The organism is Desulforhopalus vacuolatus (assembly GCF_016918505.1).
GTDB lineage: Bacteria > Desulfobacterota > Desulfobulbia > Desulfobulbales > Desulfocapsaceae > Desulforhopalus > Desulforhopalus vacuolatus.
Genome location: NZ_JAFFPZ010000009.1, coordinates 57,672 through 115,342 on the forward strand (window position 1 = coordinate 57,672; position 57,671 = coordinate 115,342).

General features: G+C 49.7%; 53 protein-coding genes and 1 tRNA gene (2 of these 54 cut by a window edge). 10 read left to right on the forward strand and 44 right to left on the reverse strand.

Features of this window, described 5'->3' with window-relative positions; genetic code table 11:
- A protein-coding gene (locus JWG39_RS07725; protein WP_205218813.1) for a flagellar brake domain-containing protein crosses the window boundary here: on the reverse strand, window positions 1–523 show its 5' portion. The gene continues 1,019 nt to the left of window position 1, outside the view; only the first 523 of its 1,542 coding nucleotides appear in the window; its start codon is at window positions 521–523; its stop codon lies beyond the left edge, outside the window.
- Window positions 524–781: 258 nt separating this feature from the next.
- On the opposite strand from JWG39_RS07725, the gene tgt reads away from it, so the two are divergent.
- The 3 genes from tgt (at window position 782) to rnhA (ending at window position 3,108) form a co-directional block, all read left to right on the forward strand.
- A complete protein-coding gene (tgt, locus tag JWG39_RS07730) occupies window positions 782–1,897 on the forward strand; it encodes a tRNA guanosine(34) transglycosylase Tgt (RefSeq protein WP_205218814.1) in 1,116 nt (371 codons plus the stop codon).
- 58 nt (window positions 1,898–1,955) lie between these two features.
- Window positions 1,956–2,312 (forward strand): preprotein translocase subunit YajC, encoded by a 357-nt coding sequence (yajC, locus tag JWG39_RS07735; RefSeq protein ID WP_205218815.1) that lies wholly within the window; start codon window positions 1,956–1,958, stop codon window positions 2,310–2,312.
- 91 nt (window positions 2,313–2,403) lie between these two features.
- Window positions 2,404–3,108, forward strand: a complete 705-nt coding sequence (rnhA, locus tag JWG39_RS07740) for a ribonuclease HI (RefSeq protein WP_205218816.1) — start codon at window positions 2,404–2,406, stop codon at window positions 3,106–3,108.
- A 109-nt stretch (window positions 3,109–3,217) separates the two neighbouring features.
- Here the strand turns inward: rnhA and JWG39_RS07745 are convergent, their stop codons facing one another.
- The 4 genes from JWG39_RS07745 to JWG39_RS07760 form a co-directional block, all read right to left on the reverse strand.
- Window positions 3,218–3,598: a hypothetical protein gene (locus JWG39_RS07745; RefSeq protein WP_205218817.1), complete on the reverse strand. Its 381-nt coding sequence runs from the start codon at window positions 3,596–3,598 to the stop codon at window positions 3,218–3,220.
- A complete protein-coding gene (locus JWG39_RS07750) occupies window positions 3,592–4,011 on the reverse strand; it encodes a VOC family protein (RefSeq protein WP_205218818.1) in 420 nt (139 codons plus the stop codon). The genes JWG39_RS07745 and JWG39_RS07750 overlap by 7 nt, the downstream gene beginning before the upstream one ends.
- A 644-nt stretch (window positions 4,012–4,655) precedes the next feature.
- Window positions 4,656–4,730, reverse strand: a tRNA-Gly gene (locus JWG39_RS07755).
- Between the two features lie 104 nt (window positions 4,731–4,834).
- Window positions 4,835–6,214, reverse strand: a complete 1,380-nt coding sequence (locus JWG39_RS07760; RefSeq protein ID WP_240192043.1) for a CBS domain-containing protein — start codon at window positions 6,212–6,214, stop codon at window positions 4,835–4,837.
- Between the two features lie 183 nt (window positions 6,215–6,397).
- On the opposite strand from JWG39_RS07760, the gene JWG39_RS07765 reads away from it, so the two are divergent.
- From JWG39_RS07765 to JWG39_RS07780, 4 genes are all read left to right on the forward strand, one after another.
- On the forward strand, window positions 6,398–7,543 hold the full coding sequence (locus JWG39_RS07765) for a DUF2786 domain-containing protein (RefSeq protein ID WP_205218819.1): 1,146 nt from the start codon (window positions 6,398–6,400) through the stop codon (window positions 7,541–7,543).
- Complete coding sequence (locus JWG39_RS07770) at window positions 7,543–8,073, forward strand: NlpC/P60 family protein (protein ID WP_205218820.1); 531 nt, start codon at window positions 7,543–7,545, stop codon at window positions 8,071–8,073. Before JWG39_RS07765 ends, JWG39_RS07770 begins: the two co-directional genes overlap by 1 nt.
- Window positions 8,074–8,693: 620 nt before the next feature.
- Entirely contained in the window at window positions 8,694–9,392 is a 699-nt protein-coding gene (plsY, locus tag JWG39_RS07775; RefSeq protein ID WP_205218821.1) for a glycerol-3-phosphate 1-O-acyltransferase PlsY, read from the forward strand.
- A gap of 194 nt (window positions 9,393–9,586) precedes the next feature.
- Window positions 9,587–10,270 (forward strand): class I SAM-dependent methyltransferase, encoded by a 684-nt coding sequence (locus JWG39_RS07780; RefSeq protein WP_205218822.1) that lies wholly within the window; start codon window positions 9,587–9,589, stop codon window positions 10,268–10,270.
- Between the two features lie 153 nt (window positions 10,271–10,423).
- On the opposite strand, the gene JWG39_RS07785 is transcribed toward JWG39_RS07780, so the two are convergent.
- From JWG39_RS07785 to JWG39_RS07850, 14 genes are all read right to left on the reverse strand, one after another.
- Window positions 10,424–11,032, reverse strand: coding sequence for a histidine phosphatase family protein (locus JWG39_RS07785; protein WP_205218823.1), 609 nt, complete (start codon window positions 11,030–11,032; stop codon window positions 10,424–10,426).
- Window positions 11,029–12,138, reverse strand: coding sequence for a DVU_1551 family NTP transferase (locus JWG39_RS07790; RefSeq protein WP_205218824.1), 1,110 nt, complete (start codon window positions 12,136–12,138; stop codon window positions 11,029–11,031). Before JWG39_RS07790 ends, JWG39_RS07785 begins: the two co-directional genes overlap by 4 nt.
- Window positions 12,135–13,157 (reverse strand): XdhC family aldehyde oxidoreductase maturation factor, encoded by a 1,023-nt coding sequence (locus tag JWG39_RS07795; protein ID WP_205218825.1) that lies wholly within the window; start codon window positions 13,155–13,157, stop codon window positions 12,135–12,137. Before JWG39_RS07795 ends, JWG39_RS07790 begins: the two co-directional genes overlap by 4 nt.
- 98 nt (window positions 13,158–13,255) lie before the next feature.
- Window positions 13,256–14,479 carry a DVU_1553 family AMP-dependent CoA ligase gene (locus tag JWG39_RS07800; protein ID WP_205218826.1) on the reverse strand — a complete coding sequence of 408 codons (1,224 nt, stop codon included), beginning with the start codon at window positions 14,477–14,479 and terminating at the stop codon, window positions 13,256–13,258.
- Window positions 14,476–15,807, reverse strand: coding sequence for a radical SAM (seleno)protein TrsS (trsS, locus tag JWG39_RS07805; protein WP_205218827.1), 1,332 nt, complete (start codon window positions 15,805–15,807; stop codon window positions 14,476–14,478). The genes JWG39_RS07800 and trsS overlap by 4 nt, the downstream gene beginning before the upstream one ends.
- A 5-nt stretch (window positions 15,808–15,812) precedes the next feature.
- A complete protein-coding gene (locus JWG39_RS07810) occupies window positions 15,813–16,259 on the reverse strand; it encodes a DVU_1555 family C-GCAxxG-C-C protein (RefSeq protein ID WP_205218828.1) in 447 nt (148 codons plus the stop codon).
- Window positions 16,256–16,975 carry a DVU_1556 family methyltransferase gene (gene trsM, locus JWG39_RS07815; RefSeq protein ID WP_205218829.1) on the reverse strand — a complete coding sequence of 240 codons (720 nt, stop codon included), beginning with the start codon at window positions 16,973–16,975 and terminating at the stop codon, window positions 16,256–16,258. The genes JWG39_RS07810 and trsM overlap by 4 nt, the downstream gene beginning before the upstream one ends.
- Entirely contained in the window at window positions 16,976–17,185 is a 210-nt protein-coding gene (locus JWG39_RS07820; RefSeq protein ID WP_205218830.1) for a DVU_1557 family redox protein, read from the reverse strand.
- A 2-nt stretch (window positions 17,186–17,187) separates the two neighbouring features.
- On the reverse strand, window positions 17,188–19,434 hold the full coding sequence (locus tag JWG39_RS07825; protein ID WP_205218831.1) for a pyridine nucleotide-disulfide oxidoreductase/dicluster-binding protein: 2,247 nt from the start codon (window positions 19,432–19,434) through the stop codon (window positions 17,188–17,190).
- Between the two features lie 148 nt (window positions 19,435–19,582).
- Window positions 19,583–22,294 carry a molybdopterin-dependent aldehyde oxidoreductase gene (locus JWG39_RS07830; protein WP_205218832.1) on the reverse strand — a complete coding sequence of 904 codons (2,712 nt, stop codon included), beginning with the start codon at window positions 22,292–22,294 and terminating at the stop codon, window positions 19,583–19,585.
- Between the two features lie 385 nt (window positions 22,295–22,679).
- The gene (locus JWG39_RS07835; protein ID WP_205218833.1) at window positions 22,680–23,861 is read right to left on the reverse strand and encodes an iron-containing alcohol dehydrogenase; all 1,182 of its coding nucleotides are present in this window, start codon (window positions 23,859–23,861) and stop codon (window positions 22,680–22,682) included.
- Window positions 23,862–24,207: 346 nt separating this feature from the next.
- Window positions 24,208–25,542 carry a sigma-54-dependent transcriptional regulator gene (locus JWG39_RS07840; protein WP_205218834.1) on the reverse strand — a complete coding sequence of 445 codons (1,335 nt, stop codon included), beginning with the start codon at window positions 25,540–25,542 and terminating at the stop codon, window positions 24,208–24,210.
- Window positions 25,539–26,738, reverse strand: coding sequence for a two-component system sensor histidine kinase NtrB (locus JWG39_RS07845; RefSeq protein WP_205218835.1), 1,200 nt, complete (start codon window positions 26,736–26,738; stop codon window positions 25,539–25,541). Before JWG39_RS07845 ends, JWG39_RS07840 begins: the two co-directional genes overlap by 4 nt.
- Entirely contained in the window at window positions 26,738–27,886 is a 1,149-nt protein-coding gene (locus tag JWG39_RS07850) for an iron-containing alcohol dehydrogenase (RefSeq protein WP_205218836.1), read from the reverse strand. Before JWG39_RS07850 ends, JWG39_RS07845 begins: the two co-directional genes overlap by 1 nt.
- A 300-nt stretch (window positions 27,887–28,186) precedes the next feature.
- On the opposite strand from JWG39_RS07850, the gene JWG39_RS07855 reads away from it, so the two are divergent.
- The 3 genes from JWG39_RS07855 (at window position 28,187) to JWG39_RS07865 (ending at window position 30,806) form a co-directional block, all read left to right on the forward strand.
- Window positions 28,187–28,765 (forward strand): YeeE/YedE thiosulfate transporter family protein, encoded by a 579-nt coding sequence (locus JWG39_RS07855; RefSeq protein WP_205218837.1) that lies wholly within the window; start codon window positions 28,187–28,189, stop codon window positions 28,763–28,765.
- 2 nt (window positions 28,766–28,767) lie between these two features.
- Window positions 28,768–29,397 (forward strand): DUF6691 family protein, encoded by a 630-nt coding sequence (locus tag JWG39_RS07860; RefSeq protein WP_205218838.1) that lies wholly within the window; start codon window positions 28,768–28,770, stop codon window positions 29,395–29,397.
- A 485-nt stretch (window positions 29,398–29,882) separates the two neighbouring features.
- Window positions 29,883–30,806 carry a patatin-like phospholipase family protein gene (locus JWG39_RS07865; protein WP_240192044.1) on the forward strand — a complete coding sequence of 308 codons (924 nt, stop codon included), beginning with the start codon at window positions 29,883–29,885 and terminating at the stop codon, window positions 30,804–30,806.
- Between the two features lie 346 nt (window positions 30,807–31,152).
- On the opposite strand, the gene JWG39_RS07870 is transcribed toward JWG39_RS07865, so the two are convergent.
- The 25 genes from JWG39_RS07870 to pgl all read right to left on the reverse strand — a co-directional run.
- Window positions 31,153–33,135 (reverse strand): putative bifunctional diguanylate cyclase/phosphodiesterase, encoded by a 1,983-nt coding sequence (locus tag JWG39_RS07870; protein WP_205218839.1) that lies wholly within the window; start codon window positions 33,133–33,135, stop codon window positions 31,153–31,155.
- 557 nt (window positions 33,136–33,692) lie between these two features.
- Window positions 33,693–34,868 carry a Na+/H+ antiporter NhaA gene (gene nhaA / locus JWG39_RS07875; protein ID WP_205218840.1) on the reverse strand — a complete coding sequence of 392 codons (1,176 nt, stop codon included), beginning with the start codon at window positions 34,866–34,868 and terminating at the stop codon, window positions 33,693–33,695.
- An 82-nt stretch (window positions 34,869–34,950) separates the two neighbouring features.
- Window positions 34,951–35,394, reverse strand: a complete 444-nt coding sequence (locus JWG39_RS07880; protein WP_205218873.1) for an excinuclease ABC subunit A — start codon at window positions 35,392–35,394, stop codon at window positions 34,951–34,953.
- Window positions 35,395–35,998: 604 nt separating this feature from the next.
- Window positions 35,999–37,081: a beta-ketoacyl synthase N-terminal-like domain-containing protein gene (locus tag JWG39_RS07885; protein WP_205218841.1), complete on the reverse strand. Its 1,083-nt coding sequence runs from the start codon at window positions 37,079–37,081 to the stop codon at window positions 35,999–36,001.
- Window positions 37,078–37,551 carry an acyl-CoA thioesterase gene (locus JWG39_RS07890; RefSeq protein WP_205218842.1) on the reverse strand — a complete coding sequence of 158 codons (474 nt, stop codon included), beginning with the start codon at window positions 37,549–37,551 and terminating at the stop codon, window positions 37,078–37,080. The genes JWG39_RS07885 and JWG39_RS07890 overlap by 4 nt, the downstream gene beginning before the upstream one ends.
- A gap of 83 nt (window positions 37,552–37,634) precedes the next feature.
- Window positions 37,635–38,051, reverse strand: coding sequence for an ApeI family dehydratase (locus tag JWG39_RS07895; protein WP_205218843.1), 417 nt, complete (start codon window positions 38,049–38,051; stop codon window positions 37,635–37,637).
- Window positions 38,038–38,601, reverse strand: a complete 564-nt coding sequence (locus JWG39_RS07900) for a hypothetical protein (protein WP_205218844.1) — start codon at window positions 38,599–38,601, stop codon at window positions 38,038–38,040. Before JWG39_RS07900 ends, JWG39_RS07895 begins: the two co-directional genes overlap by 14 nt.
- Window positions 38,598–40,595: an MMPL family transporter gene (locus tag JWG39_RS07905; protein ID WP_205218845.1), complete on the reverse strand. Its 1,998-nt coding sequence runs from the start codon at window positions 40,593–40,595 to the stop codon at window positions 38,598–38,600. Before JWG39_RS07905 ends, JWG39_RS07900 begins: the two co-directional genes overlap by 4 nt.
- A 421-nt stretch (window positions 40,596–41,016) precedes the next feature.
- The gene (locus JWG39_RS07910) at window positions 41,017–41,667 is read right to left on the reverse strand and encodes a LolA family protein (protein ID WP_205218846.1); all 651 of its coding nucleotides are present in this window, start codon (window positions 41,665–41,667) and stop codon (window positions 41,017–41,019) included.
- 33 nt (window positions 41,668–41,700) lie between these two features.
- A complete protein-coding gene (locus JWG39_RS07915; RefSeq protein WP_205218847.1) occupies window positions 41,701–42,150 on the reverse strand; it encodes a hotdog family protein in 450 nt (149 codons plus the stop codon).
- A 17-nt stretch (window positions 42,151–42,167) separates the two neighbouring features.
- The gene (fabG, locus tag JWG39_RS07920) at window positions 42,168–42,905 is read right to left on the reverse strand and encodes a 3-oxoacyl-ACP reductase FabG (RefSeq protein ID WP_205218848.1); all 738 of its coding nucleotides are present in this window, start codon (window positions 42,903–42,905) and stop codon (window positions 42,168–42,170) included.
- Between the two features lie 32 nt (window positions 42,906–42,937).
- Window positions 42,938–43,729: a beta-ketoacyl synthase chain length factor gene (locus JWG39_RS07925; RefSeq protein WP_205218849.1), complete on the reverse strand. Its 792-nt coding sequence runs from the start codon at window positions 43,727–43,729 to the stop codon at window positions 42,938–42,940.
- Entirely contained in the window at window positions 43,726–44,934 is a 1,209-nt protein-coding gene (locus JWG39_RS07930; protein ID WP_205218850.1) for a beta-ketoacyl-[acyl-carrier-protein] synthase family protein, read from the reverse strand. The genes JWG39_RS07925 and JWG39_RS07930 overlap by 4 nt, the downstream gene beginning before the upstream one ends.
- Window positions 44,935–45,055: 121 nt before the next feature.
- Window positions 45,056–45,313 carry a phosphopantetheine-binding protein gene (locus JWG39_RS07935; RefSeq protein ID WP_205218851.1) on the reverse strand — a complete coding sequence of 86 codons (258 nt, stop codon included), beginning with the start codon at window positions 45,311–45,313 and terminating at the stop codon, window positions 45,056–45,058.
- Window positions 45,314–45,414: 101 nt separating this feature from the next.
- Complete coding sequence (locus JWG39_RS07940; RefSeq protein ID WP_205218852.1) at window positions 45,415–46,305, reverse strand: lysophospholipid acyltransferase family protein; 891 nt, start codon at window positions 46,303–46,305, stop codon at window positions 45,415–45,417.
- A gap of 4 nt (window positions 46,306–46,309) precedes the next feature.
- A complete protein-coding gene (locus JWG39_RS07945; protein WP_205218853.1) occupies window positions 46,310–47,488 on the reverse strand; it encodes a DUF2062 domain-containing protein in 1,179 nt (392 codons plus the stop codon).
- Entirely contained in the window at window positions 47,478–48,854 is a 1,377-nt protein-coding gene (locus JWG39_RS07950; protein ID WP_205218854.1) for a lipid biosynthesis B12-binding/radical SAM protein, read from the reverse strand. Before JWG39_RS07950 ends, JWG39_RS07945 begins: the two co-directional genes overlap by 11 nt.
- Before the next feature lie 71 nt (window positions 48,855–48,925).
- Window positions 48,926–49,459 (reverse strand): beta-ketoacyl synthase N-terminal-like domain-containing protein, encoded by a 534-nt coding sequence (locus tag JWG39_RS07955; protein ID WP_205218855.1) that lies wholly within the window; start codon window positions 49,457–49,459, stop codon window positions 48,926–48,928.
- Window positions 49,460–50,108: 649 nt separating this feature from the next.
- A complete protein-coding gene (locus JWG39_RS07960) occupies window positions 50,109–51,413 on the reverse strand; it encodes a phenylacetate--CoA ligase family protein (RefSeq protein ID WP_205218856.1) in 1,305 nt (434 codons plus the stop codon).
- Between the two features lie 32 nt (window positions 51,414–51,445).
- Window positions 51,446–52,189, reverse strand: coding sequence for a lysophospholipid acyltransferase family protein (locus tag JWG39_RS07965; RefSeq protein ID WP_205218857.1), 744 nt, complete (start codon window positions 52,187–52,189; stop codon window positions 51,446–51,448).
- Window positions 52,186–52,446, reverse strand: a complete 261-nt coding sequence (locus tag JWG39_RS07970; RefSeq protein WP_205218858.1) for an acyl carrier protein — start codon at window positions 52,444–52,446, stop codon at window positions 52,186–52,188. Before JWG39_RS07970 ends, JWG39_RS07965 begins: the two co-directional genes overlap by 4 nt.
- The gene (locus JWG39_RS07975) at window positions 52,443–53,672 is read right to left on the reverse strand and encodes a beta-ketoacyl-[acyl-carrier-protein] synthase family protein (protein ID WP_240192046.1); all 1,230 of its coding nucleotides are present in this window, start codon (window positions 53,670–53,672) and stop codon (window positions 52,443–52,445) included. Before JWG39_RS07975 ends, JWG39_RS07970 begins: the two co-directional genes overlap by 4 nt.
- Window positions 53,669–55,168 (reverse strand): phytoene desaturase family protein, encoded by a 1,500-nt coding sequence (locus JWG39_RS07980; RefSeq protein ID WP_205218859.1) that lies wholly within the window; start codon window positions 55,166–55,168, stop codon window positions 53,669–53,671. The genes JWG39_RS07975 and JWG39_RS07980 overlap by 4 nt, the downstream gene beginning before the upstream one ends.
- 340 nt (window positions 55,169–55,508) lie before the next feature.
- Window positions 55,509–56,975, reverse strand: coding sequence for a decarboxylating NADP(+)-dependent phosphogluconate dehydrogenase (gene gnd / locus JWG39_RS07985; RefSeq protein WP_205218860.1), 1,467 nt, complete (start codon window positions 56,973–56,975; stop codon window positions 55,509–55,511).
- Between the two features lie 371 nt (window positions 56,976–57,346).
- Window positions 57,347–57,671: the end of a 6-phosphogluconolactonase gene (gene pgl, locus JWG39_RS07990; protein WP_205218861.1), read on the reverse strand. It continues 410 nt past the right edge of the window; the window shows 325 of its 735 coding nt (coding positions 411–735); its start codon lies off the right edge, out of view; its stop codon occupies window positions 57,347–57,349.

A 57,671-nucleotide genomic window follows, 5' to 3' on the forward strand; every position in this document is an offset into this window, starting at 1 on the left:
GGGCTTCTGTTTCAGCATCGATGAGGGTTCCGTTTTTCAGGAACAGCCAGCCTTTTTTGCCAACCGGGCCTGCTGCCTCAAGGGTGCAGGTGGTGTGCTCACTTTTGAGAATTTGCAGATAACTGTGCAAAGGGATGCTCTGCAGCGGGCCATACTCTTTTACCTCAAGCAGACTCTTTGCTTTGAGCACCAGATTATCGCCGACCAGTGGCAGTGGAATACAGGCGCTGGCTCCGTTGGTCAGAACCATTTCCTGGATGGTTCTGAGTCGTCGGGCAGTTACCACAATGAAGGGCAGCCAGGGGAAGCGGTGTGTGAGTCGGGAGATCGTCTTTTCAGGGGATTCGCCTGTAGCAGGGAGTTCAAGGATAACAAGTCCGACACTGCGACTGCTTATCAGTTTGCCAGGATCGGTCCCGGCACCTGCCGAGAGCAGCAGAGGGCACGCCTCCCAGCCTTCAAGCTGACGGGTGAGTTGCTCTTTAACTTTCGGTGTGTGGGTGAAAAGCAGTATAGTGTGCATTGACTGTCTTTAATTATAACGGGTGGTTTTGCATGACACCCTTTTTTGCTGGCATTTCAGGATTTCATGGGCAGTATATTTTCCAGCCCTCCAATATGTTCTTATGGTATAATAAGAGATACTGTCTGGAAAGAGAAAAAAGCAAATGATCATCCTGTTTTCTTGTAAGTTTCCCTTTTAATTTTGCAGGATGTGCACCATGTTGTGTCAGCAAGACCTTCTTTTACCTCGATTTCACCCCTGCCGCAGGAGAATTTAATGGAACAATCACCCTTTACACTGCTTAAAACTTCTTCGGAGTGCGCTGCACGACGAGGTCAGCTTCGCACCCGTCAGGGTGTTATCGAAACGCCGGTCTTTATGCCGGTTGGTACTCAGGGAACGGTGAAGGCCGTTACCCCGGAGAATCTGATTGATGCGGGGGCACAGATAATTCTCGGGAATACCTATCATCTCTTTATCAGGCCGGGGCACAAACGGGTGGAAAGTTTTGGCGGGCTGCACAAGTTCATGAACTGGAAAGGCTCCATTCTTACGGATTCCGGGGGATTTCAGATCTTCAGCCTGAAAAAACTCGCCAAAATTACCGAGGAAGGTGCAGCTTTTCGTTCTCATCTTGATGGCTCAAAGCTGTTTCTCAGCCCAGAGATTGCCATTGAGGTGCAGCAGAGCCTTGGTTCCGACATCATGATGTGTCTTGACACCTGCATCCCCTGTCCTTCGACTCGCATGGAGACAGTTCACTCAACCGACCTCACCACCCGCTGGGCGGCCCGCTGCCGTGAGGCACATACAAAACGGGATCGCCTGCTCTTCGGCATCGTTCAGGGGGGGATGTTTCCTGATCTGCGCAAAGCCCATGTAGAGGCGCTGCAGGAGATCGGTTTTGACGGCTATGCCGTGGGCGGTTTGAGTGTGGGAGAGGAGAAGCAAATGATGCTGGACATGACCGAGGAAACCGCCTCTCACATGCCGGCAAACTTTTCTCGTTACCTTATGGGTGTTGGCACTCCCGCCGATCTGGTAGAGGGTGTGTGGCGGGGGATAGACATGTTTGACTGTGTCATGCCTACCCGTAATGCCCGCAATGGCTCACTCTTTACCCGCAAAGGCAAAATCAGCATCAAGAATGCCCGCTTTCAGGATGATCAGGGACCGGTGGATGAGAGTTGTGACTGCTACACCTGCCGTAACTACTCCCGGGGCTACCTGCGTCACCTTTTCCAGGCGCGGGAGATACTCAGCAGCCATCTGAACACCATCCACAACCTTCATTTTTACCTGCATCTGATGGCTGATATCCGCAGGGCGATTGAGGAAGACCGTTTCGCCGATTTCCGTAAAGATTTCTATAGCGCCCTTGAGACGGAATGAGTATCTTTGTACATTTTAACCCTATAATTTTTTCCACACTTATCTGAGGAGGTCTTTCATGTTTACAGGTGTTGCTTATGCAGCCGACGCTGCCGCAGGCGGTGCCCCCAGCGCACTCGGGTCGTTTGTCCCTTTGATCCTGATTGGTGTTGTTTTTTACTTTCTGCTTATCCGTCCGCAACAGAAAACGGCAAAGCTCCATCAGCAGTTCCTTGCTTCTCTGAAGCGGGGTATCCGTGTTGCCACCACTGGTGGAGTAATTGGTACCATCGTCGACATCAGCGACCTTGTGATTACCCTTGAGGTTGCCGAGGGTGTAAAGATCGACGTTACCCGTTCCTCTATCGCCGGTCAGATAGATAAAAAAGGCGAACCGGTTGGTGTAAAGAAAGACGACAAAAAAAAGATTGGTTGAGCCAGTTGCTGATTCCCCGGCGGGGATGAGCAGTTTTTGGAGCCGGATTCTGCAGAAGAATCCGGCTCTCTCTTTTTAGGGGAGAGGAAGAGTGGCGAAAAAGAAATTTTATGCTGTTGCTGTCGGCAGCAAGACCGGTATTTATACTGACTGGCCAAGTGCGGAAAAGCAGGTGAAGGGCGTGGCCGGTGCCAAATATAAAAGTTTTCCCACTGAAAGAGAGGCGAAATCCTTTCTGGAAAATCCCGTTTACAACAAAAAGCCCACCGGGCCAAAGAAAAAGAAGACGGTGGCGAGGGTATCAAAACCTCCCCTGGCTGACAACGCAGTGCTGATCTATACCGATGGCGGAAGTATCAATAATCCGGGTCCCGGCGGTTACGGAACTGTTATTGAGATGGATGGCGACCGGCGTGAGCTCTCCGGCGGTTTTCGTCTGACCACCAACAACCGCATGGAAATGACCGCTGCTCTTGTTGCTCTTGAAGCGGTGGCGGAGTGCGGCAGGCCTGTTTGTCTCCACTCCGACTCACGCTATCTCGTCAATGGTATAACCCGCGGCTGGGCGAAAGGATGGCGAAAGAGGGGATGGAAGAAGAGTGACGGTGAACCGGCGCTCAACGCCGACCTCTGGGCACGTCTGCTGGTACTGGTGGAAGGAATGGAGGTGCAGTTTTACTGGGTGAAGGGACACGCTGGCAATCCTCTCAACGAGCGCTGTGACCAGCTTGCGGTGGCTGCGGCGAGGGGGAATCCGCAGGCGGTAGATGCCGAGTATGAAAAGAATGTTGCCTGAAGAGTGCTGGACGTTGCTGTAGAAGAAAGATGGCCCTCGGGAAAATTTTCCGGCGGCCATTTTGCTTTGCGACCAACACTGAGGGCAAAACTTAGACTTATGGATACCCTTATATCACGGGTGAGTTTCCTGCAGGAGATTCTGCAAAATACTCCCGCAGGTCATGGAGTGCTGAGAGCCTGCCACTCTTCAGGGTACCTTGAATAATGCCATTTACATTTTGTATTAACCAGATAACACAACTGCGTGGAAATCTTTTTTGGCTATTACGAATGGATAAACAGGATGTAAAACGAGCATAACTTAATAGAAATGGTTTAATCATGCGAAAAAGGGCATTTTTTATAAAAGCGTAACTTCTTAAAGTTTTTTTGCCTTTATTCGCATGTTTCGAGCTTTCCTTTGGCAAAAAGTTTTTCGCTGTTCCGTCTTTTGCTTTTCCCTGTCTCCCGTCTCCTTTCTCCCGTCTCCCTTTCCCTGCTTTTACCACTCTCCGATATTTCCCATGCTCTTCCACGGTTCCATCGGAGGCAGAGCGTTTCCCTTCTGCAGCAGCTCAATACTGATCTTGTCCGGGCAACGGATAAATGCCATATTCCCATCTCTCGGCGGTCGCAGAATGGTGACTCCGTCATCCATCAGTTTCTGGCAGAAGTCATAGATATTATCTACTTCAAAAGCCAGATGGCCAAAGTTACGGCCACAACTGTACGGGTTCTTCTCATCCCAGTTCCAGGTGAGTTCTACCTCTGGTTCTCCCTTTGCGGTGGCAAGGTAGATGAGAGAGAAGCGTTCCTCTTCAAAATCTTTGCGGCGGGTCTGTTGCAGACCAAGTTTTTTTTCATAGAAATCGAGGGATTTATTGAGATCGAGCACTCGGATCATGGTGTGCAGATATTTCACAGTATTCTCCTTTTTGAAAAGTTACGTTTTTATATAATACCATTTACACTTTGTATTGACCAGAGAACGCGACTACGTAGACATCTTTTTTTGGCGATGACGAATGAGTAATAATTCGTGTTTATCCGTGATTCCTTTTGCATTTTGTAACCACGAATGGACACGAATTTTCACGAACAGGGACAACGCATTAAACGAAAACGTTTGTATCCGAAGTTAAGCCGTACGGTGCACCAGGAGTATTATGAATAAAATTGGCTACCACGGAAAACACGGAAGGACACGGAAAACATCAATTACCTCAAAGCAGGCAACAGACCGAATTCAACCACAAGGGCATTCTCTTATGGTTTTTTCAGTAATAATTCGTGTTTATTCGTGTCCATTCGTGGTTCCTTTTGTCGTTTGTAACCACGATTCTCTTCGAAACTTTGATATCTTCCAGTATCTTCACCACTATTTGTTCTCAGGAAAATTGATGAAAACGAGACAGTCGGGGCAGATCTTTCCAATGCCCCACAGTGAAAAAGGAGGAGAGGACGTCTGAGTGGAAAAGAGGGCAACAGTATGGAGTCTGGCTCTGTCGGGTGGAATATCAAGCTGATAAATGGAGTTTGGAGAAGAGAGAACTGCAGAGAAAAAAATGGAGCGGGAAACGAGGGTCGAACTCGCGACTTCAACCTTGGCAAGGTTGCACTCTACCACTGAGTTATTCCCGCTCACTAATACGACAATGAAGTTCAGTTTTCTAACAAAAAATAGTCTACATGTCAAGTGCTTACGATAAAAAAATGACATAAAGATATTTTGAATAGTACCATTTTCACTTCAGGTGAGTCTCTGTTGAGAGAGACTCCGGCTGCATGTTATAAAACCACCCCAAAAGGTCAGTGCGGGAGACAATGCCCAGGACCTCATCATCCTGCACTACAGGCAGATAACCGATCTCCTCGTCTATTATGATGCGCGCCACCTGCATTGGGGAGGTGTCCGGCCTGGTGGTAGTGATATCGCGGGTCATGAAAGCCTTCACCGGTGCCTGCCACTGTTTTTGTTTTTTTACCCTCTTTAAGTCGGAGAGGACAATCATGCCACAGATCTTCTTCCCCTCCATTACCGGAAGGCCTCGAATTCCCTGCTTATCCATGATTATTTTCACCTTTTCCATGCTTGTGTCTGGTGATACTGAGATGACCGGAGAAGACATAATCGAGGCGATGGTAATCTGGTTGGCAGTATTGTGGCACAGCAGAGATTTAATATGCTTTTCACTTTCTTCGGGAGTTGCAATCGTATTCTTTACCGTTGCCGAGCCTGCCCCCGGGTGGCCGCCTCCACCGAACTCGCTGAGAATTTTTCCGATATTGATCGCCTCCACTGTACTGCGCCCGATAATGGTGTGGTAATGGCCGAGATCGTAGATGCCAAAGATGGCCTCTACCCCCATCACCCGGCGGCAGAGGCTGACCACCTCAGCCAGCTCGGGCACCTTGCTCCGCATGGAAATGCGGTGAAAGCCCACGGAATGGCCGTGGACGGTGAGGCGGCGGGTGGCCTGCGTCATCTTGAAGAAGGCGTCCTTCTGGCCTTTTTCATAGGGAGGATTGAGAAAGAAGCGGGCGACGTTGAGGTCGGCACCGTGCTCAAGAAGCAGAGCTGCAGCACGGGCATCGTCAGGGGTGGTGGAGGGAAAGGTGAGGTGGCCGGTGTCCTCATAGAGACCGATAAGGAAGACCGTCGACTCCAGCGGTGAGAGGTTACGCAGTGGTTCCTGCGGCATCTTGCGCATGAAGAGACTTATGGTGGCTCCAATATGTTCACGGTATTCAAGGTCGCCAGAGATGTCTCCCGGTGTTGTCATGTGATGGTCCCAGAGATCAATGTGCAGTCCGTCACGACCGCGCAGCTTCTCCATGCGATCAAGGCGGTACCAGTGATTGGTGTCCACTACGGTGAGACGATGTACAGCCTCGAAATCAACATCTCCCGGCCCGATGAGGTTAAAGGCACTCTTGTGCGTGGAGAGAAATTGATCGACGTTTCTGTTGACTGAAGAGGGTATGACGCCCACGGATCCCGGGTAGAAGAGGGTGCCCGCAATGACCGAGGCAAGGGCGTCAAAGTCAGTATTTTTATGAGTGGTTACAATATGCATATACACGAAGATGTAGTTTTTTTGGCAGCCGTTGTGCGTATCAGCCATCTGCTTCTTTACGCTTTCCAGCGGCGGTAACAGTTGAGTGTTTGACTTATACACTGGGCACGTAAACTTATCAAGAGAATCCGGCATATATATTTTTGCCAGTTCGGCAAGTGTTGGTGAGTATTCAATGTCCCCTTATATTTTTCTACAAAAAACATGCGGTATCTGCGGAGAAATTGATCTATGAAATCGTCTCAATTCCATGAAAATCGACTCAAAGAGCTGCGCAGTCTCTACCTTGGAGAGAGTTGGGCCAACACGTGTCATCAGTGTGAAGTGGAGTTGAAAACACCGATCTTTGTGCTTACTGCCAGCGGTTGTTACGGCTCCTGGCAGGCAGAGAGCCGTACCCTCAGCATCAGCGAAGAGTTGATGCTCGACTGGCCGTGGACGGTGGTGGAGCAGGTTCTCCGTCATGAAATGGCACACCAGCTGGTCAGTGAGCGGCCGGAGCTGTTATCGGGAAGTGCGGGACGCTGCCACGGCAGCGGTTTTCAGGAGGCCTGTAAACTGCTGCGGGTCGAGTTGCCGTACCGTCGGGCAAGGGTGGATCTTCGGCGCATTGTCGAGGAGGCGGAGGTGTGGCGGAAGGGGAGTGGCAGCACCTTCAGCAGAATTTTTGGCCGGGTCGAGAAGTTGCTTGCCCTTGCTGGATCCGATAATCCCCATGAGGCCGAGCTGGCGCTGGCCCGGGCGCGGGAACTCTCAGTAAAATATCATCTTGAACGCCTTGATCCGGGGGCGAAGGAGGTTCGCCATGTGCGCACCCGCCTTGTGCTGCATCGCCGGAACGTGGCCCGCTGGCAGCGCTTTCTCGGGGCGATGATTCGGGAGAATTTTCCGGTAGAAATTATCCTGCTGCAGAGTTTTGATGCAGCGTCCGGCAGATCATCCATGGCGGTCGATATCCTTGGTCGCCCGGAAAATGTGAAAGTAGCGGAGTATTGCTGGCGATTTATCGAAAATCATGTCGTGCGACTGTGGCAGCGCGACCGTGCTTCACTCGGACGTTTGTCCCGCTCTCAGCGTGGAGGTTATTTTGTTGGTGTCGTTCAGGGGTTTTCTGATAAAATGAGACTTCAGCAAGAGGTGGTATCGGGTACAGAAAGGGAGACGCTCGAAGAGGATGCACTGGTGGTTCTCGCCGATCACTGTCTTGCAGAGTATGTACAGTGGTGTTATCCGTGTCTGCGAACCACTGCGGCGCAGGGAGGAGTGAGCAGGGCCGGGTATGTGTCGGGGCGTGCCGCAGGGCGTGAGCTGAATTTTGTGGAGGGAGTGACAGAGGGACCGGCAGGTACTCTGCTCCCGCCAGGAAGAGGAACATAATGTTGATGAAGTTTTGCCCGCAGAGGGGGAGTACGGCGATTCTGCTCGCCGTGGTGATTTCGTTTGCCCTGAGTGGCTGTACGGGAAAGAAGGTTCGTCATGCGTTGCCACAGGAGGAAATTTATCAGTGGCAGGGGGGGGCGGAAATCCCCTTCGAGCAACAGATGGCACAATTTTATAACAATTGGAAGGGGGTCCCCTGGCGGCTCGGTGAGAATGGTCGGCATGGAATGGACTGCTCAGCCTTCATACAGAAGGCGGTGCGCTGTCTGCTTGGAGTAAATCTGCCGCGAACAGTCGTCGAAATGGTGCGCTATGGGAAGAAACTCCGGCGGGAGGAGTTACAGCCCGGTGATCTGGTCTTTTTCCGAACCGGCTGGAATGTCAGGCATGTGGGGATGTACCTCGGTAATTCGCGTTTTATGCACGTCTCGTCGTCAAAGGGGGTCTCCATTTCCGCCCTGCAGCCGGTGGATGGGTATTCCGGTTACTGGAATTCAAAATACTGGTGTGCCCGGCGCATACTGTAAAAAGAACACAGAGTTCATCGAAATTGAAACGGGAAGGAAGGCAAAGGGAGAAAGGGAAAAACAAAAAGCGGTAAGGCAATTTTTACCGCGAAGAACGCGAAGGAACACGAAGGAAGGCAAAAGCGGAGAAAGGAGACAGGGAAAGGCAAAAGACGGAAAGACAAAGATTGGGGAGCCAGCGAGACACGCGAAAGAAGGCAAAAAAATTTAAGAAAAAGATTCAAGATTCCCTTTAAAATGAAACAGAGAATTGCTGTTGTTATACCATTTATATTTTGTATTGACCAGAGAACACAACTGCGTAGACATCTTTTTTGGCGATTACGAATGAGTAATAATTCGTGTTTATCCGTGTTCATTCGTGGTTCCTTTTGTCGTTTGTAACCACGAATGGATAAACAGGATACAAAACGGGGTATAACTTAATAGGAATGGTATTATATCTTTGCTCTTCGCGGCCTTCGCGGTGAAATTTTTTGTCTTTTTCCATAACTTTTTGAAAAATCACGATAAAACTTGACAACTAACTGAAATTATTGTGAAAAAATCATTTCAGACAGTTGTCCACCCCCCTTTGTTTATGGGGTCCCTATGGTTTAACCTCAATCCGGAGTAGAATCATGTATTCACTGCTTTTTCTGTTGCTGCCTGCTGTTGGCTATTTTGTTGGATCTATTCCCTTCGGGTTGTTGATCGGTCGTATGGCGGGGGTGGATGTACGCCTGCAGGGCAGCAAAAATATCGGCGCCACCAATGTTAACCGGGTGGCGGGCGTAAAGTTCGGTGTGTTGACGCTGATCTGCGATGTGCTTAAGGGCAGTCTGCCGATGCTGCTTACCTCTCTGCTGCTGCCTGAAGAGTATGGGAATCGCGAATTGATTATTGCCCTCACCGGAGTGATGTCGGTGCTTGGACACATGTTTTCCTGCTTCCTTGGTTTCAAGGGAGGCAAGGGGGTGGCCACCGGGCTCGGAGTTTTTCTCGTGTTGTCGCCTGTGGCTGTTGGCATCAGTCTCGGAGTTTTTGTGGTGGCAGTGCTGGTGTCCGGCTTTGTTTCGCTTGCCTCCGTTCTTGCTTCGGGACTGCTGCCGTTCTGGCTGTGGATCCTTGATGCACCCCGGGTGGCGATTGTTGCGGCCTTCCTTGTGGCTCTGCTCATTATACTCAAACACCATGAGAATATCAGACGACTTCTCAACGGGGAGGAGAAGAGCTGGCGCGGAGTACCTGAGAAAAGGAAGGAAAATGGAGAACGACGGGAAGGGGATAGAGACTGGCGTCAGTCGGGAAATGATATTAACCGAAGCAAAAGGAAGTAAGCAGCTGAGGGGTTTTGGGAGGCCTGACAAGATCCTGAAGGTACCTTTCTGACTTTTCATCCATGAAATTTTCTTACGGGAAGACTCTTTATCTATTGTTTCTTGGAAAAGAAATTGGGAATGGTGTAGGTTGAAACTGCTTTTTGGGGAACCTGACATAATGTTGGAATTCATTCCCCACTCCTTATAACTACATGACCAATCCACTGCCATTTCACAAAAGAGACTTTCTCCAACCCCACCGTTTTCGTCGGCGGATGCGTGCTGTTATTCTTGGCCGTCGTCCCGGTGAGGCAGCTGTCCGCCGCATGATAGCCCCGGCGATATCCGGTGCCGCGTTCATGGGGGCACTGGCGAGGAGTCCGCGTACCATTGGGGCCTGTGTGCCGAGTTCGAAGATGTTGTCGAGAATGATGGCGACTGAGGTGTCGCTGCCGGTGGATGGTGTTGTCGTGGAGTTGGGCGGAGGTACCGGCCGGATCACTTCCGCGCTGCTCGAACGGGGCGTGCCGCCGGAACAGCTGGTAGTGGTGGAACAGAGTCCTTCCCTTGCCGATCTGCTGCGCAAACGCTTCCCGAAAGTGCAGATAATTCAAGGGGATGCAGCTTTCTGTTACAGTCAGATTCCTGGTTCACCGCGGGTTCATGCCGTGGTTTCCGGGTTGCCTCTGCTTTCACTTCCGAAAGTGGTCGTGGAAAACATTATCTGTCAGATTAGTTCCATGCTCGCCGCTGATGCCCCTCTCATTCAGTTTACCTACCGCCTGAATGGCCGGGGGCCACTCCACGCCACTTTTGATTCTCTGCACTTCCGCACCATCCTGTTCAACATTCCTCCCGCAAGGGTTGAAGTCTTCCGACGGCGTGAGTCGCGTTGAGACTGCGTTGAGGTTCTCTCCCCCTATGTTTACCAGGTTGAAATGGAAACGTGTGCCTGTTGAGAGAGGGAAAATGGCAGGCCCGAAGTGTATCGTGTAACGACACCTTCGGGCCTGCGGGAATACAGGACAGACTTCAAGGTATCCGGAAGATTACTGCGGGACGTAGTTGATCATTTCCACATGAAATTTTTCACCATTCTGACGAATGACATTCACCCCGGCATAGGTCTGATCAAGGTTGAAAATTCCCTTGATGGGCATCTGTAAGAGCCATGAGAGCAGGACCCGGTTGGTGCCGGCATGGGCAATAATGGCAATATTGCCCTCTTTCTCCCGGGTCAGTTTGAGGAAGGCGGGATGGATCCGTATCTGCAGCAGATCCTGAAAATTCTCTCCACCGGAAGGGCGATACTGGTCAAAGTTGCGGCCCCGCGCCTCGTAGGCTCCTGGGAACAAGCGTTTCACCTCGGCGACTGTTTTTCCCTCCCACTTGCCGAGGTTAATTTCCTGAAACTGAGGGAGGATCTCAATCGGCTGTTCACCCGTCTCTTTTGCCACGATCTCTGCACTCTCTCTGCAACGACCTGACGGACTGGTGAAGATGCCTTCAATATCTTTGTCTTTCAACCATTCACCGCTTTTCTTCATCTGTTCCCGACCCTCTTCCGTGAGGGGCAGTTCCATCTGGCCAATAAAGGGTTTCGGATTCGGTATTTCAATAGCGCCGTGGCGCAGAAGGTATATTTTTCTCTGCTTCATAATGGTAACTCCTCTGATTTCAGCCAGGTTTCCAACTTCACCTCAGCGGACTTTTCCCAAAGTTCAGCCAGTTGCTCGGCCTGGCGAAGGCGGAGCCTGATACAGCGGCATGCCTCCTTATCGTCTTTATAGATGTGTAATTTCTCTTTATACCTGTTTTTCAGGGCAACGCGGCTGCTGCCGTGCGCCAGCTTGTCGGCGAGACAGACAATCTCTTTTTCGCTGAGAATACCATGCTCCGGTGGTTCTATATGACTGTGTACCCTGACTATTGCCGCCATGCGCTGCAGGCCGAGGGAATTCAGAAGTTTTTCTCCCTCAATGGCGTGATGTGACTGTCCTTTGCAGATATCGTGCAGCAGCGCAGAGCCGTAGATTAACTCCCGGTCAAGTCCCTCGACGCCACTCTGGCGCATCCCTTTCTCAAGGGCAAGAGAGATTTTTGCCACAAAGCTGCAGTGGGCTGCCAGCCGGGGCGGCATCACTGTTTCGGCAAGGATATCCGCCTCCTCCGGGGTGAGAATATCATACCGGGCCGCACGTTTTTCGAGATTGGCAAAGGCCTCGGGGGTATCAGCGTCGTGCAGGATATGGCGATCCCACACTTTTACGTTAAGGCTGGAAGATTTCTCCAGTACAGCGGCCAGGCCGCCGCTGCCATCGGAGTCGAGAATCTCCCTGCGCAATTCTCCGGAGATGAGTGGGGGATGTCCCTTTTCTCCGGCAAATTCAGGGTAGGTCACCTTTTTCGATTTATGGGCCTTGAGCAGCATCTTAATGGTGGCGGGGCGTATCAGCGGAATATCTACCGGCAGGACGAAAAACGCATCCTGTCCTTCCATATCTTCCACTCCGACCTGTACTGAGGAGAACATTCCCTTCTCGTAATGTACATTCGTTACGCAGCGTATGCCCAGTTTTTTGGCTTCTTTGCGGACCTCATCACCACGGTGGCCGATAACTGCAACCACTCGGTTTACCCCGCCTTCAGTCAATGTATCCACACAATGAGCGAGCAGACTTTTCCCTTCCAGCTGAAGCAGCGGCTTGAAGTCGCCCATGCGGGATGAGAATCCTGCCGCAAGAATTATTGCACCGCTCTTCATCTTTCAATACCAGCGCGATGTCGAATCAGCTCGCCGACGATGCAGATTGCAATCTCTTCCGGAGTGTCAGCGCCGATGGAGAGGCCGATCGGGCAGTGGACTGCGGTGAGCTGCTTCTCAGTGACGCCTTTTTCCTGCAGCAGGCGATATGTGGTGTCACGTTTTTTACGACTGCCGATCATACCGATATATCCCGGAGAGTTGGCAAGGGCCTGTTCCAGGACTTCGCGGTCGTGGGAATGTCCTCTTGTGACAATGACGACATAGTCATCCGGGCCGAGGGTGGGGAAGCAGTTTGAGAAATCTTTCAGCACCTGTACATCCTCAGCCTTGGGGAAGCGCGAGCTGTTGGCGAATTCGGCACGGTCATCCATTACCCGTACGGTGAAATCGACGAAAGCGGCGGCTTTTGCCGTGGCGAGGCTGACGTGTCCTGCCCCCACCAGCCAGAGAGTCCCGGTATCGATCTGTGGTTCTACATAGAAAAGGCCGGAGGTTGCACCAAGGGTGTAAGGAGTCCGGCATTTCTGCGTTTTGTGCAGGACCTCGCCGGCGGTATCCTCATCCAGTTCTGCGCCGATGAAGGTGCCGTTGCTGAGCAGGGTGAGTTGCGGGACGCCATCGGCGGGCAGCGAAATCACCAGGACGGGGCGTCTGCGGCCGGCATAGGCGGATTTGATTTCTTCAAAGAGCGGCAGGTGTTCCGGCGTGATGCGCCGCAGCAGGACCTTTACTGCGCCGCCGCAGACCATGCCGGCGTTGGCTGCGGTCTCGTTATCGAGATTATAGGACAGGAGGAGAAAGTCACTGTCCTCTTTAAACATGGTGGCTGCTCTGTGCTGGCTGCCGCCTTCGACCGGTCCGCCGCCGATGGTTCCGTACAGGGTTCCGTCTGCGGTGACAAGCATTTTTGCCCCGGAGCCACGGGGAGCCGAACCGTGCTGTTCAACAATGGTGCCAAAGATGGCGGAGTCGCCCCGGCGGAGGATGTCGAGGAGAGGGTTAAGAATATTTCGCATGAATTACCTCTATATTATTAAGTGTGCGGGCAGTTTATAAGGAATCATTGTGGTTGTAAACGCCGAGAAAAAAATTTGCCATACTTTCCTGAAAAGAGTCAGCGGAGATCGCGTAGAATCCTTTTGAAGGTATGTTTTTGTGTCCAGCCAGGCACCCGTTTCGCACTGGCGAGGGGAATTCCTGATGGGGGAGTAAAGTGTGACGGAGAGATCTCTTCGGAGGCAAGATATTCGAGGTGCAGCCCTTCTGGAGCAAGGGCGGCGCGGTAGTCGAAGAGTCCGGGCAGGGCAAAGAACAGATCATCGAGCTGGCGGCTGGAGAGAAAGCCCTGAGGGGTGTCGCAGCCCTGGTGACGATGGATGTCGAGCAGACGGGTGGTGATGCCGCCGCAGGCGCAGGGCTGACGAGTGAGGGCACCGGAGTCGCCGGTGAGATAGCGAATCAGCGGCATGGCGCGGCGGCGCAGGGTGGTGAGAACAATCTCACCGGTTTCACCCTCGGCGAGGGGTACCCCCGTCTGTGGATCGATGATCTCCACGAGGATGTCCGCCTCGCGCAGGTGGCAGCCGTGGTGGTGGTCGCACTCCACGCCGCCGCCGAGGCCGGTTTCGGTCGCGCCGTAGTGGAGAAAAGTGGTGATGCCGCATGCCTCAATACGTTGGCGCAGGGCGGGCGGTGCGTAGTCGGAGTTCAGCAGAACGGTGCAGACTGGATGCCTTTTCCCCAGTGTTTCAGCAAGAGAGAGAAGGTGCTGCGGCAGGCCGATAACGCAGTTGGCGCCGTGTGCTTCAACGACAGCGGCACATTGCTGCGGGGTGCCGGGGGGCCAGTGAATGAAGGTCGGATGGCCTTTTTCCGGCAGGCAGCTGCGCAACAAATCGCCTGTGCTGTCCGGGCGGTCGGCGGGAAGCAGGACAAGGACCCGTTCCTCCGGGCGCAGTAGATTCTCCATCCCCTCGCGGAAGAACTCACGGGTTGCTTTCAGTTCCCCGGAGGTGAAGGCAATGCGTTTGGCCGCGCCGGTGCTGCCACTGGTGTTCAGGGTGATAATCCGGGCAATCTCACTCTGGGAGAGGCATTGCAGATTCAGCCCTTCGCTGCGCAGATCGCCAGTGGTGAGGAAGGGGAGCCGGGAAAGATCGGCGAGGGAGTTCAGGGGCGCGATGCCCGTAAGATGTCGACGGTAGAAGGGACTGGCGGTGACATGGCGCAGGGTGGCATTGAGCCGGTCAAGCTGCCAGGCATCAAGGCTTTCACGGCTCAGTGACTCGGCGAGGGCTGTCTGGCGGGCGGTGAGCGTGTCAACGGTGGTGCGTTTCACTGTTTTCTCCCGTACAGGCTTCGGCCGGAGATTGAGGTGAGATTGGCGGCACAGAACGGGAGCAGGCGGCCGTCGGGTTGCGCGATATGGATGCAGCAGCCACGCAGGCGTTCGAGGTTGAGACTCCAGGCGTCCATGAAGGCCATGGCGGAGATGGTAAAGCTGTGGCTCTTCGCCCGCTGGATAAAGCGTTCGAGGTCGTCTTTCGGTGGAGTCTCCGATGTGTTGGGACTGCTCCACTGCCGGGCGGTAACGCCAATGGATTTGATCGCACCCTGCAGGGCGGGTTGCGGAGTACAGGTACAGGAGCTGCCGCTGCCGAGGCGGGTGAGACTGCCGTCGGTCTGCGTGATATATTTGGCGGAGAAGGAACAGAGGGCATGCTCGCAGCCGGGTGGCACAAAATCTGTCGCGTGGACTCTGCCGCCGCTCTGCTGTTCCAGTCCGGCCATGAGTTCAGGCAGGGTGAAGTGCCGGGGGGTGAACTCTGCGGGAAAACGGCCGAAGTAGCTGATGGGCTGAAAGTGGACGCCGCGTACATAAGGCTGATGCTCAAGCCCGAAGCGGACAATCTCCCACAGCTGTGAGGTGTTGAGTTCCGGTACAATCACCGGTACCAGCACGATGCCGATATCGGCTGCGGACAGATTGGCGATGGCGCGTTTCTTTACGTCAATCAGTGGACGGCCTCGCAGGGCACGATACGGCGTGTCGTTGATACCGTCGAACTGGAGAAACACGGAGCTCAGTCCCGCCTCTTTCAGCTCGCGGCAGAAGGCAGGGTCTTCGGCGAGACGCAGTCCGTTGCTGTTGAGCTGGATAAATTCAAAGCCGGTTTTGTCGGCATGGCGAATAATCTCCAGCAGTTGCGGATGGATTGATGGTTCACCTCCGGAGAGCTGCAGATTACAGCCGCCGGTCTCTTTGAAAACACTCTCCACCATCTTTTTCACCTCCGCCAGTTCTCTATGGGTGCCTTCACCGGAACTGGCAAAGCAGACCGGGCAGCCGAGATTACAGCGGGAGGTGATCTCAATCAGCGCCGTGCAGGTGCGCTGGTTGTGGGCGGGGCAGAGTCCACAATCAAAGGGGCAGCCGTCACTGACCGGGGTTTGTCGGTTGCCGCCCTTGTGGGGCAGTTTAGGGCGCTGCCAGGAGTCAAAGAGGGGGGCACCAGGTACTTCCCGCCAGACGACAGTGGAAAAAGAGCCGTGTTCCGGGCAGTTCTTTGTGAGAAGAATCTCGTGACCTTCCCGCGTCAGCGTTGCGGGGAGGCGTTTGAGACAGACCGGACAGAGGCTGGAGGTGGTATGTATGGGGGTGGCCATGGGGGTTACAGCTCCTCTTTCAGTTCATTCAACTCAATGCCTTCTGCCATGAGAAGTGCAAAGACCTTTTCCGCCATATCGCCAATAATACCGGGGCAGACAGATAGATATGCGTCTGGAGTGGGGGCAATGTCATGGCAGAGAGTGCCGCCGTGTACGGCGGTGCGCTCGACAAACCACGATCTCAGCTCGGAGAGCAGCAGTGGCAGGCGGTCGGAGGCACTTTCCTGTGGAGAACCTTTGCCGAGATAATAGGTGAGCAGGCATTGCCCGCCGGTGAGTGCTCCGCAGTTGCCGTTGGCATCGCCGCCGCCTGTGCATAGTCCCTGCGCGGCACGGATAAGGCCGGGATTTTCTATCCCCTGCATATCAAGAGCGAGTTGCAGGAGCATTTGGGAGCAGCAGTAGCCTTTGCCAGCCAGTTGCAGGATGTCACTGTCGTATTGACTCATGGTATTGCCTCTGAAAAGGTTGTTGAGCTGTTTTTTGCCAGCAGGAGAAACAGCCCCGGCAGAGTTGTGTGTCCGGCAGAACAGGCCGCCCGGGCGGATTCACGGTTGCCGGTTACCCGTTCCCAGAATCCTTCGAGACTGCCGTATTGAAAGACAAATTCTGCTGCCGTCTGCTTGAGCAGGATGGTGTGATCCTCCAGTGCTTCGATGGAGAAGCTGGCGTCGGTCACCAGCTCGCGGGTGACGGCAAGAGGTGCCGCATTGGCGAAACAGCAGGAGACCGGCCACTGCGCCGTTTTCCCGCTGCGGGAGAATATGTCGCTTATCACCAGTCTTCCTTCCGGCTTGAGAACGCGGCGAAACTCCTTAAGGCTCGCCTGCCGGTTGCTGAGATTCCACGCACATTCACAGAGGAGCAGATCACAGCAGTTATCCGCCAGGGGCAGGTGTTCCATGGGAGCGCAGGCTGTGGCAATCCCCCGTTTATGTGCTTCCCGCAGTAAATCCATCTGCAGGTCTATGCCGCACAGCTTCCCCGCACCCCGCTCGCCGAGAAGAGAGAGTGAAACGCCAGTGCCGCAGCCCGCGTCCACCACCGTGCGCCCGGTCACGTCGACCAGTTCCATCATTCGGCGGGTGAGCTGCAAACCACCCGGACGGATGGCGGCGGGCAGGGCCTCGCGCACCGGGGGAGAGAGGTAGAGGGTTTTCATCATCTATTTATCTTCAAGCAGTTGTTCTACCTCAAACATGCGCCCGGTGGCGAGCTCCTCTTCCACCATAATTCGCCCGCATTTCGGACAGACGGGCAACTCCACCTTAAAAGAGGCATTGAGGTAGGTGATCTCCACCTTTCGTGCTTCAAGAGGCACACCGCAGGGCTGGCAAATCCAGTTCATATCGTCGGGAATAAATCGCAGATCCATTCTTAATCTCCTTCTTTAACAAGATTCATGCGATGGCTCCAGGCCCGCAGGATATGGTATATGTAGCCTTCACGGCGGTATTCCACCCAGAAGGTGACGTCGCCGAGTTTTGCCGAGGCCCGTTCACGGCCGTCGCTGTTGACGAAGAAGGCGTCGGATTCTTCCCGTGCGGCGAGAGTCCGGCGAATGTCATCTTCGAGAATGTGGCGGGAGTCGAGCAGCAACCGGATATCCTCCTCCATGTCAATGTTGATTGAGTCCCACGGTTTATCAGCGGTCTCTTTTTCGCCGTAGAGTTCAACGAGAAACTTCTTTTGCAGCAGGTGGCGATTGTATCTGCGCTCGGAGATCGTGGCGGGCGGTTCTGCCGGATCCCTGGCCTGAGAGGGGAATATGAGGTCAAGGATGTGGTAGACCGGTTTGCCGGTTTTGGCAAGACGGTCACGGCACATGGCGCACCAGGTGAGAAAGGGCTGTTCGGACTGGGCGACCCGTGCTTCAATCACCTTTTGAGCGAGTTGCGGGTTGGCATTTTCCATTAGTCCGCCGAAACCGCAGCACTCGGTGGTTTTACCAGAAGCGGCAAGAGGGGCGAGCTGCTGCCCGCAATCCTGTAACAGGGTGCGGACCGATTCCTTTGTTTCTTCGTCCCAGCGTGCGGTGCAGGGATCGGAAAGGGCGAGGGGGATGTTCGCGGCGTGGATTCCTTCTGGAGGAAATTTTACCAGCAGATTCCACACTGAATCGACCTCAAGACCACCATCTTCACGAAAATGTTCAAGACAGGACGAGCAGGCTGTCACAATCTTTGGACTGCCCATCTCCAGCCAGCGTTCACGAAAACGGGCGTTGATCTCTTTCGTCTCAGCCTTTCTGCCCGCCCAGTGTGCGGGTGCTCCGCAGCAGTCGAGCCAGATACCGGTCTCTTCTTCGATTCCGCGCAGGTAGTTGTAAAGTATCCATACCTGTTGCGGACGCATGGCGGCAAGCTGGCAGCCGGGGTAAAAAAGGACTTTGCTTGCGGAATGGCCGGGGGCGTGACGGAGCAGACTCGTCTCCTCTTGAGCGTGGTGCATTTCCTGCAGGGCAAAGTAGTGGGCATTGGGCGGAATATCACCGGCCTCTACCAGCCGTTCGCGGGCGTCAAGGCAGATATCCGCCATGGAGAAGTTCGTGGGGCAAATCTCTTCACACTGACGGCAGAGAGAGCAGGAGTCAATGAGAGAGTAGGCGCCGTGAACCCCCTGGTAGATGGAGAAGTTGTTGAAGATGGCCCGGGCGTGTTTACGCGGGAAATCACCGTACTCCTGTAGATAAACGCAGGCGCGAACACAGCGCAGGCAATGACAGTCGATACAGCGGGCGGCCTCTGCGGCAGCCTCTTCAGCGGTATACATGTCACCGGCGGGGGCAATCCGTGGCAGGTGTTCGATTCCCTCTGTCTCCGGGGAAAGGGTGGTTTGCCCGTGACGTAAGGGAAAACGGCCGGTGGTGAGAGATGCATTCTGCAGAAAGCGGTCGATGGAGAGTGCCGCCTGGCGGCCATCGGAGAGTCCTGTAATGAATGAGTCCTGTGGCGAAGCACCACCGGTGAAAATTTGGGGAGTACTGCACTGGCGGGTGAATTCATCACAGGCCAGATCGGCAGGGAGGCCGCTGGTGAAATCATCGTGGCCGATATAGAGGGCGTCGATTTCATCCGTGACACGTTCTTCTGCCGTAAGAGAGGTTGTGGTGCGAAACCGCACGTTCATCCCCTCCAGTTTTTCGAGCTCTTTTTCCAGAGCACCTTCCGGCAGACGGGCTTTCAATGCAGCTCCGGCACCGCCTTCAGAAGCAACAATTTCCACACTGTATCCCTTCTTCGCGAGATCCCATGCGCAGGCGAGAGATGAGGCGCCGCCGCCGATACAGCGCACCTTTTTTCCCCGGGCCGGCAGGGGGCGGATGGGAGTGGAATGTTCCGCTTCCCGCAGACAGACCTTCTCCAGGGCGGAGATGGCTATCGCGTCACCGAGTTCTCCGCGCAGACAAAAATTTTCGCATGGTGCTTCGCAGAGCCGTACAGTTACGCCGGGCAGGGGCATGCCCCTTTCCAGCAGCTTCCATGCTTTGCTGAAGCTTTTTTCCTTCATGGCAAGAACAAAAGCGCGTACGTCTATTCCGAGGGGGCATCCCGCGCTGCATGCAGGCGGCTGTTCTTCGGTGCAGCGGGCTTCAACGTCGTGGAGATCGTTTTGATTTCTCATGATTCTCTGGATTTCGAATTGAGGCAGCTTTGTGTGTGTCTGAAAAACAAAACGATCCGTCGATGCAGGCACCGGCGGATCGTTTGCGTCGTGTAATGGAGCACGATCAAATTTTCAGCCCGAACGAACCGGGCTGAAACTGTCCTCTTTACTTCATTGCAGCCAATACCTTCGCAGGTGTTGCCGGAATTGCCCTGATACGGGCGCCGACTGCCTGATAGATACCGTTGACAATTGCGCAGTGAGGTGCGGTGAGCGGCAGTTCGCCGACACCGGATGCACCGTGAGGACCGTCGGGACGGGGTGTTTCAACATAGACAATCTCCATGTCGTCCGGAATCTGCCTGGCAGTAGGAATTCCTGCACCCTTCATGCTGGTGTGTTTCTTGATGTCTTCATAGTCCTCATAGAGTGCGAGGCCGATACCCTGAGCCATACCGCCGTAGATCTGACCGTCAACGACGAGGAAGTTATTGATCTTACCGACATCGGTAACGCAGATCATCTTCTCAACGGTGGTTTTTCCGGTGGCAACCTCAACGGCAACACTGGACAGGAAAAGACCATACATGTAGCAGCAGAAGGGACTTCCCTTGCCATTTTCATCACAGGGAGTGCAGGGTGCAGTCCATTTTCCGTTATAACGAAGTTTCTTCCCGTCTTTGACCATTTCGTCGCAGGTGCGGAAACTGCCGTCGTCTTTTTTCATTGCTGCCAGCAGTTGTTCACAGGCATTGACAATGGCCTGTCCGGTCATAACCTGCGAACGGGATCCACCGGAAGGTCCAGAGTTCGGTGCAAGGCGGGTATCATTCATAACCAGATTAATTTGATCTGGACGGAGTCCCAGCGGTAACAGGCTTTCATGAGCAGTTCCGAGCGTTCCGGAGTCAGCGCCCTGTCCGTGATCCTGCCAGCAGTCGTAGATGGTAACTGTACCGTCGGGCATAAGTTCAGCGTCGGCTTCAGAGCTGTCCGGACCGTCAAGGCCAGCGGCGTAAACGCCCAGTGCAATCCCGACCGCGCGTTTTACTTCATCAGTGCTGCCAGCGGCGGCAACTCTTTTTGCTTCTTCGTATTTGGGACGCATTTTATCAAACATCTCTTCAAGGCTGTACACCTCAGGCTCTTGTCCCGTCGGTGTCGTGCATCCTTTACGGTAGATGTTTTTATAACGCAGATCAAAGGGGTCCATGTCGAGTTTTTCGGCCAGTTCATCCATCAAAACTTCAGAGGGAAACTCCGATTCCGGTGCGCCGTAACCACGGAAGGCAGCTCCGTAGCAGTGGTTGGTACAGACGGTGCGTCCGATACCACGGATGGAAGCCCAGTCATAACCGGATCCGATATATTGTGCACCACGGATGGTGAGCAGGTCTCCAAACTCGGAGTAGGGACCATGGTCAACAGTCCAGTCTGTTTCCATGCCGAGCAGTTTCCCATCTTTCTGCGCGGCATAGCGAACATGTGTCCAGAAGGGGGAGCGTTTCCCGGTATTGTGCTGATGCTCGGTGTAGTTGAAGCCGAGGAAGCAGGGACGTCCGGTAGCCATGGCGCAGGCTCCGACCATGCCTTCCATGGTGGGGCTGAATTTGTAGCCGAAAGTACCACCGGCGGGGTTTTGTACCATGTGCAGTTTGTCCAGCTCGACACCGAGACCGTCAGCAATCATGGCGGCGTGGAGTTGCAGACCAATAGATTTAGAGTGAATAACAACTCCACCTTCATCATCGATGTAGGCGAATCCGACATCAGGTTCGAGGGGAAGGTGAGGCTGACGGGAGGTGTAATAGTCACCTTCGATAACCACATCAGCGTTGTCGAAAACAGCTTTGGTATCCGGGCCTTTCTCGATCTTCTGTTCAAAGTAGATATTAGGAGTACCGGGATGAATCTCAATGGCGTCATCCGCCATGGCAGCCGGTGCGCTCATGTATTCAGGCAGTTGCTCAAGATCAATTTTTACCTTTTCAGCAGCACGCTCAGCGTTGTAATGGGTATCGGCGCAGACGATGGCGAGAACGTCACCACACTGGAACACTTTTTCGTCGTTGAGGATCGGACGATCCCAGCCGTCACCTTTGTTGCCAGCCATGGCGAGACCGTTAACGCGGTTTTTACCTTTAACATCTTTGTGAGTAACAACCTTGACAACACCGGGCATTTTTTCTGCTTCGGCGATATCGATATTTTTGATGTTGGCGTGGGAGATTTCAGACATTACTGCTTTGCAGAAAAGGGTGTCTTTCGGCATTTTCACGCCGAGGTCAGCACCAAAATCGAGTGTCCCTGTAACTTTGGCGACAGCACTTGGCCGTGGCATTCTGGAACCCCAGATACGACCGCTCTTCGGAATTTTGAAGGCGAGATCTGCAATGCTTTTTTCACCGCGCATAACGGTGGCAGCATCCATAACAGCGTCAACCAACGGCTTGTAACCTGTGCAGCGGCAAACGTTTTTATGTTTTTGGAACCAGTCACGAACTTCCTCACGACTCGGATCAGGATTTTCTTCAAGCAGTGCTTTGGTGGAGACGATGAAACCGGGAGAACAGAAACCGCACTGAGCACCACCGTGTACTATCCACGCAACCTGAATGGGGTGCATGTTCTTTGGAATACCGATGCCTTCAATGGTGGTGACCTCGCAACCGTCTTTTATACGGCTCATTTTGGTGATGCAGGAACGGGTTACCTTGCCGTCAATCAGAACGGAGCAGGCACCGCAGACACCTTGACCGCAACCGATTTTGGTTCCGGTGAGACCAAGGTCTTCGCGCAGAACAGTCGAAAGCATAGTGTCACCATCGGCAACGATATGCCGAGAGACTCCATTTACAGTAATTCTTTTGTTTAACATCTGTTTCTCCTTCTACAAAAAATGTTGACTGGTTCAGGCGAGCCGAACGTTCGCCCTTTTTATGAATGCGCCAGGCAATAAAGGCGTTTTTTTCTTCTCCATTGCACAACGGGCAGGTGCCTTGCGCAATATTTACAGCGCTGGCACCCTGTTTACCAGCTAATTTACGACTCTTGACAAATTCTTGTCAAGAGATTTATAAGAACAGCTCTGAAAGAGCTGTGGAACGTGTAAAGTGAAGTTTTTTCGGGGCGTTATTGCATCATTGAAACGTTTACCACTTCACAAAAAAAACGTATAAAAATTAGACGACTGAATACAGGAAAGGCAGTCCACTTCTTTGAAGAAAGTGGACTGCCCGTGAAGTTTACTTCTATTCTTCTTCTTACCAGGCAGCTTCATAGAGAGCAGCTACATCTTCGTCTCTTACCATCCGGGGATTGGTGGCACCACAGGCGTCTTTTTGAGCGTTGCCAACCATGATCGGAATGTCTTTTCTATCAACTGTTTTCCCATAACGTTTCCCAAGAGCTTCAATACCTGCCGGAATTCCAACATCTTGAGAGAGTTGACGGATGGCTTTGATAGCAAGCATAGCCCCTTCTCGCGGGGTGCAGCTGGAAACGTCTTCACCAAGCAATTCTGCAACTTTGCAGTAGCGTTCATATTTGGCGATAAGATTGAACTCGCTGACGTAGGGCAACAGGATGGCATTACATTCACCATGGGGCAGATCGTAGAAACCACCGAGCTGATGTGCCATGGCATGAACGTGGCCAAGGCTGGCGTTGTTGAAAGCCATGCCGCCGAGATACTGAGCGTAGCACATTTGCTCACGGGCTAGGAGGTTGGAACCATTGGCAACTGCTTTGCGCAGATACTTGGCGATGAGTGAAATTGATTTTTCCGCAGCACAGTCTGTTTGCGGGGTGGCGATGGTAGAAACGAAGGCTTCTATGGAATGGGTAAGAGCATCCATTCCTGTAGCAGCAGTGAGTGCGGGGGGCATGCCAACCATCAGTAACGGGTCATCAAGGGCAACGGAGGGAGTTACACGCCAGTCAACGATAGCCATTTTCACTTTGCGGGCAGTATCGGTGATGATACAAAAACGGGTCATTTCAGAGGCGGTCCCGGCAGTGGTATTGACAGCAATGTAAGGAGGCATGGATTGAGTGGATTTATCAACACCTTCAAAATCCTGGATTTTGCCGCCGTTGGCGATTACGAGACCAACACCTTTCCCGCAGTCATGAGCAGATCCGCCACCGAGGGTGATGAGACTGTCGCAACCCTCTTTTTTATACATTTCAACACCCTCGCCAACATTTTTGTCGGTAGGGTTGGGAACAGTGCCATCATATACTACGTAGTCCATTTCTGCTTCGTCGAGCAGGTCAGTAATTTGCTTGGCGATGCCGGCACCGACGATCCCTTTGTCGGTAACGAGCAAGGGTTTTTTGGCGTTACGCTGTTTGAGTTCGATGGCAATTTTAGTTGCTGCTCCAACACCAATGAGGGTAACACTTGGGATGTAGAAACCGTAGATCTCTTCGCGAATAGTCATAATGCCCTGTCCTTTATGGTAAATGTTGTACGCCAGTGGCGCGTTTCGAATTCATTGAAGGTTCTTTTGTGAATCTTCAGTACGCTCTTCTATTAGCAAGCGGCGTGCCAGAAAGTGATATTACGTAATAACAGGTATTTGCAGGATAAATTTCTGAAGGGAGGGGGCCAAACAGGTCTGATGGATACATTTCGCTGCGGTAAAATAATTAAGGTAAAGATCAGGAAAACAAAGCGATATAAAAGGTGTGAAGAAAAAATGGACAATATGACGTTTCTTAACATACCGAAATTACACTGTTTTTTCTATATTGTGCCAAAGTGACCCGGTCAAAACAGTTCCCGAGTCATTTTGACACATCATACCCCGAGAGTTTACGGTACAGGGTTTTACGCCCGATGCCCAGGATGTCAGCGGTCTGCTGACGGTTCCCTCCACAGAAGTCGAGCATTTTCAGGATATGTTCCTGCTCTACAGCTGCAAGGCTCAGTTTATTGCCGCTGCCGGGGCTGGAAACCAGTTCCCGGGGCAGACAGCTTTCGGTGATAAGGTTGTTCTCAGCGAGGATGATTGAGCGCTCAAGGACGTTGCGCAGCTCTCGCACGTTTCCCGGCCAGGAGTAGCGAAAGATGTCGGACATCACTTCGCTGGTAATGGTGCATTGCTTTCCTCTGGAACAGAGGCGGGTCAGGAAGTATTCCACCAGCAGCGTGAGATCTTCCTTGCGGTCGGCGAGAGGCGGGACCTCAATATTGAAGACATTGATGCGGTGGTAGAAGGCCTCATTGAAATGTCCTTCTTCCACCGCCTTTGCCAGATTGCGGTTGGTGGCGAAAAGAAGGCGGATATTTACCTTGCGTTCCTGTTTCTCACCCACCCGGCGGTAGGCTCCGTCCTCAAGGACCCGCAACAGGGATGCCTGGATTTCCAGGGAGAGGTCGCCGATCTCATCGAGAAAAAGAGTGTTGTTGTGGGCGAAACTCATCAATCCCTCAGAGGCTTCACTGGCACCGGTAAACGCCCCGCGGGCATGGCCAAAAAGTTCACTGCGGGCCAGATCCCGGTCGAGAGCGGCGCAATTCTTTATCACCATGGACTGGGAGCCTGCCGGGGACAGGTTGTGAATGAGCCTGGCCACGACATCCTTGCCGCTGCCGGATTCCCCGGTGATCAATACCGGGGCTGAGGTTGGAGCCACTTTCTCAACGAGAAACCGAATATTCTGCATGGCCTGGGAGTTGCCGATAAAGAGCGGCGGTTTTCCCGTGTTTCTGTTGTTCATGCGCAACAGGCGGTTTTCTTTCGAAAGAGAGGCACGCTGGCGGGCTTTTTCAACCACGAGGTCAAGGTGTTCAAGGTTGAAGGGCTTCTCTATGAAGTCACATGCGCCGGTTTTAATCGCCTCCACTGCTGTATCAACATCACCGTGCCCGGTAATCATGATTACCTCAACATCTGGTATTGTCTCCCTCACCTTGACCAGCAGCTCCAGTCCCGAGACATCCGGCAGCTTTAAATCCATGATGATCACATCCAGCCACTGATTTTTGATTATATTCAGTGCCTTTGCCGCGTTCTCAGCCGTATAAATGGTGCGCGAGGGAGCGCGAAGTTCTTTTTCCAGCAGACGACGAATAGACTGTTCGTCATCGATAACAAGGATTGCTGATTCCTGTTTCATGGTGCCTCCACGGGGAGATAAACGGTGAATGTCGCCCCCTTGCCCGGGGTACTCTGCACGCTGATTTCGCCATTATGGCTGGCAACGATAGTGTAGCAGGTGGAGAGGCCGATACCCACTCCCTGGCCGACGGTCTTCGTGGTAAAAAAGGGTTCAAAAAGTTTTTCGCGGTGTTGTGGTGAAATGCCGCAACCCTCGTCGTGGATGGTGAACTCTACACCTGCTGTTCCGTTTTTTTCGGTTCGGGCGCTGCTTATAATAACACGTCCTTTTATCCCGGACATGGCATCTATTGCATTGGTACAAAGATTGATGATTACCTGCTTGAGTTGTGATTCATCGCCGTGGATGTTCGGCAGCTTCCCGTCGAGATCCAGTTCCAGCCGGAGAGAGCATTGTTCCTCAATATGATTTTTGAGAATGAAGAGGGTATCCCTTATGCAGCGGTTGATATCCGTTGAGCTGCGCCGTGCCGCCACCGGGCGGCTGAAGCTGAGCAGATTGCGAACAATATTGCGGCAGCGGGAACATTCACTGAGGATGGTGTCGGTATATTCACGAAAGTCGGCCAGGACATCTTCTTCCCCTTCGATTTTGCCCATGCGCCGCTTGAGTCCCTGGGCAAAGCCCTGGATGGCGGCGAGGGGGTTGTTGATCTCGTGGGCGACCCCCGCAGCCAGCACGCCGACGGTGGCCATCTTTTCTGCCTCGGTATATTTTGCCTGGAGCTGTTTGTCACGGGTGACATCGCGGTAAAATATCTGCACCCTGCGGGTGCCGCCAAGTACCAGCGGAGTTGCGATAATGTCAAAGTGACGGAAGGTCCCATCGATCTCGTGAATCCGGCTGCTGTGTACCGTGCTGTCGGTGTGGAGAGCTTTGACTGCAGGGCAGTCTTCACAGGGGTCATCGGCATTGCCGAAGATCTGATAGCAGTGCCAGCCTTCGCGCTGCCCCTCTATCTCCGGGAAGCGGGTGAAGAAGACCCGATTGGCCCGGATGATTTCCAGCCGGTCGTTGAGCACCAGCATGATGTCAGTGAGGCCATCAAGAATGGTCTGGATCTCGGCGCGGCTCTGCTGCAGCTGGTCGTTGATGATTTCAAGATGGTGCATATTCATCTGCAGGGCCTCGTAGTGACCGATCTTGCCGTGGTCGAGGCCGATGAGATCTTCAAGGGAGGCAATTTTACGCATTACCATACCTCCCCGCAGAGGGTCAGCAGTTCGTGGGCGGAAGTGGGACGCGGATTAGTGAGGGTGCAGGCGTCGTTAACCGCCATCTGGCACACTTCATTGAGCAGCTCGCGTTTTTCCAGGGGAATTTCATCGCGCAGTCGAGTGCTGACTCCGAGGGTTCCGAAAAACTCTTCCAGTCGGGCAATGCCGGCAAGTGCTGTTTCCCGATCATTACCCTGGCGGTGGTTAAGGATTACCTCGCCGAGACGGGCCAGTTTTTTCTCTGCAAAATCCAGGTTGTAACGCATGAAGGCTGGCAGCAGAATGGGATGCACTACTCCATGGGGCATGTCGAAATGGCCCCCGAGGGAGTGGGCAAGAGCGTGCTCCGAACCAAGGCTGGCATTGGAGAAGGCGATCCCGGCGGAGAGTGAGGCTGAGCTCAGCACTTCCATTGCATCAAGGGATTTATTCTCAGCGGCCTGTGGCAGGACGGCAAGAATTTTGTCTACGGCCCGTAGAGAGTGCAGTTCAGTAAGAGGCGAGGAGATGATGGAGAGGTAGGCTTCTACGGCGTGGGATATGGCATCCACTGCTGAATAAATGATTTGTGTACGGCTTATTGTGGTGAGCAGCAGGGGGTCAATGATGGAGATGTTGGGAATCAGTGTACGGGAGATAATCGCCATCTTTACCTGCCTCTCAACACTGGTGACAATACAGAATTGAGAAATATCGGACCCTGAGCCGGCAGTCGTGGTGATAAACAGCATGGGCGGCAGGGGATTATGCACCTGGTTGGCCCCCTCGTAGTCGCTGATTTTCCCACCGTTGGAGGCGATGATGGCAATACCCTTGGCAGTATCCAGGGTAGATCCTCCGCCGATGGCAAGGATGACGTCTGCCTTCTGCTCGCGATAGAAACGGGCTCCCTCCTGAACCTGAAAGTCGCGGGGGTTGGAGGAAACATTGGAGTAATATGCCTGTTCAATGCCTTCTGCTGAGAGCATTTGCCGGAGTTGCTCCACCCAGCCCGCCTGTTCGATGCCCTCCTCACTGACCAGCAATATCCGGCGTGCTCCGAGACGCTGAGCACATGGCGCTACGTGGCGGAAACTGCCCCGGCCGAAGATGATTTCAGGAACGGCGAATTTTGTAATATTCATAGTATCCACAGAGTTGTTTTTATCAGAAAAATAAAACTCTACCGTATCGTGAAACGGAACAGGCGACAACCAGGAAGTTCTTACACACTTTTTTACGGGGGTGAAATATTCTCCGGCGAGAGTGGCAGGTATGGATGGAAAATTTCAAAGCTCCGCTTCTCAACGGCGCATGTTTCACCGCCATCAGGGTATCTTGAAGCAAAGAAAAAATGAAAAATCAATGAATTATAAAATTCCCTGCGGTATGTTTATGGGACCGTTTTTTCTTGATGATAAATCTCAACCTTACAGGAGCATAATATGAAATCTATTTTGCTGCAGAAACAGTGGAGCTGGCTGCTTTCCGGGTTTATGCTCGGGATGAGCTTCCTGCTTGCCGTGGTACTGGTAAAACCAATTGGTGTCTCAACCCAGTATCCCATTGTTGATGGAATTCTCTGGGAGCAGGTCCAGCCGGATCTGGTGACTGAAAATGGAGAGAATAAGAGCGGTTATGGCAGTTCAAACGCCTACTTCAATGAAAACGGCGGAAAATATGCCGCAGCCATTGCCAAACCACTGACCTACGGGCTGGTCTTTGTTCTGGCGATGATCCTGGGTGGTTTTGTCGCCCGTATCACCCAACGCTCTGGACAACCTGAACTTTACACTCCCTCAATGGTGAGCTCGGAGCTGAACTCCATGCGTCTAAAACGGCTGCAGCGCGTTTTTGTCGGCGGGTTCCTTGCTCTTCTCGGTGCCCGGCTGGCCGGGGGCTGTACCAGCGGGCACATGATGAGTGGCATGATGCAGACCTCTCTCAGTGGTTTTCTCTTTGCCGCTGCAGCTTTCGCCGCCGCCATTCCAATGGCGCTTTATCTTTATGGAAGGGAGGAATAATCATGCAGATTGCACTGGCGATACTTCTTGGACTCTTTTTTGGCTTTACTCTGCAGAAAGTGGGAGCGGCCAACCCTGTAAAGATCATTGACATGCTGCGCTTTCGTGATCTGCACCTGATGAAGGCCATCCTTTTCGGCATCGGTTTTGCCATGATCGGTCTCTTTGTGCTGCTTCATTTCGAGGTGTTGAATGTGGCTTCGCACCTCAGTGTTAAATCGGCCTACACAGGTGTGATTGTCGGCGGGGTACTGCTCGGCGCGGGCTGGGGAATGGCGGGATTCTGCCCGGGAACGGGCCTTGTCGGGCTTGGGGCGGGGCGTCGGGATGCCTGGGTCTTTCTTATCGGGGGGTTGCTTGGTGCCTTCCTCTACACTCTCATTTACGGCTGGATCAAAGGCAGCTTTCTTTTTACCACTATCGGCGGCGGGAAAAGTACCCTTGCGGTGACTGGTAATAAGGCTTTTCCGGCGCTCTTTCCTGATATCCCCGGTTACATTCTCGGCTGCGGGATTGGTGCCGGGTTTATCCTTGTCTCCCTGCTCCTGCCTGTGTTGAAGAAACGCCGTGTGCAGACCGGTGTGGAGGAGAGTGTGCCACAAGATACGACGAAGGAGACCCCTGCCGGGTAAAATCCTGTTGCAAAATGTTCCCCCCTGGGGGAAAACAAAAAAGAGGCTGTCCCGATTGGGGCAGCCTCTTTTTTTCAGTACAGAGTATTATCCGAGTCCATTGGTGGTTCCTTTTGCAGTTTGTAACCACGAATGGACACGAATTTTCACGAACAGGAACAACGCATTAAACGAAAATGTTTGTATCCGAAGTTAAGCCGTACAGTGCACCAGGAGCATGAGAACAGACACCGCTCCTTATGGGCCGATACGCAGAAACAATACATTGCCATAGTTCTTATGCAGTTTGCTCCCACGGAAAACACGGAAGGACACGGAAAACATCAATTACCTCAAAGCAACCACAAAGGCATTCTCTTATGGTTTTTTCAGTAATAATTCGTGTTTATCCGTGTCCATTCGTGGTTCCTTTTGTCGTTTGTAACCATGAATGGATAAACAGGAGACAAAACGGGGTATAACTTAATAGGAATGGTATTTATACGATGTTCTCTGAAAATGAACAGGAGATGGATCAGGTGATTCCCACAGCTGATAACGACAGGGATATTTCACTGGTACTTGGCAGTGGAGGAGCGAGAGGGCTGGCGCATATTGGCGTTATCCACTGGCTTGAGGAGCATGGCTTCCGTATTCGGGCAGTCTCCGGCTGTTCCATGGGCGCTTTGGTTGGTGGAATATATGCTGCTGGCAAGCTCGATGAGTATGAACGGTGGGTGCGCGGAGTGGATAAGGTCGACATCGCAAGAATGCTTGATTTCTCGTGGCAATCCTCTGGTATTTTTAAGGGACGCCGTATTATCTCCATGCTGCGCAGGATGGTGGGGGATATCAACATTGAGGATCTGCCCATTGCCTTCACCGCTGTTGCTACCGATATCACCATGCAGAGGGAGGTATGGCTGGAGAATGGTGGTTTGTTTGATGCCATCCGTGCCTCCATTTCCATTCCCCTTTTCTTTACACCGGTTGAACTGGAGGGACGACTGCTGGTGGATGGCGGGGTAATTAATCCGCTTCCCATTGCACCTGCCTTCAAAGAACAGGGGTGTCGTATCGTGGCTGTGAACCTCTCTGGCAATAATCCGCCGCTTGTGGTGAAAAGGGAGGAACTGTCGACAGTGAGGGAAAAACTTCACGGTCTGGAGAAGTATCTCGGAAAGTGGCAGTTGAGTCTTCCGAGTTTCCCGGAAAGGGATAACTTCAAAATTGAGGGCTTTCAGGTGGCAATTCACGCCTTTGAGACCATGCAGAATTGCCTTTCTCGACAAAAAATGGCGGCTTATCCGCCTGATGTCACGATAAACATTTCGAAACACCAGTGTTCCTTCCTTGAATTCCATCGTGCTGGTGAGCTCATTGAAGTGGGCTGGCGGGAGGCCGGGAGGGCACTGTCGACAGAAGGGTAATACCATTTACATTTTGTATTGGCGGATTCAAAGGCAGGGGGATGGGAGGCAGGAAAAAGCAGGGCAACAAAATCTGATGACGTTCGTTGTGGTAAAGAGGCCCTTGTGAAAAGCGGAACGGCGAAAAGATTTTTTTGCCAACGAATAAAGGCTCGAATAATGCGAAAAGAGCAAAAGACAATTTTAAAGATTTTAGGTTCCCTTTATTTAATTTTACAGCCTGTTTATCCATTCGTAATCGCCAAAAAAGATGTCCACGCAGTCGCCTTCTCTGGTCAGTAAAAAAAGTGATTGGTATAACAGCAGGTACCCCCCGTCAGAGGGGAGTGTTGCAGAAGATGGGCGATTATTCAAGGTACTCTTGTCCCTTCTCCCCAGTGGCAAGTGCGACCAGCTCTGGACCGTTGAAAAGATGTCCCTGGTCCGCTCTACCTTCGTTCTGTGTGTATTTTGCCAACAGTTTATCTATGGGAAGGGCTTTATCGTAGAGCCATCCCTGTTGGATATCGCAGTTGTTGTTGAGCAGCCATTTTGCCTGCTCTTCCGTCTCCACCCCCTCCGCCACCACATGAATACGCCCCCAATTATTGATGGCAATCACCGACTTCACCAGCTGTTGATTCTGTGGATTGGTGAGGATGTCGTTGATGAAAATCTTGTCTATCTTTACTTCAGTTATCGGCATTTTACTGAGGTATTTCAGCGAGGAGTAGCCGGTGCCAAAGTCGTCGATGGAGAGGCTGAAACCTGCCTTGATCAGAGATTTGAAGATGGGCATTACCTCGTCAATATCGTTGAGCAGAATATTCTCCGTGATCTCAAGGATGATGCGCTTCGGGGAAATTTTGGTATTTTTGATTATCGCTGTTACAAAGGTGCAGAAATCTGCTTGCAACAGCTGTTTCGGGGAAACGTTGATGGAGACCCGCAACGGGCGTCCGTCAAATTCCACGGGCTGAATGTCCCGGCAGGCGGTTTCGAAAATAAAGAATCCGAGCTCATGGATGAGATCCGTGCTTTCTGCGATGGGGATAAATTCCTCCGGGCTTACCTGCCCGAGGGATGAGTTGGACCAGCGTACAAGGGCTTCTACGCTGATCAGACGACCCTGCTGATCGATCTGTGGCTGATAGAAAACATTGATCTCGCCATCATGGATGGCCTGCTCAAGTGAGCGTTGAATGAGCAGTTCGCGCTGGATATAATCGTCTGCAATTTGGTCATAAAAATAGATGTCGCCTTTCTTTTTTGCCCGGCCCTGAATAAGGTCGGCTTTCATGATCAACTCACCAATATCGACACCGTATTTGGGGAAAAAGCAGATACCGGTGGTGCAGGTTACGGTGAGATCTATATTTGTGTCGTTAATATGCAGCTTGATGTCCAACGCTGTATAAATCGGCTGGATTGCTGCACGTGCTTCTTCTTCAGAGTGAATACCGGTGATGAGAAAGCTGAACTTGTCACCACCGCCATAGCGTCCGCCCACTTTAATTTTGTGGGCGACTCGCAGTTGTTCCAGGAGATAGGCGATATACTGCAGTACCTGGTCTGCAGCGGCATAGCCGTATTGCTGGTTGATCTTTGTGAAAAAATTGATATTGAGAATGCCGATGGCTGCTTTGTCGTCGACACGGTTGAGCTGGCGGAGCAGGATCTCACTGGCGGTGCGCTTGAAGGCATAAGGGTTGAGCAGGTCGGTGAGCAGGTCATGGGTCTCTTGATAGGCAATTTTCTCAGTGGTGTATCTGGTTTGCTCCGCATTTATGTGGGCAGAGGACTGGATACACTTCAAATCCTCTGCGAGAATGTCGCGAAAATCCTTGATGAGAAGGATAAACTTGTCGTCAAAGGTATCGTTTTTGTCATCGATGATACAAAAATTACCAAATACATCCCCGTTTTCCAGGTTAAGCGGCAGGATGTAGCAGGAGTTCATCCTGCCGGTAAAAGAGGGTGAATTTTTCCACTCGGGATGGCTGGAGGCATTTGTTACCAGAAGAGAGGTGTTTGGGGCGATGACAACCTCACTGCAGCGTCCTTCACCGAAGGGAAATATCTCTCCCTCAGTATAGGGGTTATCGTCTGTTGTGCTGCTGGCCATAATAATCATATCATTATTACGGAATTTCATGATAAAACAGGAGGATACTTCAGTAAGGCGGGCGATAAGATTGACCATCTTCTGCCAGTGATGCTGTTTCTTTTCAAAGAGCAAAGATTCTACAGGCGTATCGAGATGAACCGTGTGCAGAGAAGTCTCTGTGGGGAGAAAACAGATTTCTGGCCTGCTCAGGAAAACTTTATTGTCCTGTGGCTTTTTCGTCATAGAAGTATTTTCGTCAGCAATTCTCGTAAATGGTTTAATATCCGGTTTAACATCCTGATTTTTTCGGTAAAGCTATCTGCTCTTTGCAACTTCTCAAAAATCCGTAGAAAGCAAAAAAAATAATAACAATATTAGTGTGTTATATGCTCATGAAAAATTTCTTTTTCGCGTACTTAAAGTACGATTTTCTTCGGTCAAATTTTTAAAAAGTGGGTAAATACAGAATGTTGCTTATTTTATAGGGTTTGCCTGAAAGATCTGTTTTTTATGTATGCATAACCTGCTGAAATTACATACATCCACAGCTTCTTGAAAACGTACTGTTATTTCCGTAAAAAAGCTAATATTTAAATATTATTTATACAATTTAACAATATTGCTTATGTCAATCTCTGTTTTTCTGACATTTGTCCCCGTCAGTTGCTCCGCTGTCAAGCGATCAGTTTGTGGGAACATCGAATACTCCCCCTCTTCTTTGTTACAGTCAAAGAATTTATCCTCAAAGGTAAGCGTCAGACTTCGATAGCAAAGTATCCTGAAGACTTTCTGCGAAGCGTCTACCTGACTGAGGTGTCACCTTTATGAGACTTCAGGCTGGATCTGATGAGAAAAAAGCCAACTATCCCCGATGCAATTGAACCCGCAATAATGCCGAGACGTTCATCAAAGAGCAGGTTTATACCAGTTTCTTCAAATGCTAACGAACCAATGAAAAAACTCATTGTAAAGCCAACGCCACAAAGCGTTGCGACCCCATACAGGCCAAGAAAATTTGTCCCGGCTGGCAGTTTTGCAAACTTGAGTTTAATGGCCAGCCAGCACAGCCCAAAGATACCAATTGGTTTGCCAAAAAACAGCCCGGCAGCGATACCTGCAGGTACACCGTGTACAACCTGATCAAGGGTAATCCCACCCAGCGCTATTCCTGCATTTGCGAATGCAAATATGGGTAAGACAAAAAAGACGACCAGATGATGTAAATCCTGCTCCAATTCCTTTAGCGGTGAAATATTGGTTTTTTTATCGTTCAACGGTATAAACATTGCCAAAACAATACCAGCTAATGTTGCGTGAATACCAGATTTGAGGGTCGCAATCCACATAATTACGCCAACAAAAATATAGAGACTTTTTGATAAAAATCCAGACGTATTGAAGATGTAAAGTACAAAAATGCATACGGTGACAACGAGTATTGCACTTGCAGAAATACCAGTAGTGTAGAACAACGCAATAATGCTAATTGCACCAATATCATCAAATATTGCGAGTGAAGTTAAAAATATTTTGAGAGAAACAGGAACGCGACTGCCAAGTAAAGCCAATATCCCCAATGCAAACGCAATATCCGTAGCAGCTGGAATTGCCCATCCCTGAAGTCCAACCGGATCATCAGCGTTAAAAAAAACATAGATTGCAGCCGGAACACACATCCCTCCAACGGCACCAATCCCAGGAAGAATAATATTCTTTCTCTCAGATAAGTTTCCTTCTATGATTTCCCGTTTGAGTTCAAGACCGATAAAAAGGAAAAATATTGCCATCAGTCCATCGTTAATCCATAGCAGTAAAGGCTTCGCAATTTCAAAAGTCCCGACCCGTACTTCTACGGAAGTGGATAAAAGCAATTTATAGAAGGACTCAAGTGGAGAATTAGCTGCCACAATTGCAATTATGGCCGCCAGTATCAGAATTATTCCACCGGAGGATTCTTTCTTGAAAAAATCTTGCATCGTTCAGCTGTTAACCTCTGTTGAATACTGGAATTAATTTATGGGTACCTTAATAATCACCCATCTTCCTGGTTACCTTTTCTTAGTCTTTAGTAATGATTTCCACCACAGTTCCTTCCAAAGCAACACCCGCTATAATAGTACCTGCGCCACACTGAAATGAATTATTGCTCGATGTTGTATTATTTCTATAGATCGATTTAATGTTAATCACCGCATTGCCACCTTCTCTAACAGCTCGATCTTTCAATGCAATCATTGCTGAAAGAAAAACCCACTGACATGCTTCTTTATCAGATTTATTAAAGGCATTGGTCTTCTTATTGGTACTAAAGGTACCAAAGGTTTTTAGAACTTCGCCGTGTTTGCTGTTGCCAAAGTAAAAACTCACATCTGTGCCAAGTTTTTCTTTGGCGGTATCGGTTGCCAGGGCGTCTTTAACGGAATAGCTCTCTATACTGTCGCGGGCCATCGCTGAGGTGAACATTAACATGTTGAGCAAAATAACTACCATAAGTGTTTTCATTTTTGCTACTCCTTCTTTTTTAATAGAGTGAGGAAATAAATTTTTTGCCTTTATTCCCATGTTTAGAGCTTTCCTTTGGTAAAAATCTTTTTGCTGTTTCGTTTTTTGCTTTCTCCTGTTTATCCATTCATGGTTACAAACGACAAAAGGAACCACGAATGGACACGAATAAACACGAATTATTACTGAAAAAACCATAAGAGAATGCCCTTGTGATTGCTTTGAGGTAATTGATGTTTTCCGTGTCCTTCCGTGTCCTTCCGTGTTTTCCGTGGTAGCAAACTACATGGGTACTGTGACAATGTATTGTTTCTGCTTATCGACCCATAAGGAGCAGGGTCTGTTCTCATGTTCCAGGTAAACCACGGAAGACACGGATAAACACGAATTATTACTCATTCGTCATCGCCAAAAAAGATGTCTACGCAGTCGCGTTTTCTGGTTAATACAAAGTGTAAATGGTATTAGAGAGTTAAAGCTCTTTTTTATATCCATATATTCCGTCACCTGGGTTGTGATGTAGAGAGAACTCTTTCGGGAAAGGTGCGTATTAAAATTTTTATCAATTTTAGACCGATTTTGGGCTCAAACCGGGAGTGGCTGGTTATATATTTTTTAACAAAAGCGCGGCATTAATACCACCAAATCCGGAGTTGCAGGTGATAACTGTTGGATGCAAAAGGGGCAGTGTGCTGTTTCCTGAGAGGGTACAAGAACTTTTTGACGGAGTTTCAAGACCAATTGTGGGAGGAAGCACCATTTCATGCAGACTGTGGATTGCCATTATTGTTTCGATTATCCCTGAAGCGGCAAGACTGTGGCCAAGGGCACCTTTTACTGAACAGACCGGTATTCCAGTGGGAAAACAGTTTTGAAAGGCGAGAAGTTCCATGGCATCGTTGAAAACTGTTGCTGTACCATGGGCATGAATGCCACCGATGGGGGCTTCTGTTTGAGACAGTATATCCCTGAGCGCTGATGTGAGTCCGGTGGCGTTTCGACTGGGCGCTGTTATATGGTTTGCATCACAGCTCATAGACCATGGACCAGGGGTGGCAAGTATCTCTGATGGTTCTGTGACGTCTTCGGCAGCAAGAAGCATCCATCCAGCACCATCGCTGAGGGCAAGGCCGTCCCGGTTGCAATCAAATGGTTTGGCACTTGTCAGCGTCAGGGCCTTTAAACTCGAAAATCCTGATAAAACAAATTGCGACACAAGATCAAATCCGACGATCAGGGCGTGATTGCATTCACCGGTGCTGATTCTCATTGCACCCTGGATAATTGCAATGAGACTCGACACACATGCTGCACTTACCGTGCTCCCTGCTTCTATACCAAATTGTTCAGCAAGTTGGTCAGCCATCTGCCATGCCTGGCCCTTGTTACGCCCGGTTCGAAGTAAAAGCTCATCGGTTGCAGCTTTTGTGGTCGCGCAAAATAATTTGGTATGGGGGGGGAGGGGAGGTACGTTTTTCAGTAATCTCTCTAACATCTCATCTTGTCTTTCAAGACTGCCGACCTCGCTTGAAAGACCTGGGATGAAACCTAGAGGCCATGCTCCTTCAAGATGGCCGAAATTCTGTAACGAGATGCCACTTTTACCGGCAAGGAGGCCTTGCCATGTCTGTTGGCTGTCGCCCAGACAGGTAAGACAATCGCCTGCTGTGATCACCACTTTTCTCATAATGTACTCCACTTGCCTGCACGCCATTGAGCGCGGAACTCTTCCAGCCAGAGAGGAGTAATAAAAATCGTTCCCCCGGCAAAGTCGGTTAACAGCTGTACCGTATAGGCGCTGGCCGCAATATCACCTGCACTATTGCGAATAATATAGGAGATGTTCAACCGTGCGGATTCCACCCAATGCAAAGAGGTTTCGATGGTGATTTGTTCATCAAAGCGCAGAGTTTTTTTGTAGTCGAGATGCATCTGCACGATGGGAGCTGCAACACTATGTTCTTTGAACAGGTGGTAGCTTAATCCGTACATATCACCTAAGGCCATTCGACCATCTTCGAGATAGCTCGCATATCGGCCATGCCACACAATGCCAATGGAATCAACTTCTTCGAATCTCACCCGTGTCCTGGATGTCGCGATGAGAGGCGCCGGTGCATCAGACTCTTCCTGGAAATATTTTTTTACAAAGCTCATCTGTTATGTCTCACTGCAATTGGTATTTGAAAGGGATATTGAAATTACTTAAAAGAAACCTTAATCAACGATGCCTTGATTATTCAAAGTACCCTGAAGTCACACGATCCACTTGTTATCTTTTTACCTTCTTTTCTCACTGTAAACACTCCATGCCATTTATCGTTTATGTCGTTGAGTGCAATTTCTATTTCTACCTGTTCGTCGGGTTGTATGATTTCTGAGAATTTAATTTTTCCGCAGGATACAAGTTGTAAAGGTCTCTTCAATGCCTGTTCGGCTGTATAACGTATTGCTGTTAATTGAACCACGGCAGGTAATATCGGTTTTTCAGGGAAATGACCTGCAAATACGATACAGTTGCTGGAAAAAATAAACTGGGCTGTAGAGTGAATGATATTCTCGTCGCGCCCATTAACCTGGGTGCTGATACAACACAGGGAAAGAGCATCGTATACGTTCATCTTCTTCAGCGCTTTGCTCGTATCAGTTGTTTGCATCGGTAATCCTTACAAGTTTTATTTTCACTCCGAGCCACGGTTGGGAGTAAAGAACACTCTCCGAAACTGGTGAGCCATGTACAGACCACCAGGGGAATGGGCCTGCCCGGCATGCACGCATTTTTTCCTGTTCTGTTTTGCTTTCTACGGAAAAAGAGAAGAGACCCTGTTTGCACTTCATTTGAGAGGACTGAGAGAAAAAAATTCTATAAAGAGAACTGGTGAGTAATTCAGGGAGTGGCGATTCGCCGAGTTTGGCTGCCATGTACTTCGTGCTGCTCCTGGCGTCTTCTGTAATTGTGGCTGAGAGCAGGGTAATTCCCGTGGGGTCGAGCAGTGCGTAGGAGAGGCTTTTGCCCTTCCCCCGGGTTGCCAGGATTCCAGAAAAACGGATTTTCTTCTTTTGGGAGATCTGTATGCTATATAAAAAAGAGAAATTTTGGTTGAGTGTGGTGTCTGTAACAGGGCTTTGCTGTGTGGCACACCCCGTTAATCCTAAAATTAAACAGGTGAGAATCAACCATGAAACTGATTTTGTTAAGAGTGTCATTTGTGCCCCTGATCTTTTTGGGTGTTCTCAATTCCAGGGCGCGTGAGAAAAGTCGATCGTTTTTTACCCAGTGTGAAGAGATATGGGCTTACCAGTAGTGAAACGGGCCAGCCGACACCTATGCCCACAAGTACGGTTATGCCAAGCGAATGCAGGGCGGGGTGCGATGAAAAAGCAAGGACACCAAAACCGATGAGAGTGCTGGTGGCACAGATAGAAATGGCCTTTTCTGTTCCGTGAAGATTTGGCTCAAGCTGAGAACAGATCGCGAAAATACCATAATCCACGGTTAAACCAATCACCATTATTCCCATGATGACATGCATCATATTGAGCGTGTATCCCATCACCCAACAGAAAACCATCATTCCGGCAAGGGCAGCGAGCACCGGGGCGAGTACAGCAAGGATGGCATTGGTATGTTTAAACTGGATAAAGACCAGTACGCTGACCAGGAAAGCGGCCAGGCCTGATAAAAAAAGAATGTTATCTTTTAGTGAACGTTCAACCTGGCCCTTCCATTTTTGATTTGCCAGCACGTGTATTGCCGGATGTTTTTCAGAAAAGGAGAGTAACGAGTCAATTTTATCACTATTCCCCGACACTGTGGTCAGCACTATCATCTGGTTGTTTCCCATGGATGAGTCTGGACGAATCATCATCTTGAGCATTGGCGCAAGTGGAGAACCATCAAATCGTTCTCGCTGGAATGTTTCAACGGGTCTTTGCAGCCAATGAAAAAATGGGGCGAATGCCTGGGGAGTAAAACCAAATTTTGTGGCGATTGCAGGAAAATCGGTATGGAATTGTGGCAGTTCTGCAGTCCAGAAATCTTTCCAGTTCAACCCATTTTGTTTTTGCTTCTGGATGCTCGGGAGTATGGGGGCTATCGTTTGTATCTGTTTGAATGCATCTGCTGATAAAAAATCAAAGAGTATATCATTTTGTTCTAAGGCTTCTTCAAGATTGCCTCCAACGCTGACGATAAAAAACTTGTCGCCTGGTGTACCCCATATCTGGTTGAAAAACGCTTCATCAGCTGCAACGTCTTCGCCGGGTGCATCCAATGATTGTAAATTCCCATCGTAATGAATATGTGGCCAGGCAAAGATTCCGAGGCAGAGTAATACGGCCCATAAAAGAGTGAAAACTTTGTGAGGTACTGATTTGTTTACAGCGTTTGGCTTTTGTACGCTGTTGAGTGCATTGTTTTGGGGTTCGATGTGCAGGGTTGGAATTAATAACCACGCAAATAAGACTCCATTGAGGATGCCTGAAAGAGCCAGGCAGGCCATCTGCCGATGTGCAGGTACATCTGAGAAAAAAAGTACAAGGAAGACACAGGTAGTGGTTGCGGTGGCAAAGAGAAGAGGTCGGCGCATCTGTTGGAGAATTTTACGAGGCTCCCCGTGATTGTTCGTAAGGGCAACAAAGAGATGGACTGAAAAGTCGACAGCAATACCAAGAAGCACGATGCCAAAACCGAGGGCAAGTCCACTCATCCCATTGAAGAAACAGACTGTGATTGCAATAGCCGGTAGACTTGCGAGAAGAGGCACGGCAAAGACGACAATGGCGCGGACGCTTTTCAGTGTAAAGGCAAGTAAGAGAAAAAGTAATATGGTAGCAATGGGCAAAAGTGTTTGCAGATCGGCTTTGATTGTCTGACTGTTGGCCAGGGTATGGGGCAGGGTACCAATGACCCTGGCCGTGATCCCAACGGGCAATACCTGCTTGTAGATCTGCTCCAGATCGTTTTGGATTTTCCTGGCGTTATTTGAATCTGTAAGCCCAGGACGACTTTCGGCAAAAATCAGTATATTCCTGCCATCAGCACTGATTAAAAATCCGTTTTGCAGGTTAATATTGGAATTGTCTCGCAAGAAGGCGAGTTTTGTCATCACTATTGAGCGAAAGTCTAAGGGATCTTTTTGTAACTGCTTTTTCAGAGGAATACCAGCAAGACTATTGAGCAGGATGAAGTTTTTCTCCATCTGTGAAGACATGGATGTCTCTGTGAGAAGTCTTTTCAATTTTGCGAGATCAGTTTGTCGTGTAAGTGCTGGTAATATTCTCGTGAGATCTGGCAGGGCCTGCCTCTTGTCCGTGCTGTAAAAGCGAGCAAAGACATGGCTGAAATTATCGTTTTTACGGAGCAGGTTTTCACATTCGACACCACTTTTTTCAAGAGCAGTCTGTGCCTCTTTCAGAGAAGGGTATACGGTTTTATCTGCTGTAAGGGTGATGATAATGCGGTCAACCAATCCTATCTGTTGTAACAGGTGCAGGTCATTTCGGACAACACCGTCAGGCAGCAGGTCAAGGGCATTGTCTTTCACGGACAGGCCAGTGGAAAAAAAAGCTCCTAAAGCGACAATAGCGAGAACGAATATCCAGCGAAAAAATCGTTCTTGCCTAGTCATCCAGTTCACATTTGTTAAATAAAGTATCGGCAAGCGTTTCATTGAGACGCGATTCTGTGAAAATTATCCGGGTGAAGTCTCCACCTTTTTCATCTATCTCAATCATTATTGGCTGGAGATTTTCTTCGTCAAAGCGGATACGTACCCGGGATAAAAAATCTGCTATGGGCTGTTCACTTTTAAAACTGACAACAAGGGTTGCTTTGTCTTCTTTGTCCAGTTGATATTGGGCCGCGAGTTTTTGATAGTCACCGCCCAGCCAGCTCCAGAGTTGTTCGGAGACAATTTTCATTACCGGATCACTTGCAAGTGTGAAGGAGGCGGATTCCCCTTCTGCGTCACAACGAATACCTTTATCACCATTAAAAATAAGTGTTGAGGGGATTGGGTTGAGAAATTGCCAACGTAATTTATCAGGGCGCACAAGACTTAATTGTCCAGAGAAGAGTACTGGCCGGGCCAACATGGCAAGGTGCTTTTCCTGGCTGAACTGTGTCGTGTAGGAAGATGTTTTTTCGGAAGCGGCCTGGAGTTGTTGGAGAAAAACATCCAGTTCGTGGTCTTGTGTAACTGCAGCTGCACCGGGGGCCACGAAAAAAAGTATGGAGATAAGCAGCGTTGTGAGGGCGATGAAAAATTTCATATTGTATAGAGGGAGTGACCGTGGAACATAAGGTTATGTTTCCCGCAGTTCCTCCCATACTTTTAAATTTCCTTCTGCCAGGAGTTTTCCTTCTGAAAAAATCTGTCCTTTGACAAAGGTGATGGCGCCAAATGTAAAGGTTCTTTCCACTTTAATTCGTAAATGATTGCTGGCACGAGCTGAGTGTAAGAGAGAAAAATTTTCTAATCCAACGAGCATACCGGATCTCAGTTTTTCACCTGCCAGCAGAGTCGTGTACCCGTTTTGCAACGCGGCCGTCTGGGCAATGAGTTCTATAAAAAATTCGGGAAGAAACTCGCCATTATTATAGAAAATACCATCTGTTGGTAAGTGCGCCCGTGCGATCGCTGTATTGGCACTATACTCTGTTAAGCAATCCACTAAGAGCATAGGGGCTCGGTGTGGTAAGAGTTGTTCTGCAGAAATGGGCAGGGCAAAATATTTGTTTTCGGATTCTTTCATGACTGAGTTCTCATAACCTACATGTGCATTCCGCCGTTCACACTGATAACCTGACCTGTTATATAGCTTGCATCTTCACTCAAGAGAAAGCGAACAACACCTGCAACCTCTTTCTTTGTGCCCACACGGCCAAGAGGAATAAGGGGCAACATCTTATCGAGTGGCAGGTCGGTAATCATCTCGGTTTCTATTAATCCAGGGGAGACTGCATTAACCAGAATATTTCTTTTGCCCAACTCCCGGGCAAGAGCTTTTGAGGCACCAATGAGACCAGCCTTTGCGGCGGAGTAATTCACTTGACCTGCCTGACCAATTTCACCAGAAAGAGAGGCAATGGTGATGATCCGTCCTTTCCTTCGGGAAAGCATATAGCGAGAAAAAATACGGCCAAGGATGTAAAAACTGTTCAGGTGCACATCGATTACGGCGTCCCATTCTGCACGTTGCATCATCGGTAATAACGTATCTCGGGTGATGCCAGCGTTATGGACGACAGCAAAAGGTACATTCTGGATCAGCAGTGGTTCGAGCATCTCAGTTGCTGCCTGTTCGTCTGTCACATCAAAGGGGAGCAGGGTGCATGAACGCCCGCATGCCTCAATTTCCGCTTTAACAGCCTGGGCATGATCTGCAGAACTTCGGTAGTTGAGCCATATATCGTAACCGGCAGCCGCCAGGTTTACGGCAATGGCCGCGCCAATACCGCGACTGGCGCCACTTATGAAAACTATTTTATTATCACTATTCTCAGGCATGTCGGACCTTTGTTGATTGAATGAGATGTTTTTTACAGCTGCCAGGAACACGATGGTGAAATCTCAAGTCGTACTGTACTATGGGCTGCACGACTCACGCACACCATGGGGCTCTTTTTGTTTTTACTCAGATTTTCAGAAAGCAGGCGAGCTGTTTTTAACGGGTCCTGGTGGCTCCATTTCTCTTGATTTAGTGTTACGTGTTCTTCGCAGGAGAGATAATTGCAATCGTTTGTATCTGTGTTTTCTATTGTTAAAGAATCAATTGAAAACTGAGCTGTGGTCTCGTTGTTGGTGAGAAACCAGCAGGCGACACCTGGTTGCCATTCGTCGCTTTCCGGATACTGTTTTTGTCGTACATCCTTGAGTAAATTGCTGTAGGTCTCAACCTGTAAAACCAGGCATGAGGAAACTAAACCACTTTCTATGGTACACATTCCCTGTTCAAGTGCTCTAAAAAAGGGAAATTCAAATTCTGTGCAGCTCATGGTGCATCCCTGGATATTGAAAATATTTGCCATATAACCAACTGCTGAATTGGCAACAGAGTGCGAAAAGAGGGTAGGGGAAAGTGGATTTAAATGGACAATTTCTTTGAGTACGTCAATGTTTGTATTCATGGGACCAGTAAATGTACTGAGAAATATCCCACACGAGCATTTTTCCTCCGAGGTCTGGAGCATCTCGTCGCCAAGGACATTGTGAGCGGCTGCCACTCCGAGTCGGATGAAATCATCGGCCCTGCGCAGGTGTCTGGCTAATTGACTGGGGATTTCAATATCTGAGAGCAGGCCAGCATATATCTTGGAAATAAAGACCGTCATTGTGCACCCCCTTCGATAATTAATACACTATTAGAACCACCAAAGGCGAGTGATTGGCTTATACCAATGATACCTGCTAATGCCTGGCTTTCAGCTTCGGGGATGACAGGGAAGTTAAGGAGGGGATCAGGGTGGGTACATCCCACGGTACCAATAATATGTCCGTGATTTAAGGTCAGCAGAGTGAGAACTGCTTCAACTCCTCCCGCCGCGCCAAGGGTGTGGCCAGTGATACCTTTGGTTGAAACCATGGGCACGGAGGGATCTATTCCTGCTTCAAATACAGCCTGTGTTTCAGCAATATCATTTGACGGAGTGCCGGTGCCGTGGGCATTTATCATACAGATATCTTGTCGATTTATTTGCGCATCCAGTAAGGCAGCCCTGATGGCAAGTTGCAATCCTCTCCCCTGGGGATGAGGTGCTGTCGGGTGGAAGGCATCACCTGCAATACCATAACCTTTTACAAAACCCAGAGAGAGCTTTTTATGATCGCTCTGTTCATCACGTTCCATGATAAAGACACCTGCAGCTTCACCAGGATTTAATCCCTGTCGGTTTTTGTCAAATGGACGACAGCTTTCACCTGCAATGAGTCGTAAACTTTTAAACCCATTACAGGCAACCCGCGAAAGAGCATCTGCTCCTCCGGCAATCGCCAGATCGCAGAGACCTTGTTCGAGCCATATTTTCGCAAGACCAATTGCATCAGTGCCTGAGGCGCAGGCGTTGGTGATTACTACCCGTGGTCCGTTAATTCCTAAAAGACGTTGAATATAGAGGGCAAGATTATTATCGAAATATTGATGCAGAGGGGCAGGATCCGGGATTTCACCGTTTTCCCATTGCATATAATATGCTTCATTGTGAAAGGTGTTGCCCACAGTAGTCCCAAGAGCCAAACCAACACGTTTCCCACGGAGATCTTCAAGAGTGAGACCCGCCTGGTACAACGCTTCATCTATGGCAAAAAGGGCCAGTGAGATTGTTCGGTTGTGTGGTCGCAGATCGGATTTTGAGAGCACCTGGAATGTGGAATTCTCTTCATCAACATAAAAACAGGGTGCTTCAAATATTGAAGGAATAATTTTATTATTCACCCGTCTCTGTTGCAATGCATCCCAGGATGCAAGACTCGTGGCACCAGCAGCAGTAATACAGCCGTAGCCGATTACAGAAATTTCAGGAAGAATTCGTTTAGACATTAAAGCATTCCATGTTGTTATGGGTACTCTTATAAAGAATGTGTTTCTTAACCCGAAGACTTCATGAACACTTCGCTCTATGCAGGTGTGTTAATTTATGAAATATGGGGGGCAGAAAAAGTTACTCTATTTGTTGTTTTTCAATAAACTGTGCGAGGGCATTGATCGATTCAAAAACAGCTTTACCTTCTTCCATATCAGCAATAGTCACACCGAAACGTTTTTCTATAAGAAAGGCGAGTTCCACAGCGTCAAGAGAATCAAGACCAAGACCTTCGCCGAACAATTGACCTGCGTCATCGATGTCTTCTATGGCAACGCCTTGTATTTTTAGATCAACAACGAGTATTTCTTTAAGCTGCTGCTTTATTTTTTCCATTTTTTTACCAACGGCTGGTAGCCTGTGTTGTAATGGCAGAGAATACGAAACAGGCACAATAAATATTGGTTATTCAAGGTTCCCTGCTGTTTTTTTACGAGTTATTGTGCCCAGAAATTATAAAAATTATACCACTGAAACGGATATTCCTGCAGGTAGGATTCCAGCGCTTTCAAGTACCTGCCTGCGCATTCTTGTAACATGTCTTCACGACTGTCTCGACCCTTATACTCTGGATAAAAACAATCCCATATTCGTATCTGAAAATGTTTGCCACCGGTGTTGGCAGCAAGTATAACTATAACAGGTGCTTCAGCCGTTGCCGCGAGCATATACGCCGCAGTTGGTAAACGTACAGGTGTGTTGAGAAATATACCTGAAACAGGATGCCCTGTGGTGAGTCGATCACCCATTATTACCACGAGATCACCCTTTCTCAGAGCTGCAGCTGCTGTGAGTATACCACCACAAGGGCCGTTGATATCGATAACGGTAAAAGGCTTATCTTTATTCTGTAACTCAAAATAATGTTTTACTGCAGCCTGTTCGTTCATGTTCATAAGTATATGGATATGGGCAGAAATCGTATTGAGTTGGGAGAGTACTGCCTGCCAGTTACCCACATGGGCCATGAGGAGCACCGCACCTTTTCCTTTTGCCACCGCCAGCTCAAATTCGTGATGGTCTGCAGGATCTTCTTGCAATGAGGCTGTTTTACATATCTCAAGCCATGCCTGCTCTACCAAAACTGTACCAAAATGAGCGACTATCCTGCAGGTAGAAATAAAATATTGGAATCTGTTCATCTCTGGAAAACGTTTCACCAGATAGTGAGAGAGTGTCTGGTGGATTTTCCGGCTGCAGAGGACATAACAGGAAAGAACAGGAATGAGAAGAATACGCCCACCCAGGTATCCTCCACAGCGGATTGCCATATAGAAAAACCAGTGACCGAGTTTTTCAAGCTCAATGAGTATCTTTTTTTTCTCCATAATCTTAGTTTGCCTTTTTTGACCTTAAGAGCACAAACCTCAGAGATGTAAAATAAACAAGAGCGGCTCCAGTACAACCAAGCAATGGGCCGATAACCAGAGAGCCCAAAAACCATTCCCAAACGCGTTGTGGAATTTCGATCAACCATCTCTGCCAGGAAAGTTCGTATAAAAATTCGCCATGGAGCATATAGTGACCAAGTTCAATACAGAGAGCCGGGACGATCGGTGGCATGCAAAATTGGCTGGCTGCCACTGCTGCAACCTTGTTGAGATGTAATCTACAACAGAAATATATGATAACAACGGTATGGCAGGCGATCAGCGGCAGTGTACCTAAGAATAAACCACACCAGACAGCCACCGCCAACCAAAAAGGAGACGCATTTTCATGGCATATTCGATTGAGTGTTTGCCAGGGATGTTTTACGTCGACGATGGGGGGTTGCGGATCTTTTTCTTCCACAATCTGTTTCTGTGGCAGTGGCAATAATCGTCTACAGATAAGAGCGGTATGGAGTTTTGTGAGACGCCAGTTATCTCGTCCTTTTTTAAAGTGACTTACCCTTTTGTCAGCCGGTGGATAGTGTACGGAAACGGGGACAGATCGAGCATCGAGACCTCGCCATATCGATTTGACTAATACCTCTATTTCAAAATCATAACGGCTGTGAGAAAGATTCAGGGCACGCATTTCAGCCACAGGATATAACCGCATTCCACTCTGGGTATCTGGAAGGTCGCAGCCACATTCCAGCCGTACCCAGAAATTGGAAAATACTTTGCCAAAATGACTGGATTGCGGCACCGTATCCTGAATCATTTCTCGGGCACCAATTATGATAGCGGGCCATCTTCCCTTTTCAGCTTCCGCAATCAGTTTGACTGTTTCAAGCGGATTGTGTTGACCATCTGCATCCACAGTGACAAGAGCTGCATATCCATGTTGTGCAGCGTATTGGGCTCCCGCCTTGATGGCGGCACCCTTCCCAGAGTTCCGGGGAAGTTGCAGGGTGAAACAGGGGAGATCCTGCACGGTTTTAAGACCACCGTCACTGCTGCCGTCATCCACAACCAGGACGGGATAACCTGTTTCAAGTGCCTTGCTCACTACATCAGCTACAGTGGCGGCATGATTATACAGGGGGACGACTATCAGTATTTTCGTGGTATCAAGTTTCATTAACCCGTTTCTTTTTTTTCAGTAGAAGATCCCAGGAAGGTCCAACAAATCCGAGTTTATGTACAGCTGCAATATGAAGATTCAGTTCATGACAGGGATATACACGCGCCATATTGCCTGTGAACGATTGCTTTATGGATTCTTCCATCTGTTGCCGACTTATCCCTGGAGAATAATAAAATATTGGTGACAGCAACGACTGTTCTTTGGTAATAAGACCCTCAATAATCGCGTGCTGGTAAATGGCCGTGCCGGGCAGTATACGAATACCAATAAAAGCAAAAACAACACTTGAGGTAAGTTTTTCTATGTTCGCGAGGCCTTGAGAGAGAGTTCTCTCGTTTTCTCCGGGACCACCAAATATTATAAAGTGGGCACAGGAGATTTTTTCTTGTGCCATCATCGCATCGATTGCTGTCACCTCGCTGAAGGTGAATCCTTTCTTTATGCCACGCAGCGTTTCATCTGTTGCTGCATCGGTTCCAAGTTCAGCGGCGGCGAGACCCGCTCTTTTTAACAGCTGGATATCGGAGCGGCTGATGTTCTGTGGACGGAAAAAGGCGCACCATGGAATAGATACTTCCTGGCGGATGAGTTCTTCGGCAATTTCGAGATACTTGCCTGCCGGATCGTTAAAGACGCTATCGGTGAAAAATATATATCGAGCACCAAAATCGCGTATCAGTTTTTGTACTTCTTCCACAACCTGTTTCGGCTCATAGCAGCGAATCTTTCTCCCCTCTATTGTGGGATATGAGCAGTAGCTGCACTGGTAAGGACAACCACGTTTTGTCTGTACATTCAGCATCCCGCCACGTTTGGTGTAGTACCGGGCTATGTGGGGGGTGAATTCATTACAGGGGACGAGTCTGGCAACAGGTGGAGATGTTATAATCTTATCATGAGGTAACCGTTCTTCTACAATTTCCTGGGCAAGCCACGGCATAATCTCTTCGCCTTCACCAACAACTGCATAGTCTGCGTGGAGGAGGTGGAGCAACCTGTCAGGTATTATAGAGACAGCGGGACCGCCAATAATGATCACGGTTTCCTGCAGACGGCGTATCAGTTCAGCAATAGCAACAGCACCACTGAGGTAGTTGTCGGGGCAGGCACTGTCAACGGTATCAATATTGCGGATAGAGAGCCCGATAAAGTCATATTTTTCAGTCGTGAGCAACTCGTGAAGAGCTTCTAAACCATTGTCCGCCAGCATATCAAAATGTGCAGTCTCATGGCCATGTTGTTTCAGTGCACCGATAATACATGCCGCACCAAGAGGGTAGACGGGGTAGGGAACAAGGACTTGATTAACAGATATAATCAAGCTCTTGGAATGTCTGGTCACTGTGCTGTTTTTTTCCACAATTACGCCTTGTAATAAATTGACATGTGTGACAACGAGGAGTTGTTTTCCTCTTCAGATCTCCGATGTGTTCAGCGCCGGACTGTTGTTATCTGTACGGAAAAAGTGGTTGTACCATTTTCCTCATAATGATCAAAATCGCAGGCAAACATTATATCGAGATTTGCTTGTGTTTTCAGTAAGAGAGCTGCTTCTTTCTCCGCTGTTGGAAGCGGGGACTTCGTTGCAAAGAGCGCGTATACAGGACCGGTGAGGCCAAAAGTAAGAGCAATTTCTGCAAGAGGAATATTTGCCAGGGTATAGCCAAAAAGAGCAGGGCTTGCCAGGGCGGAATTTCCATCCATGGTGTCGACAAATGCCTGGTCGGTAAAGAGTGATCCTCTTGTCGTACTCCCAATAAGACCCGCCCGTAAGCCTTTTTCGTCCAGTCGTTCACCGATTTGAAGAAGATCCTGATCTTGTAAGAGGCTGGCAAATTCCACGATCAACAGTCGGCTCAGGGGAGACATTCTTCCCCAGCGCTTTGGCAGAGTGCCCAGCAATTCTGTGACCTGTGGATCGGCATGGGCATCCAGTAATCCCTGTTTCATCTCAACTGTGATCATAATCTCTCTTTTGCATCCTCAGTTCGGTTCCGCTGGCATAACAGGTTTTCGGCAAGGTCATCTCTGGTGACATGACAGATGCGTTCCCGGCAACCATAACCGGGTACCTTGAAACAGCTTGTATTTCGTTCATATTCGAGGCACAGGAGGAAATTTATTACAGCCATGATTGATACATTCCTCTTAAGTTATGCATCATTTGGGGGCCCAATCGTGGTTGTACCTGCTCTTAGTAATTCCACTGTTATCGTTACATTTCCCGTCACAGTGTAGACAAGGCATGCCTTGTCTCTACAACACCATTGCTGGAATCACTGTTGTAGCGATTTTTCACCAAGGATGTGTAATGTCACCGTTATCACCCCGTGGTAATGATATGGCATGTATTGTTTCACGAGTTATCGGTGATGGTTGCCATTTCGCTGATTGCCGCCACCGTAGAGACAAGGCATGCCTTGTCTACACAACAACATTGTGGGAAACCACTGCCGTGCCGATTTCCCATCAATAGTGATGAATCAATACAAAATGGAAATGGTATGAGATCTCAACATCTTGTTCCTCGCTTTGTCGGAGGATAAATTTTTTACTGTAACGAAGAAGATGGGTGAAAGAGCTGGTACAATCTCTTTGCCTGAATCTGCAAGAGTTATCGATAATCAAAAAATTTTCGAGGTTTACGTCCGCCATCTTGACTCATCGTCGCCTCTACCTGGGCTGTTGGGAGTACGGTGAATGCTGGTTTTACCCGTAACTGTGCCTGGAGCATTTCTTCTATTCGTTTGCTGATATTTACGCTCTCGGAGCCGATAACCACATTCAGATCATCAAAGCCATTGGAGGATTTGCGTACCTCGACGTATGCTCCAGAGACTTCGTCAATCTGCTGTAATACATTGAAAATAGTTTCCGGGTAAAGGGTTGTTCCTTTGTATTTTAGTCGTTGGGCGAGACGACCTTCCACTGGACCAAGTCGTTTGTTTTTCCAGCCACAAGGGCACGGTGTACTGTACATACGGCTTATATCACCGGTTTTTAGGCGGACAAGGGGGAAACCTTCGACTCCAAGTGGGGTAACAATAACTTCACCAGGGATTCCATCGACGACAACGTTTCCCTGGTCATCAACTATTTCCGTGAGCATCAATTCAGGATGTATATGTCCACCCTGGGTGGCTTTACACTCACTAAAGGCTGTTTCAAACTCAGTGGCGCCATAGGATGAATAGATATGTGCTCCCCAAAGAGCAGCAATTTTTTCTCCCATTGGAGTGAGGAGATGATCGGGCTTACGGACAGATTCGCCTATGGTGATTATAGATTCCACCGAAGAATGCGTTGGATCAATGCCTTCATCGACAGCCCACTGGGCGAGATCACGTAAGAACGTTGGCACACCAACAATGACCTTCGGATTAAGGGTGTTGATTGTATTCCATTGCCGGGCTGGTTGGCCGGGGCCGCTCCGAATGGCTGAAGCACCGAGTGAAGTAATGCCGGAATAGTAGGCGAGACCTGCAATAAAACAACGATCAAGTGTAACTGTAAGCAGTACCCGATCATCTGGGCGCACACCCGCACCATAGAAAGCAATGGCCTCGTTGAACGCCAGGCGTTTGAGGTCACTGTCGGTATATGGAACAATAACCGGATTGCCCGTGGTTCCAGATGTTAAGGCAAAATCGCGAATAGCTTTTTCATCAGGCAGACCAAAATCATCTGCGTAACAGTCGAGGTGTTCCCGTGTGGTAAAAGGTAATTGAGATAATTCAGAAACGGATCGTAGATTATTGATATCAGCTTTGCTGATTCCCAATTCTCGCTGGTAAAAAGGAATGTTGAGAGTATGGTGCAGATGTTTTTTCAATAATGGGAGCTGAATCTCTTCTTGCTTGTGCAGGGAAGCGTGCCGCAAAGAAATCGCCTGCTTTATATCATATTTATTATCAAACATAATTATTGCCTCTTCACATGGCAGGTGGCTGATCAATCAAAATGGCCGTATTCTTTAAGAGTGTCTTCTATCGTGGTCTGTACATGACGTCGCAACAGTTGGACGTCATCTCTTCTATTGGTTTTATCTTCAGGGTAGACGGGGTCAAGAACCACAAGCGTTACCTTGCCGCATGAGAGGAACCGTTCACCTGGAGCCATAATGTCTCCTGAACCGACAATGCAAACAGGGACGATGGGGGTGCCGGTCTCAAATGCAAGCCGAAATGCTCCGGATTTAAATCTGCTTATCTGCCGGTCACGCGAGCGATGTCCTTCAGGCCAGATAATAACATGACAACCTTCATTGAGCATCTTTTGGCTTTTTTCGGATATTTCGTGCCACCCCTTCTCTGCGTTTGCATAGCCAGATATTCCCATAAAATATTTGTATAGAGGAATTTTGAAAGGCCAGGAGGTCACAAAACCAGTTTCTACAGGAATGGCACCAAAGAGGTATGGATCAATGGCGGAGTTGTGGTTCGCCACGAAGATCGATTTTTTTGGTATTTTCTTCCCCTGATAAATGACTTTAACAGGTGCAAAAAAAGGTACTTTACAGACAAGAAGCCAACCGTAAAAACGTATCCCACGCCGCATGGCAGAACCAATACTGATCGATGTATAAACCATGATTATGGGGATAACAAAAGGCGATATTATGACGACTATGATGGTGATGAGTGTGAATGCTATGAAAAAATAACAGTTCCACAATATTTTTTGTGCTGCTCTCATTCAACTGTCAATTCCGCTTTCTTTTTTACAATGAAGTTCACTAAATCACCGATTGTCCAGATCGAACGTATATCTTCTTCGTTGGCAAGTTTAAGATTAAAAGTTCTCTCTAAAACGATGACCATGTCAACGGCGTCCAGACTGTCAAGGCCAAGTTTTTCATAGAGAGAAGCCTCCAGGGTTATCTCCTCTTTATTGAGCTCAAATTCTTCAGCAAGCACATCTACGATCTTTTGAAAAACTTCTTTATCTGTCATGGGAGTATGTTTTGTCGAATTGCAAGTGAGGTGTTAACGCCACCTAATGCAAAATTATTTTTTAATATTGTCTTTAAACGAGCAGGCTGCTTTTGAGTCACCAGGGCAATCTTACCACAACGAGAATCTATACTGGTTAAATTACGCGTAGGAATGATTTCCTGTTGGGCCATCATTTCCAGTGTCGCGATTATCTCCAGGGCACCGGATGCACCAAGTGTATGGCCAAAATGACCTTTGAGAGAACTCACCGGAGTTGTGCTTCCCAGCACATGTTCTATGGCAACTGATTCTGCAATGTCACCACGTTCTGTCCCAGTGGCATGGGCGTTAACATAATCAATATCTGCAGCTGCAATTCCAGCTTCAGTCATTGCCTTTTTCATGGCTCTTTCCATGGAAAGTGTTTCAGGATTGGCGATATGACCACTGTCGGTAACATTGCCAAAACCAACAATTTCGCCGTAGATCTTTGCCCCGCGTTTCCGGGCGGATTCCAAATCTTCCAATATCAAGACTCCACTTCCTCCCCCACAGACGATACCATCTCGATCTTTGTCAAAAGGGCGACAGGCACATTCTGGATGGCTGTTTTGACGGGATCCAGCTCCGAGTAAATCAAAAACACTGGTAACCGAGGGATGGGTTTCTTCGGCTCCACCGCACAGCATTGCCTGCTGTCTGCCAGCTTTTATCAGAATATAGGCAAGTCCTATAGCCTGGGATGAGGAGGTGCAGGCACTTACCGGCCCCCACTGTTCTCCTCGAATTCCTAAAGCTAAACAGACATTAGCAGAGCAGGTATGTCCCATGGACTTGAAGAATTCTCCTGACTTGATACCTCGTAGAGAATTGTTTGCCAGGTACTGAGAGTAAAAGGCCTCATAGGCTGAGGGGCTGCCAATGGTTGAGCCGATAGCCACTCCAAGGTCGCCAGAAGAAAGCAGTTCTGTGCTGATACCACTGTCTCTCACTGCCTCCTGGGATGCAAGTGTAGCGTATATTGCCATTTTTCCCATGGTACGACGCTGTACTCGGGGAAGAATCTTAAAGTCGAAGTCGGGAACTGGTGCGGCCAGGTGGCTGCATAGACCTTCAATTTTTAACCATTCTGGCATATATTGGATAGCGGAACGTCCCTGCCATATATTTTCCAGCAGTGCCGAAACTCCCCGGCCAAAAGGAGACACAGCCCCTCTACCGGTTATAACTACTCGTCTCTTCATAGTCGAATACTTCTCCAGAGATCTTCCAAACCAAGTATTTCACCAGCACTGACAAGTCCAGCAACAGATGCTCCAACGACTCCAGTCATAAGAGTAGACTGGCCACTTAAATAAAAACCAGATAAGCGTGTACGAACGTCAGGGGTATATTGTCCCAGACAGTGCATTGCCCCATAAGTACAGCCTGAAGGTGCAGATAATTTATCACGAAAGGTAAGAGGTGTTGCAGTGGCAAGAGGCGTGAGGGTGCCTGATATCGCCCCCCATCTCTCTTCTGCTTTTGTGACCATTTTGTCAGTAATGTCAGCCTTCCAAGCAGTGTATTCAGGTGATCGACGTGGAGAATCATTTTTGAGAAAAGGTTCTACATCTTTCCAATATCCTGTCGAAAGCAATGTAACGTCATTACCATGACCATGCAATTCTTTTGAACTTGCTGGAGCCCCACTTGTCATCAGCATTATTCGTTGATTGGGTGCGAGCATGCTTTGCGGAGGTAAAATTTCGCCTGTTTTTGGAAAAATATAATAATTCAATGCACCGGTCGTGCAGTCGACAAATTTTTCAGATTCGGCAAAAACAGCAAACATGGAGAGACTGTTTTGCAAGTTTCGCACGCGGGATTTGTATGCAGGCCGAAAGACAGACGGTGGCAAGAGCGCGAGCGACTGGCCTGGATGGCCAGTGTAAATAATCTGTGAGCAGGTAATTTCTTCGCCGGAATAGAGTGTTACCCCGGTCACTGCACCATTCTTTACCTGGATCGAAGTCACTTCAGCATTGACTGACAGGGAGGTGCCGGTGGCGCGGATAGCATCCACAAAGCTATTGACCACACTTTGGCCGCCACCAGCAACCTTGTATGCACCTGAGTAATATCCATGCGCCACAAGGGAATGAACTTCAACAGAGGCCTTCCGGGTTGGTACACCGTACAGAAAACCTGGGGCTTCAAGCACAGAGCGTAATAATCTGTCTTCTATTGTCTTATCTAAAAAGGAGGAAAGGGAGTTTACCTGATCTTTATATCCCCGCAAAAACGGGAGGAGGGGGAGATCTGTTTTGTAAAATGGGACATCCTGGCAATTGGTGCGGATGGTTTTAAGATATGTCTTGATGCCATTTTTTTCATGAGGGAAGTTTGCGATCAACTCTTCTTCCAGGTGTTCGTAAGAGAAATAACCGCGAATGACTTTTCCTGTTGCTGGATCTTCAAAATGGTCATATCCACCCTGGCTGGCGGGGATAATGTTCACTTTGTCGAGCACACCGCAGTGTTGCCAAAGTAAATTTAATATCTCTCCTTCGCCGAGGCATCCCGTGTAGTGAAACCCAATGTCGAAAGCGTGGTTTTTTCTGGTAAACTGGCGGATGGAACCACCAGGGTTTCGGTTTTTTTCAACGAGGACAACTTCTTTGCCATGTTTTGCAAGGAGGGCTGCTGCGGTAAGCCCGCTTATTCCACTGCCAATAATAACGACATCTGCCTTCACCATCCCCCCTGTACCAGTTGTTTTCCAGATACCCTGTTATACCATTTACATTTTGTATTGACCAGAGAACGCGACTGCGTAGACATTTTTTTTGGCGATTACGAATGGATAAACAGGATGTAAAGAGCTTTCCTTTGGCAAAAAGTTTTTCGCTGTTCCGTCTTTTGCTTTTCCCTGTCTCCCGTCTCCTGTCTCCCTTTTCCCGTCCCTGCCTTTGAATCCGCCAATACAAAATGGAAATTGTATAAAAGGTAAAATGAGGGAAGCGAAAAAATATTCGCCTCCCTCATTTTATTTGAGTGTATCGCACACTCTGTGCCTTTGTGAGGTCTCTGAATATTTCTCAAGCCTCATACGTCGTAGAACTCGTCTTTCCCCCATGTCCAGACCAGTCCGTGTGGAAGAATTCACCTCGCGGTTTATCCACCCGCTCGAAGGTGTGGGCGCCGAAGAAGTCACGCTGAGCCTGGATCATGTTAGCCGGGAGGCTGGCGCAGGTGTAGCCGTCGAGGAAGGTGATTGCGGACGTCATTGCGGGCATTGGCAGGCCGATCTCCACGCTTTTGACGACGATTTTTCGCCAGGAGTCCATGTTGCCGAGAAGCTGCTTGCGGAACCACGGTGCCGAGCCAAGGAAGGGGATGTCCGGCTCAGAGGTGAAGGCTTCGGCAATGTCGCTGAGGAAAGCGCTGCGGATGATACAGCCAGCGCGCCACACCTTCGCGAGCTGAGTGTAGTTGAGGTTCCAATTATACGTTTCTGAGGCCTCGCGCATCAGCATGAAGCCCTGGGCGTAGCTGATGATTTTCGAGGCAAGCAGTGCCTCGCGCAGCATCTCAACCCATGCCTTGATCTGGTCGCTGTCGCCGGTGACCGGCTCGATTTTCTTTTCGAATATCCGGGCGGCGTCTACACGCTCCTCTTTCAGTGCGGAGATGCAGCGGGCGAAGACTGCCTCGGTGATGAGGGTGAGGGGGATACCTTTATCAAGGGCATCCATGCCGGTCCATTTCCCGGTTCCCTTTTGTCCCGCAGCGTCAAGAATGTTGTCGATAAGGTGTTCTCCGCTTTCTTTCTCGCGGTAGTTGAGGATGTCGGCGGTGATCTCAATCAGATAACTGTCCAGCTCGGTTTCGTTCCACTTGCGGAAGATGTCGGCCATCTCATCATTGGTCAGTTTCAGGCCGTCCCGCATGAACTGCCAGGCTTCGCTGATGAGCTGCATATCGCCATACTCAATTCCGTTATGCACCATCTTTACGAAATGGCCTGCGCCGCCGGGTCCGACCCAGTCACAGCACGGCTCTCCGTCTTCAGCCCTGGCGGAGATATCCTGCAAAAGCTCTTTCACCTCAGGCCACGCCTTCGGATTGCCGCCGGGCATGATGGAGGGGCCGCGGCGTGCACCTTCTTCACCGCCGGAGATACCTGCGCCGACAAAAAGGATGCCTTTTTTCTCCAGCATGTCAACGCGGCGGACCGTGTCCTCGTAGTTGGAATTGCCACCGTCGATGATGATATCACCCTCGTCGAGCAGCAGGCTGAGATTGTTGACAAAAGTGTCTACCACCTCACCGGCGCGGACCATCAGCAGAATCTTGCGTGGTCTTTTCAGTTTGTTTACGAGACTGGTCAGTGAGTCGGCACCGACGATGGCGGTACCCTTCGCCGGGCCTTTGAGAAAGTTTTCCACCGTGCTCCATGTGCGGTTGAAGGCAATCACTTTATAGCCGTGATCGTTCATATTGAGACAGAGATTTTGTCCCATTACCGCGAGGCCGATAACACCAGCCTCTCCTTTTTCTCTCATCTTTTCTCCTTTTTGATTCCCCTTGTGGCAACCTTTCGCCGGGTCTCCTTGAGCAACTCTCTCATGAACTTTATCAAAAACGGCCTGTCATTACACCGTATAATACCATTTACATTTTGTATTGGCGGATTCAAAGACAGGAGGACGGGAAAAGGGAGACGGGAGACGGGAAAAAGCAAAAGAAAGAACAGCGAAAAACTTTTTGCCAAAGGAAAGCTCTAAGCATTCGAATAAAGGCATTTTATATATAAAAACTTTCGAGTGTTTCGCTGGCTGCCCGGTCTTTGTCTTTCCGCCTTTTGTCTTTTGCTTTTTGCTTTTCCCTTTCTCCCGTCTCCCGTCTCCCTTCTCCTTTTCTCTTTCTCCCTTTTTTATGACATCAACATCGCCGCCGCACTGTCGAGATACCATTCAGTGATTCCGCGGGTGGAGCGAATGCGTGCTGCCGGCCAGGGCAGGGTGTTGAGATCACAGCCAGCCGCGTCAATCTTCGTGCGAATCTCTTTCAGCAGTTTCGCCTTCGATTTACCAAGGACGAGATAGCTGATGCGGTCCGCTGCCTCTATCAGCCGTACTGTTTTGCTGATACGCAGCTGCCCGCTTTCGGGCTGGGTGGCAATGAAGATAAGGCGGGGATCGGCAAAGTCGGTCTGGTCCGGAAAGAGAGAGGCGGTATGACCGTCGCTGCCCATGCCG

Bases quoted from the DNA above. Each gene is read 5' to 3' on its own strand.
- JWG39_RS07780 (WP_205218822.1), top strand. From the start codon at position 9,587: ATGACCAATCCACTGCCATTTCACAAAAGAGACTTTCTCCAACCCCAC.
- JWG39_RS07765 (WP_205218819.1), top strand. From the start codon at position 6,398: ATGAAATCGTCTCAATTCCATGAAAATCGACTCAAAGAGCTGCGCAGT.
- JWG39_RS07840 (WP_205218834.1), bottom strand. From the start codon at position 25,542: ATGAAACAGGAATCAGCAATCCTTGTTATCGATGACGAACAGTCTATT.
- tgt (WP_205218814.1), top strand. From the start codon at position 782: ATGGAACAATCACCCTTTACACTGCTTAAAACTTCTTCGGAGTGCGCT.
- JWG39_RS07860 (WP_205218838.1), top strand. From the start codon at position 28,768: ATGCAGATTGCACTGGCGATACTTCTTGGACTCTTTTTTGGCTTTACT.
- JWG39_RS07790 (WP_205218824.1), bottom strand. From the start codon at position 12,138: ATGAAGAGCGGTGCAATAATTCTTGCGGCAGGATTCTCATCCCGCATG.
- JWG39_RS07880 (WP_205218873.1), bottom strand. From the start codon at position 35,394: ATGAAAACACTTATGGTAGTTATTTTGCTCAACATGTTAATGTTCACC.
- JWG39_RS07870 (WP_205218839.1), bottom strand. From the start codon at position 33,135: ATGACGAAAAAGCCACAGGACAATAAAGTTTTCCTGAGCAGGCCAGAA.
- JWG39_RS07910 (WP_205218846.1), bottom strand. From the start codon at position 41,667: ATGAAATTTTTCATCGCCCTCACAACGCTGCTTATCTCCATACTTTTT.
- JWG39_RS07940 (WP_205218852.1), bottom strand. From the start codon at position 46,305: ATGGAGAAAAAAAAGATACTCATTGAGCTTGAAAAACTCGGTCACTGG.
- JWG39_RS07785 (WP_205218823.1), bottom strand. From the start codon at position 11,032: ATGAAGCAGAGAAAAATATACCTTCTGCGCCACGGCGCTATTGAAATA.
- JWG39_RS07935 (WP_205218851.1), bottom strand. From the start codon at position 45,313: ATGGAAAAAATAAAGCAGCAGCTTAAAGAAATACTCGTTGTTGATCTA.
- JWG39_RS07770 (WP_205218820.1), top strand. From the start codon at position 7,543: ATGTTGATGAAGTTTTGCCCGCAGAGGGGGAGTACGGCGATTCTGCTC.
- JWG39_RS07795 (WP_205218825.1), bottom strand. From the start codon at position 13,157: ATGCGAAATATTCTTAACCCTCTCCTCGACATCCTCCGCCGGGGCGAC.
- trsS (WP_205218827.1), bottom strand. From the start codon at position 15,807: ATGGCCACCCCCATACATACCACCTCCAGCCTCTGTCCGGTCTGTCTC.
- JWG39_RS07865 (WP_240192044.1), top strand. From the start codon at position 29,883: ATGTTCTCTGAAAATGAACAGGAGATGGATCAGGTGATTCCCACAGCT.
- trsM (WP_205218829.1), bottom strand. From the start codon at position 16,975: ATGATGAAAACCCTCTACCTCTCTCCCCCGGTGCGCGAGGCCCTGCCC.
- fabG (WP_205218848.1), bottom strand. From the start codon at position 42,905: ATGCCTGAGAATAGTGATAATAAAATAGTTTTCATAAGTGGCGCCAGT.
- JWG39_RS07970 (WP_205218858.1), bottom strand. From the start codon at position 52,446: ATGACAGATAAAGAAGTTTTTCAAAAGATCGTAGATGTGCTTGCTGAA.
- JWG39_RS07975 (WP_240192046.1), bottom strand. From the start codon at position 53,672: ATGAAGAGACGAGTAGTTATAACCGGTAGAGGGGCTGTGTCTCCTTTT.
- gnd (WP_205218860.1), bottom strand. From the start codon at position 56,975: ATGAGAGAAAAAGGAGAGGCTGGTGTTATCGGCCTCGCGGTAATGGGA.
- JWG39_RS07955 (WP_205218855.1), bottom strand. From the start codon at position 49,459: ATGATCACAGTTGAGATGAAACAGGGATTACTGGATGCCCATGCCGAT.
- yajC (WP_205218815.1), top strand. From the start codon at position 1,956: ATGTTTACAGGTGTTGCTTATGCAGCCGACGCTGCCGCAGGCGGTGCC.
- JWG39_RS07825 (WP_205218831.1), bottom strand. From the start codon at position 19,434: ATGAGAAATCAAAACGATCTCCACGACGTTGAAGCCCGCTGCACCGAA.
- JWG39_RS07930 (WP_205218850.1), bottom strand. From the start codon at position 44,934: ATGTCTAAACGAATTCTTCCTGAAATTTCTGTAATCGGCTACGGCTGT.
- JWG39_RS07895 (WP_205218843.1), bottom strand. From the start codon at position 38,051: ATGCAAACAACTGATACGAGCAAAGCGCTGAAGAAGATGAACGTATAC.
- plsY (WP_205218821.1), top strand. From the start codon at position 8,694: ATGTATTCACTGCTTTTTCTGTTGCTGCCTGCTGTTGGCTATTTTGTT.
- JWG39_RS07945 (WP_205218853.1), bottom strand. From the start codon at position 47,488: ATGAAACTTGATACCACGAAAATACTGATAGTCGTCCCCCTGTATAAT.
- JWG39_RS07905 (WP_205218845.1), bottom strand. From the start codon at position 40,595: ATGGAGAAAAACTTCATCCTGCTCAATAGTCTTGCTGGTATTCCTCTG.
- JWG39_RS07850 (WP_205218836.1), bottom strand. From the start codon at position 27,886: ATGAATATTACAAAATTCGCCGTTCCTGAAATCATCTTCGGCCGGGGC.
- JWG39_RS07820 (WP_205218830.1), bottom strand. From the start codon at position 17,185: ATGGATCTGCGATTTATTCCCGACGATATGAACTGGATTTGCCAGCCC.
- JWG39_RS07960 (WP_205218856.1), bottom strand. From the start codon at position 51,413: ATGTTTGATAATAAATATGATATAAAGCAGGCGATTTCTTTGCGGCAC.
- JWG39_RS07845 (WP_205218835.1), bottom strand. From the start codon at position 26,738: ATGCGTAAAATTGCCTCCCTTGAAGATCTCATCGGCCTCGACCACGGC.
- JWG39_RS07855 (WP_205218837.1), top strand. From the start codon at position 28,187: ATGAAATCTATTTTGCTGCAGAAACAGTGGAGCTGGCTGCTTTCCGGG.
- JWG39_RS07900 (WP_205218844.1), bottom strand. From the start codon at position 38,601: ATGACACTCTTAACAAAATCAGTTTCATGGTTGATTCTCACCTGTTTA.
- nhaA (WP_205218840.1), bottom strand. From the start codon at position 34,868: ATGCAAGATTTTTTCAAGAAAGAATCCTCCGGTGGAATAATTCTGATA.
- JWG39_RS07915 (WP_205218847.1), bottom strand. From the start codon at position 42,150: ATGAAAGAATCCGAAAACAAATATTTTGCCCTGCCCATTTCTGCAGAA.
- JWG39_RS07890 (WP_205218842.1), bottom strand. From the start codon at position 37,551: ATGAGCTTTGTAAAAAAATATTTCCAGGAAGAGTCTGATGCACCGGCG.
- JWG39_RS07885 (WP_205218841.1), bottom strand. From the start codon at position 37,081: ATGAGAAAAGTGGTGATCACAGCAGGCGATTGTCTTACCTGTCTGGGC.
- JWG39_RS07810 (WP_205218828.1), bottom strand. From the start codon at position 16,259: ATGAGTCAATACGACAGTGACATCCTGCAACTGGCTGGCAAAGGCTAC.
- JWG39_RS07980 (WP_205218859.1), bottom strand. From the start codon at position 55,168: ATGGTGAAGGCAGATGTCGTTATTATTGGCAGTGGAATAAGCGGGCTT.
- JWG39_RS07830 (WP_205218832.1), bottom strand. From the start codon at position 22,294: ATGTTAAACAAAAGAATTACTGTAAATGGAGTCTCTCGGCATATCGTT.
- JWG39_RS07760 (WP_240192043.1), bottom strand. From the start codon at position 6,214: ATGGCTGATACGCACAACGGCTGCCAAAAAAACTACATCTTCGTGTAT.
- JWG39_RS07925 (WP_205218849.1), bottom strand. From the start codon at position 43,729: ATGACGGTCTTTATTTCCAAGATATATGCTGGCCTGCTCTCAGATATT.
- JWG39_RS07835 (WP_205218833.1), bottom strand. From the start codon at position 23,861: ATGACTATTCGCGAAGAGATCTACGGTTTCTACATCCCAAGTGTTACC.
- JWG39_RS07965 (WP_205218857.1), bottom strand. From the start codon at position 52,189: ATGAGAGCAGCACAAAAAATATTGTGGAACTGTTATTTTTTCATAGCA.